This is a genomic window from Mesorhizobium sp. M1312 (assembly GCF_040318115.1).
Taxonomy (GTDB): Bacteria; Pseudomonadota; Alphaproteobacteria; order Rhizobiales; family Rhizobiaceae; genus Mesorhizobium.
The window spans coordinates 1-56,526 of sequence record NZ_JAMYLQ010000023.1 but is presented as its reverse complement, the minus strand read 5'-3'; the positions used below and the strand labels follow the sequence as shown (position 1 = coordinate 56,526).

Genomic DNA, 56,526 nt, shown 5'->3' with positions numbered 1-56,526 from the left:
GCCTCCAAGCACATCAAGGCGCTGGAGAACGCAGGGCTTATCCGCCGAGAGGTGAGGGGCCGGACGCATCTTTGCCGGCTCGAACCCGGACCGCTGGCCAGCGCCCATCAGTGGCTGGGCTTCTACGAGCGCTTCTGGACCAACCGTCTCGATGTTCTCGAACGCCTCCTTCGCGAGGAGGACGCACGCAAAGCCCAGGATCATTCCAAGAAATCGCCCAACTCAAAAGAAGGAGACGACCAGTGAACCAGATGAAAAACATCGAAGCCTATGGCGAGCTGACCGAGCCCGCCACGTTCACCATCCATCGCCTTTTGCCCGGTCCCATCGAGCGGGTCTGGGCCTATCTCACCGAGAGTGACCTGCGCCGGCAGTGGATGGCTGCGGGCCAGATGGAAATGAAGGCCGGCACGTCGTTCGAGTTCATCTGGCGTAACGACGAGCTGACCGATCCGCCTGGCCAGCGCCCCGCGGGCTTTCCCGAAGAGCATCGGATGGAGGGCCGGATCACCGAGCTCGATGCGCCGCGCAAGCTCGCCATCACCTGGGGAAACACCGGCGGGGTTTCCTTCTTGCTGGAGCCGAAGGGCAACGACGTGCTGCTCACCGTCACCCATCGCCGGCTGCCGGAACGCGAAATCCAGCTCAACGTCACCGCCGGCTGGCACATGCACCTCGACATGCTGGCTGCCCGCCTCGCGGGCAAGACGCTGACCTCGTTCTGGGAAGGCTGGAGCCGCCTGCGGGAAGAATACGACCGCCGCCTGCCGGCCTGACACGATCGCGTCGGCCAATCCCTGAAGTCACCGCCCAGCCTCCACCGGCATCGGCCCTTGGAGGCTCGCACACCAGCAACGAACCGACGATGAAACGTGCTTGCATTTCGCAAGCCCGATGGAGGAAGTCATGCGCAAATTGATCACCGGAATGAAGGTTTCCGTCGACGGCAAGATGGAGGGACCCGAGGGTTACGCCGATTGGGTCGACGCGTGGTCGGAGGAGTATGGGCTGACGCCGCAGATCGATGCCTGTCTGCTCGGGAGTGTCATGTACGCCGGGTACGAGCGCTATTGGAGCGCGATCCAGAACGAGCCGGACAAGCCGCTGCCGATGACCGGCAAATTGCCGACGCCGGCCGAGCTCGAATGGGCCCGCTTTGCCGAACAGACCCCGCACTATGTGCTGTCGAACACGGTGACTTCGGCGCTTTGGCCAAAGATGCGCTTCGTGCGGAGCCTCGAAGACATCGCTGCCCTCAAGCAGCAGCCGGGGAAGGACATCTATCTCATGGGCGGTGCGCGAATGACCGCGAGCCTGATCGATGCCGGCCTGGTGGATGAACTCAGGCTGATCGTCTATCCGCTGCTCGTCGGCGAAGGGAAGGCGCTGTTTGCTACGACACAAAATCGTCGCGAGCTCGAACTGCGGAAGGTTCAGCAGCTTCCCGATGGGCGCGTGAGCCTGATCTATGGGATTGGCTAACTCAGCCGGTCTTCGCAGACCTCGCGGTGCTGCCCGGCTGAAATTTTCCTGAAAGGCAGTTTGCAGGTCAGAGCGAAACCGACAGCCCACCGTCAACGGCCAGTACATGTCCGTTGACGTAGGCGGCAGCGTCGGAGGCGAGAAACACCACGGCTCCGCCGAGCTCCTCAGGCTGGGCCCAGCGGCCGGCCGGGGTTCGTGTCTCGACCCATTTGGTGAAGGCCTCATCGTTCATAAGTGCCGTATTGAGCTCGGTGGCGAAATAGCCGGGGGCGATCGCGTTGATGGTGATGCCGTGACGGCCCAGCTCAGCGGCAGTGGAGCGTGTCAGCCCGTGCAGGCCAGCCTTTGCCGCCACATAGGCGTGAATGGTGGGACGGCCAAGTATCGCTGCAACCGATCCGGTGTTTATTATGCGCCCGAACTTGTTTGGTAGCATCAGGCGCACCGCCTCGCGCATCATGCGGAAGCAAGCCGACAGATTGACGGCAATCACATGGTCGAAATCCTCGTCCTGCCATTCGACCAACGGACTGCGATGCTGGATGCCGGCGTTGTTGACCAGAATATCGAGGCGGCCGTGGCGTTCGACGATTCCCTCGAGCGATGCCCTCGAGATCGCCGCGTCGGTGACATCGAACGGCAGGGCTTCGGCACCGATCCTTTCAGCCGCCGCGGAAAGGGCGGCCGGATCGCGGGCATTGACGATCACTGTCGCGCCGTTTTCCGCAAGTGCCTTGGCCATGGCGAAGCCGAGACCACGCGAAGCACCCGTGACCAGCGCGACACGGCCGTTGAGCGAGAACAATTCCGACATTGAGATCCCCTAGGAAAAGGGCGGGAGTTTCCTCCCGCCCAATAGCGCTATTTGGCGATGCAGGTATCCGCTGTCTCCGGAGTGCAAATGTCAAGGCCGGTGTAGGTCGGGTCGGCCGGCGGAGCTTTGCCGTCCTTCATGTCCTTCAGCGCCATCATCGTCTTGTAGCCCATTTCGAACGGCCGCTGGCCGACCTGGCCAAGCGAGAAACCTTCCTTCATCTGGTCGATCTGCACCGGAAGCGTGTCGGCGACGACCAGCGCCAGGGCCTTCGAGGCGATCTTGTCCTTGTACGGTCCGACCGCGGCGCGGTTGGCATCGGGGATGAACTGCGGGAAGCCGCCGGTTGGGATGAACGCGTCGAGGTTCGGGTTTTTCGCCATGATGTCCTCGAACTGCTGCACCGAGCGCGGGAAGTCATCGTCGGTGTAGAGTGGGCAGCCTTCGATTTCGGTCCAGCCGTTCTGTCCAGTCAGGCGGTCGCCGGGTGAGGCAGCCGATTTGGTCCCCGAGAGCGTGTCGCGAATGCCTTGCATGCGCTCATTGTGGTTGGCCGCCGCCGCGCCACCCGACTGGATACAGATCGTGCCGCCTTTGGGCTTGATCTGCATGGCGAGCTTAGCGAGGTTCGCGCCGATCTCATAATTGTGCGTGCCGATATAGGCGACGCGCAGATCCTTGTTCTCGGGCAGGAGGTCGGAGTCCCAGGTGAGGACCGGGATGCCGGCCTCCTTGGCGGCCTGCAGCGCAACCGCCATCGCCGCGGCGTTCGATGGCGACACGGCGATGCCGTCCACCTTCTTGGCCACGAGATCCTGCACGATCTGTACCTGCTCGTCGCCGCCGCCATGCTCGCCGGGGCCGATATACATGCACTCCAGGGCACCATTCGATTCGGCTTCGGCCTTCTTGCAGCCGTCGCGTGCCTGATCGAAGAAAGGATTGTTCATGTTCTTCGGCACCAGGGCGAAGGTGTATTTCGCCTCGGCGCCGGAAACGGCGAGCACCATTGCGCCAAGCGCGACAGCCGCCGTCAGCAGATGTTTTTTCATGTGATGTTCTCCTCCTTGGTGTGATGTCCCGCAGGCCTCCCGCCGGCGGGTTCTAACGGCTTTTTTTGGGAATCAAGGCTGCCAGCGACGCGGCGAGGATCGATTTGCCGCCGGTTTGCATGCCCAAAAGAACCGCAAGAACGATGAAGGCGCCGACGAAGGCACCCTGCCAGTTTGAATCGATGCCGGCCATCAGCAGCGCATTCCTGATCACCTCGAGGAACGCCGAACCGATGATCGCACCGAAGGCCGTGCCGGCGCCGCCCATGAGGCTGGCGCCGCCAATGACTGTCGCCGCAATGACGCGCAGCTCATAGCCTTGGCCCATCGCATTGATGGCCGAGCCGTTGTAGCCGAGGAGCAGGAGCGAGGCGACCGAGGCAGTGAAGGCCGAGAAAACGTAGGCCTGGAATTTTATCCAGTCGACCGGAACGCCGGTCAGCCGTGCCGCCTCCTCATTGCCGCCGATAGCGAACAGATGCCGGGCCCAGGCAGTGAAATTGAACACGAAGCCGACAATCAGCGCCAGGATCACCATGGTCCAGAACTGCGACGACAGTTCCGGTATCCAGTGCGGCGCCCAGTCCTCGGGTCCATGCCGCGGCCATTTCGCCTGACCTATCGCCTTCACGATCGGAGCATCGGGCCCGAACTGGTAGAGCATCTGATTGGCCGAGAATACCACCGCCAGCGAGCGCGCGACGGACAGCATGCCGAGGGTGACCACAAAGGACGGCATTCCGACGTAGGCGACAAAGAATCCATTGACCGCGCCGCAGGCCAGACCGGAGGAAAGGCCCATGGCGAAGGCGACATACCAGGGATAATGCCAAGTGAGGAACAGGCCGGCGACGATGACCACGAGGCCCATGATCGAGCCGACCGACAGATCGATGCCACCGGTGATGATCACAACCGTCATGCCGAGCGCCATGATGCCGAAAGGCGCGAAATTGCGCGTCACATTGGCGACGTTTTCGGAGGTGCCGAAGCTCGGCTCCATCGCTGTCATCAAAATGACGAGCGCGATCAGCGCGATCGTCACCCAGAAGGGCTGACTTGAAATCACGCGTTGGAAAGCTGTCTGTTCCTTGGTCGGGACGAAGTCCGACATGGCCGGCTGGCCGGCTTGCTCGGCCGACCCCTGAACACTAACCGACTCCTGAACACTATTCGCCACGGATGGCCCCCGTTATCAGTCCAGTGATTTCCTCGGGCGATGTGTTGCCGGTGTCCTTGTCGGCAACCTTCGAACCCCGCCTGAGCACGATGATGCGGTCCGCGACGGCAAAAACGTCAGGCATGCGGTGGCTGATCAGCATGACACCGACGCCTTGCGCTTTGAGGCGCCGGATCAATTCGAGCACTTCGGCCACCTGGCGCACCGAGATGGCGGCGGTCGGTTCGTCCATCAACACCAGCTTGGCGTTTGAAAGCCGGGTCCGCGCAATGGCTACCGCCTGGCGCTGCCCACCTGACATCTTCTTGACCAAATCGCGCGGCCTGGTTTCCGATTTGAGTTCCTTGAACAGCGCTGCCGAGCGGTCGATCATCGCCTGCTTGTCAAGCACCCTGATCGGCCAGAAGCCTTTCTTGATCTCGCGGCCCAGGAAGACGTTCTGCGCGGCCGTTAGGTTATCGGCGAGCGCCAGGTCTTGATAAACGACTTCGATCCCCTTGGCGCGGGCCTGGACGGGTTTATGGAAATGGCAAACCTCGCCGTCCACGACAATTTCGCCGTCGCTCGGCGGGAAATTGCCAGCCACGGTCTTGACCACGGTGGACTTGCCGGCGCCGTTGTCGCCCATCAGACCCACGACTTCGCCTCGCTCCACCTGGAAGCTGACGTCGCTCAGGGCCTGGATGGCCCCAAAATTCTTGGAAACGTGGCGAACCTCAAGCACTGGCATAGCCGTCCTCCCCGGACAACATTTGCCAATCTTGTCCCGGACTTATGCAAGACAGCTAATCAGCGAAATGTATTCGACACAATACTTATTCGAAGGAGACCGGCATCCACTGTTAGACGGTGGCAGGTGGACCCCTGAGCAGATCGTCACTGAGCCGGCTTCGATTCCACGCGACCATTTTAAGTGTCGGCTCCGGCCGGCGGTAAAGTAGCATTTTCGAGGGGGAACAGTTCAGGCGCGGGCGTGGTTGCGGGGTGGACCGCGGAGTTCGGCGCCGAAGTGATGACGGCAACGAGAATGGGACTTGCCAAGTTGTAGGATGACCGTATGATCTGACGCGATGATCACGGATCGCCCATCTCAACGCGAAGCTTCCGGCGCAATTGCTGAGCTGCCTGCGCGGTTGGCGGGTGATGCGCTGATAGACGGCCAGTCGCCGCTGGCAGAACGCTACCTCATAGATTGGAGCCGCGACAGGCGCGGAAGGGCCCGCTTCATCGTGCGCCCAGAATCCGTGGGAGACGTCCAGGCGTTTGTGAGATGGTGCTCGCAGAGCGGCGTCGCCATCGTCGTGCAAGGCGGCAACACCGGACTTGCCGGCGGCGCCATTCCCGACAATTCGGACTGCGCCGTGCTGTCGCTTGAGCGTCTCAATCGGATACGTTCGGTCGATCCGCTCGACTTCACGCTGCAAGCCGATGCCGGTGCCGTGCTGCAGGACGTCAAGGACGCCGCTGAAGCATCCGACATGACCTTCCCTCTCGCGCTTGGCGCGCAGGGATCGTGCACGATCGGCGGCAATGTCGCGACCAATGCGGGTGGCATCAATGTGCTGCGGTACGGCATGACGCGTGATCTGGTGCTCGGGCTTGAGACGGTCCTGCCGGACGGCACACTGTGGAACGGCATGAATGGGCTGCGCAAGGACAATCGCGGCTACAGCCTGAAGCAATTGATGGTCGGCTCGGAGGGGACGCTAGGGATCGTCACGGGCGTAGAGGTAAGGCTCTCGCCCCGGCCGACACAGGTCGAGACCGCCTATGTCGGGCTGGGCAGCTTCCGTCAGGCATGTGAGCTGTTCCGGATGGCGAGGCATCTCTGCTCCGACCTTCTCAGCGCGTTTGAGGTCATCGGGGAAGAGTGCCTGCCGCTGGCCCATCTCATCGATCCGAAGCTGCGCTCGCCGTTGACGCAACCGTGTCCGGTTCATGCGATCGTCGAACTCGCCTGCGGGCCAGGGATAGATGCCGGCGGACTTCTTGAAACGATGCTGGCGCGCGCCGTCGAGACCGACCTGATCAGGGACGGCGTCGTCGCGCAAAGCCGCTCGCAGGCCGCCGCATTCTGGGCCATCCGGGAGGGCCTGGTTGAGGGTCAGGCGCGGCGTGGCTTTCATGTCCGCACCGACCTCTCGGTTCGCCTCAGCGAAGTGCCGAAGCTGATTGAGCAAGCACGCGCGTGTATCGTGCGCGAGTGGCCAGGCTGGACATCCCTAACCTATGGTCACGCGGGCGATGGGAACATCCATTTCAACGTGCTGCCTCCCATCGATTGCGAGCCCGGCGAAGCGAGGACCGTGGGCCAGGCGGTCTTGACCCGACTTTATGAACTGGTCGGAGCGCTCGGCGGTTCGTTCAGCGCCGAGCATGGCGTCGGTCGCAGCCGCAGCCATGTGTTCTGGGCCGGCCTACCGCAGCGCGAGCGGCAGCTACATACCGCGATCAAGGCAGCCTTCGATCCGGCAGGCCTGTTCAATCCCGGATGTCTCATGCCTGATCGGGGCGATTTGTAGGGAAGCCGCATGAAGCAGCGTTCATCCATCATCGGCAGCGTCGAGGCGCTTCCGCATCGCGTCGCTTCGCATCTGAGCCGCGAGATCGAGGGCGGCGACATCATCCCGGGAGCCCGGCTTCCCACCGAAAGCCAGCTCGCCGACAAGTTCGGCGTCAGCCGCAATGTTGTCAGGGAAGCGATCGCGCAGCTTCGCGCCGACGGCATGATCGAGGCGCGTCAGGGGGTGGGCGCATTCGTCATGGCGCCGGAACAGCGGACGGCCATCCGGATCGACCGTGAGGCGCTGAAAGACCAGCGCAACATGGAGCAGCTGTTCGAGCTGCGCAGCATCCTGGAGACCGAATCCGCCACGCTGGCCGCAGCGCGCTGCGCATCCGATGATCTTGACGCAATCAAGGCTGCGCTGGACCGCATGGGTGGCGAGGAGCGCTGGGAGGATGGCAGCATCGAGGCCGATCTGCTTTTCCATCGAGCGATCGCCCGGGCCACCGGCAACGGGTACATCTACACCTTCATTTCCTTCGTCTGCGAGCAGATCCGCCAGTCGATCCACTATGCCCGCCTCACCAATCCGCTCCACGACCTGGTTGAGGTCAACGTCGCCGAGCACGTGCGGATCTACGACGCGCTCGCCGCGCATGATCCGCAGGCTGCCGGCGAGGCGATGCGCCGGCACATCGATGGCGCGGCATCGCGAGTCGGCGTCGAACTCATCGCGAAGATCAATCGAGGCAAATGACCATGTCGCTCGGCCAGACCAAGGCAATCACCGATATCTGCCTGCTTGTCGAGGATATCGACCGCACCATCGACTTCTATACGCACAAGCTCGGCTACCGGATCAGACGCCGCGCCGAGGGCTTTGTCGATTTTCATTCCGAGCGTGTGACGCTAGCCGCATGGGAGCTGGATCACATCAATCGCCACTGCGGCGTTTCGAATGTCCGCTCACCGAAGCATGCGCACAAAGCATGCGTCGCCATGGAACTCGAAAGCGCCGGCGAGGTCGACCGGCTCTACGCCGAGCTGTCGGACAAGGGAGTGCCATTCGTCGGGCCGCCCGGCGACTATGTCTGGAACGCGCGCTGCGCCTACTTCCACGACCCGGACGGGACGCTGTGGGAGCTCTACGCCTGGACCGGCGCGGGACCGGGCGACTATCACGACACGCAAGCGTAATTCCGATCGCGACGGCCTCGCAAGAAGGGCCGCGCCGCATGCAAACAAGTCCAACAACGGAGCAAGAAGATGAGTGGGAACACATCGCAGTGGAATCGCAGATCGATCCTGAAGGCCGGCGCCGCCGGCCTGGCGGCTTTCGGGCCGGGACTTCAGCTGTTCGGCGCCAGCGCCTCGGCAGCCGCCAAGCTCGTCGTCCAGTATGATTGGCTGATGTCGAACGGCCAGATCGGCGACGTGGCAGCCGTCGCCAATGGCTACTTCACCGAAGCCGGGCTCGAGGTCGAGTTCAGCCCTGGCGGACCGAACGCCGCCACCGTGCCGCCGGTGGTGTCCGGTGCCGCCCAGCTCGGCCAATTCTCCGAATCGCCTCAACTCTATGCCGCGCGGGCGAGCGGCGTTCCGATAAAGATCATCGCCTGCGGCTATCGCACCGGGCCCTATGCGCTGACGTCGAAACCGGAAAAGCCGATCCGGTCGGTGGCGGATCTGAAGGGGATGCGGATCGGCACGCAGCCGACCGCGCGCTTCGCCATCGATGCGATGCTCGCGAAGAACAAGATCGACCCTTCCGAGGTCACCATCGTCAATGTCGGCTTCGATAAGGCGCCGCTGGTTCGTGGCGACGTCGATGCGATCGGTGGCTGGATCACCAACACGCAGGCGCTCAGCGTCGTCGGTGATGATCGCATCGATCTTCTGTTGTCGGAACTGGGCCTGGCGTCCTATGCCGACGTCTACTTCGCGACCGACAGCGCCATCGAATCCGATTCCGAGACCCTGGCAAAATTCATCGGCGCGGTTGCCAAGGGGTGGGGCTGGGTCCACGCCAATCCCGAGCAGGCGGTCGACAAGCTCGTCGCAGCCTATCCCGAGATCGACGCAGGCTGGGAAAAGAAGACGATCCCACTGGTGCTGAAACTGTCGTTCGACGACAACACGAAAAAGGATGGATGGGGCACGTTCGATCCTGGCTCGATCGAGAGCCAGATCGCGCTGCTTGACCAGATCGGCCAGTATCCGAACGGCAGGCCGAAGGCCGAGGACGTCTATACGACGAAGATTCTCGAACTCAGTGCGGCTGAACGGCCGAAGCTCGGCGCGCCCGCCTCTTGATGGCCGCGCCGGCCATCGAAACCTCCGGTCTCGACGTCGGCTATCCCGGCCGGCGCTCGCCCGTGACGGTGATCTCCGGTCTCGACCTGACAGTCGAGGCCGGAACGTTCCTGTCGATCCTCGGGCCTTCGGGGTGCGGAAAGTCGACGTTTCTGCGGGTTGTCGCCGATCTGCTGGCGCCACTTGCGGGCACGATACGCGTGATGGGCGAAACGCCGTCGGCTGTGCGCTCCGGCCGCGGCGTGGGTTTTGTCTTCCAGGACTCGACCTTGCTGCCGTGGCGCACGGCGCGCGAGAATGTGCGGCTGCCGATCCAGGTCGGCCGCCGCAGCCTGTCGCGCATGATAGACGACCGCGCCGACGAGCTGCTCGAACTCGTCGGCCTGTCGGAGCTCAGTGAGCGCCTGCCGCATCAGCTCTCCGGCGGGCAGCGCCAAAGGCTGGCGATCGCCCGGGCGCTGCTTGGCGAGCCGCGTCTGCTTCTGATGGACGAGCCGTTTGGCGCGCTTGACGAGATCACCCGCGATCGCCTCAACGACGAACTGCTGAACCTTTGGCGGCGGACCGGAACGACCGTGCTGTTCGTCACGCATTCCATCGCCGAAGCCGTTTATCTCGGACAGCGCGTGATCGTGCTTGCCGCCCATCCGGGACGGATCGTCGCCGACCACGACCTTCGTCCGCTGAAGGGGCCGGACAACAGATGCTCGCGCGAGGACCCTGCGATCGTCGCGGCAATGGCCAGGATGCGTTCCGCCCTCGGAGCGGCCTCGTGAACCAGGGCGCGCTTTCGCCGTTCGCACAGACCGTGCTGCCGATCCTCGGCGCCGGCTCGCTCATTCTCGCATGGCAGTTCCTGCTGCCGCTCGCCGGCGTGCCGGCATATATCGTTCCGACCCCGACCGCGATAGCGGGCGTGTTTGCCAGGAACGGATCGCTTCTCCTGTCGAACCTCTGGCCGACGGCCATCGAGGCGCTCTCCGGCTTCGTGCTCGGCAACCTCGCCGCAGTGCTGCTGGCGATCGTCTTCGTGCACAGCCGTACGCTTCAGGCGGCCTATTTTCCGGTCGTGCTGTTCTTCAACACGATCCCGGTGCTTGCGCTGGCCCCGGTCGTCATCCTCATCTTCGGCCTCGGCATGCTGCCCAAGATCGTTATCGCGGCGGTGATCTGTTTCTTCCCGACGCTGATCAACATGATCCGGGGCCTGGAATCGGCGAGCGCCAGCGAGCACGAGCTGTTCCGCGTGCTGTCGGCGACGCGCTGGGAAGTATTCTGGCGCCTGCGCCTGCCGCGCGCGCTGCCAATGCTTTTCGCTTCGCTGCGGATCGCCTCGGCGACCGCGGTGATCGGCGCGATCGTCGGCGAATGGATCGGCTCCGACAAAGGTCTCGGCGCGCTGATCATCCAGGCGACCTTCAACTATCAGTCCGACCGGCTCTACGCCGCCATCGTGCTCTCATCGCTGTTGTCGATCGGGTTCTTCATGACTGTCGTCGTCACTGAGCGGTGGTCCGTTCGATACCGTTGACCGGCTGGCTCTCAGGTATGGCCGCTTGGCGTCGCACCGGGACTTCGCTCGGCCGCACAGGCGAGGGTTGCCTCGCCTGGGCCTGCCTGTACTATGACCAGGTACATGCAGGGGAGGAGCTCGAGCGTGGGTCGGAATTTCCGCCGTTGGGGGGTGTGGGCCTTCATAGCCGTCATGGTGCTTTCGCCGCATGCTGCGTCGGCCGACACGCCCGACCGGATCACTGCCGCCCTGTCGAAGCTCGAAGCGCTCGCCGAAGGCGTCGTCGCGGATGGTGGGGTGCCTGGTCTCGCCATCGGGGTCGTCCATGACGACAAGGTGGTTTTCCTCAAGGGGTTTGGGCATCGTGAGGCCGGCAAACCGGAGGCCGTCGACGCCGACACGGTGTTCCAGATCGCCTCGCTCTCCAAGCCGGTCTCGGCAACGATCGTGGCGGCGCTGGTCGGCGAGGGCATCGTTTCCTGGAATGCCAAAATCGCCGATCTCGATCCGGCCTTCCGGCTGTCCGAGCCCTATCCGACCAGCGAACTCACGGTCCGCGACCTGTTTGCCCACCGCAGCGGACTTCCCGGCACGGCCGGAGACGACCTCGAGGACATTGGCTACGATCGCGCGGAGATCCTGCGCCGTCTGCGGTTCGTATCGCCATCGTCGAGCTTTCGTGCCGGCTACTCCTACAGCAATTTCGGCCTGACCGAGGGTGCCGTCGCGGCCGCGAAGCCGACGGGCAAGCCTTGGGAGGAGATCGCCGAGGAGAAGCTCTACCGTCCACTTGGAATGGCCTCGACCAGTTCGCGTCATGCGGACTTCATCAAGCATGCCAATCGCGCTGCGCTACACGTCAAGATCGACGGCGTCTGGACTGCGAAGGTAAAGCGCGACCCGGATGCGCAGGCGCCGGCAGGCGGCGTCAGCTCCACGGCACGCGATCTCTCGCAATGGGTGCGCCTCGTACTCGGCAATGGGGTCTATGCCGGCGAGACACTCATTAAAGCCGACGCGCTGGACCAGACGCATGTTCCGCTGATGGCTCGCGGCAAGAACCCCGTCTCGGGCGGCACGTCCTTCTACGGCCTCGGCTGGAATGTCGAATTCGGCCGGCACGGTCTGAGCTGGGGCCATGCCGGCGCCTTCAGTGTCGGCGCACGCACCCTGGTGACGCTCTTCCCGGAGGAGAAGCTTGGCATCGTGATCGTCGCCAACGCCTTTTCGACAGGGGTACCGGAAGGGCTGTCCGACAGCTTCGCCGATCTCGTCTTTGATGGAACGGTCGAGAAGGATTGGGTCAAGGCATGGGATGACACCTATGCGAGCCTGTTCGGCCCGGCGGTCGCGAGGGCCAAGGCCATCTATGCCGCGCCGCCGTCTCCGGCAAGCCCGGCCGGGTCGGCCAGCGCCTATAAGGGCCGCTATTTCAACGACTTCATCGGCGATGCGGTTGTGTCGGGTGAGGGCGACGACCTTGTGCTCAAGGTCGGGCCGGGCGGCGCCCGGTCCTATTCACTGGAGCATTTCGACCGCGACCTGTTCCTGACCTATCCGGACGCCGAGACGCCGGACGCGCCCTCGGCCGTAAGCTTCATCATCGGTCCCGACGGCAAGGCGTCGGCCATGACAGTGGAATTTCTCGACGGCAATCATCTCGGCACGCTGGCGCGCGTGGGTGACTAGGGTCAATGGTAGTGAGACGGTTGTCCCGGTTATCCCTCGGCAAGACGCCGGCATCAACGCTGCCTCGACAAGGCCGACCTTCCATGCGTCGGGTCTGCCGGAATCATCGAAGGAGAGCATCAAGGTGAACGAAGACGCCGCCAGTCCAAGGCCGCTTTCGGAAATTGCCAGCTATCACGCGCATATCTACTACGACGGGCAGGCCGAGCGGCGGCATGCCGAATGGCTGCGCCTGCGCATCGGCGAGCGTTTCCGCGTGCGCCTGGGCAATTGGCGCGACGAACCGGTCGGCCCGCATCAGCAAGCCATGTATCAGGTCTCCTTCGCCACCGAGATTTTCGCTTCGCTGGTTCCATGGCTGATGCTGAACCATGGCGGCCTGAGCATCCTCATCCACCCCAACACCACCAACCCCAAGCGCGACCATCTGGTCGACCCGATCTGGATCGGGCGGGCGTTGGGGGTGAACGGCGAGGTTCTCGGCGAGGAGGATGAAGCGGAGGAGGCTCTGGAGGTGAATACCGAGCCGACGCTGGGGGCGTAGAGGTGGACGAATTATTGCTGGCGGCGGCCCGACTTGGCCGAAGACAACTGTCTGCCTTGGGGCCGAATCCAGTCGGTCCGGTTTAGATCGAGGAAGGAAAAACGGCCATTCGCACCGCGGACGCTGCTGAAACCCAATTGGTAACTCTGTTTCAAACGCGTCGTCGCAAGCTGCAAAGACGGGTGGCAGCTGCTCTCTCAGGGCCAAGTGAAGGCCGCCCGGAGAGTGCCGATCTAAGTTGCGCTTCATGCGGCCAAGATGCATGCCTTGCGAGCAAGGCTCCGCAGTTCACCAAGAACCTGAAGGGAACGACTGTGCAGAAATTCGTGACGATTGGATATAGAGCCGTGAGGGATACCGACCGCAGTGGCGTTCGAGACGCAGCCCACGCGCACGATGCGAAGTTGCAGAAAGACGGAGCGTTGACGGGTATCGCGGGCGCTCCTGTGCAAGTGGATCTGGCTCACCGGTTCGACTGCCGGCGCCGTGATGATCGTGCAGTTGGTGATGCCGAGTTTCTTGTCATGCGCTCAGAGGCCGGCGAACGAGAACGGCTGGTGGTCCGGCAGGTGAATATGCCACGGTTTCTTGCCGCCGTCGGTCGGCGAGATTAAACGCCAGGAAGCAGCGCATCAGTTCCAAGTGTGGAGGCATACTCTCCACGATCCATCAGTTTCGCGTCGGAAGATTGTGACGATGGATCCTTCGTAGCGCTGCGTTTCGCCGCCTTCGGCCGACCATTTCCCGGTCGCGTAGGCAATGTCGCCACGAGTTCGATGCCATGGTTCCCCACACCAGCCGAGATCAATTCCTTCCAGAAGTCCTTGATAGCGCTCGTCCCCCTTATGAAGGCATGGGTGGACGGCAATACAACCGCGTCGGGTGTGTAATGAGCAGCGACTGCGTCAGCATTGCCGCTATTGAAGGCCGAATTCCAGCCATCATTCGCCTTCAGAAGCACGTCGCGGATATTCTCGGTCGGTTGTGCCATGGCGTTCCTCCTTTGTCTGTCGCCAATTTCTATTAATTGGCCGCCCGAAGACCTTCAGCCGGTGTTGCGAGTGCTCGTGCGGCTTGCAGGTCAGGCAAGGTTTGTCCCTCGGTAAACCCGGAAATGATGAGTGCGAGCCGCTCGCGAGCACCAGAAATGGGACAGTCGGCCCGCGCGAGGCTCAGTGCAGCACGCAGCTCCCAGAATCGCGCGCCCTGGGCCTGGGCAATCGCCAACGCGTCAGAAAGGCGATTTTCGGCGAGTGCAACTCCGTCTTCTCCCGACTGCAGGAGCACCTCGCCCTGTAGGCGTAGCACCTCGGCTGCAAACCATCGTTCATTGGTGCGTTCGATCCTGGCATGTGCTTCTTCAAGCAAACGGAGTGCAACATCGTGGTCGCCGGCTCTGACCTCGATCTGCGCCTGAAGGGCGATGAAATAAGGAACCATGAATTCCGCGCCGGTCGCACGCCACTCAACAAGGCCTCGTTGGAGTTCCAGGCGACCCCGATCGGCATCGCCCGCCTCAGCGAGTGTCCAAGCGCTCAAGATTGTGGCGCCGGCAAGCCAAAAGCGGAATCCAGCTTCGCTGGCAATGCGGGTCAACTCTGCGCAGCATTCCCGGACACTTTCGCGATCGCCAAGGATCTGGCGGATGACGCCGCCGAAGAATAATGGCAGAGCAAGGCTGTTGCGATGGCCCACACGATGCGCTTCAGCAACCGCCTCGTTGTTGGCCGCCAGAGCCTGATCAGGAAACCCAAGCGGCAGCAATGTGCGGGCGAGATAGTCCAGGCACACGACCCGTGGGTCGAAGGCGTAAACAAACGCCGGCGATCTGTGCTCCTGGGGATCGTAGAGAACCAACGCCTGCTCGAGATGTGCCCGGGCGCGGGCGAATTCGCCGGCAGGCAACGCGCTGACCCCAGCCGCCCGATGAGCAAAGAACGACAGCCCACGGTCGCTGCTCGCTTCCGCCAATTCAAGCAGGCGGTCCGCTGCGCTGCGGGCCTCCGCCAACTCGGCAGCATAGAGGTGGTAAAGACATAGACCGTAAAGAACCGGAAAGAGCTGACGTGTATCGCTCAGCTCTTCACAGAGTTCGCGCGCGCGACCATAAGCGGTCGCTGTCGAAGGTGCGGCGAAGCCGTGCGCAGCAACGTGGGTACTGCCGAGCGCCAACTGGATTGCAAGTTCGCGCCGCGAACGCTCTTCGGACGGTGGCATCGCCGAAAGCCCGGTTCGGGCGTTGTCGAATCTGGCGAGCGCCTCAGTCAGGACAGAGCGAGAAAGCGCCCGACGACCAGCGAGCTCATTGTACTCGACAGCCTTTTCCACAAGGCCCGCCTGACCAAAGTGGTGGGCAAGCAGTTCGGGCTCTGTGGTTACGATTTCGGGAAAGCGTTCCTCGAGAATGGACGCAATCCGGGCATGAAGCTGCTGGCGGCGGCTGTGCAGGAGGCTGCTGTAGGCCGCATCCTGCACGAGCGCATGCTTGAAGACGTAAGTTACTTGGCTGTTACTGCCGCGGCGGAAAACAAGGCCGGCCGCTACTAGCTCGTTCGTTGCCCGCTCAAGCTCAAAATCAGGAAGTCCAGCCGCTGCGGCAAGCAACTCGTGCTTGAACTCGCGACCGATCACTGCCCCGATCTGCGCGACCTCCCGGACCGACGCCAACCGATCCAGCCGGGCCATCAGCGAGTCGTGCAGAGTGGCCGGGACGGCAAACGGAGGCAGTGGGCCCGCCAGCACGAGTTCGCCGTCACGCTCTTCAAGCAGGCCCGATTCAAGCACGACCTTCGTCAACTCTTCCACGAAAAGCGGCACGCCCTCGGTCTTCGACAGAACCTGATCCAGCACTGTTGCTGGCAACTGCTTGCCCCCCGTCATCGCTGCAATGATAGAGGCCGCTTGGGAACGGCTGAGCCGATTCAGGGTCAAAAAAGTCGCGTGCGGAAGACCAGCCCAGCGCACGGCGCCTTCCGGTCGCGAAGTTGCAATCAGCATTATAGGCAAGTGTTGAATCCGGCCCGCGATTTGGTCGAAGAGCTCGGCGGACATCGGATCAAGGTAATGCGCGTCCTCAAGCTGCATCAGGACCGGCTTGCTGCGGGCCAGTGCCTCCAGCTGCTCGATCAGCACCTCGAATGTGCGAGACTTCTGTTTTTGCGCCATCAGGTCGAGCTTGGGATAGCGTCCCTCGGTCGGAATCGACAGCAATGCCGCGATTAGTGGTATCGCCTCATTGGGGTTCTTTGTCGAACCGGCGAGCAGTTGCTCAAGAAAGTCAAGCTGACGCTCGGGCGGGTCCGTCCGCCTGATGTTCCCGGCCCGGAGCAACTGATCCGTCACAGGATAGAGGGCAGTTTCGAGGTGATAAGGCGAGCAGTAATACCGCAGTCGCGTGTGTGCCTCGTCTTTTAGGCGCTCCAGCAGTTCTTGCAGAATGCGGGACTTGCCTATGCCAGCCTCGCCGAATAGCTCGACAACTTGGCCTTCCCCGGAAGCGGCAAGCCGCCACCGATCGAGGAGCAGGGCGATGTCATGTTCCCGCCCTGTAAGCGGCGCAGATTCGGCTGCGTGAAGTGCTTCGAATCGACTCTCGGCGCGTCCCTCTCCAATCACCTTGAATGCGTTTATGGGCGCGTCGAAGCCTGGCAACCGCTGCGGCCGGATTCTGGTCACCTCGAACAGCTTTCCGATAAGTCTATAGGTAAGCTCCGAGATGGCTACCGTTCCCGGCTCGGCCAAAGTTTGGAGCCGAGCTGCAAGATTGGGGGTCTCGCCCACGACTGCATTCTCTTGCGCGGCACCTACACCAATCAGGTCGCCCACGACTACGACGCCAGTTGCAATGCCAACGCGGACCGAAAGTTGCTGCCCGTCACCCAAAGACAAGTCGGCTACGGCAGCGACCACCGCTAGCGCCGCGCGAACAGCGCGCTCGGCCTCGTCCTCGTGTGCCTGCGGCCAACCGAAATAGGCCAATACTCCGTCGCCCATAAGCTTGGCGACGTGTCCCTCGAAGCGGAGGACTTCGCCAGCGACAGTATTCTGAAACTTCCTCAAAAGGTCGCGCATCTCCTCAGGGTCAAGCCGCGTCGCAAGCGCGGTAGAACCGACGAGATCCACGAACATGACCGTCAATTGACGCCGTTCTGCCTCGCGAGGCCGTCCAGGTTCGCCGAACCGGTCAACCGAAGCCGACGTCCGGATTGGTGAGGCTGAAGCTGGTTTCGCCGGCTCTAACGCCGGCTCTCCTTGCATCGCGGCAATTGCCTCCAGGATGCGCTTGCGGTGGGCAAGCGCGGCAACCCCGATTTCTTTCAAGTCCTCGGCGGTGAGGCGCGGCAGTATTTCGGCATCAATCGCGTTTTCGTCGAAAGCCGAAATGTACTGCTCAAGGCCTAAACCTCTGAGCCAAACTGCGATATTCATTAGGCTCCCTCCGCAGCCATTTGGCCTCGCTTCGGTGGGGCAGGAAACATATCACAAAGGCATCGCGATAACACGCGAGTTCGTGTGTCGCGGGCCTGACATTCGGTGAGAACCCCGCAAAACGTCGCCAATTGCCACAACCGCGGCCTGCAGCGTGTTCCCCGCCGATGTCTGCTATGGGCAGGGCAAAGTCACACGCTACGGCCGACATGCGGCGCAAAGCTGCCATTCTTTATACCGCGCGTTCTCCCCCCATCACCCTCCAGCCAGCCTCGGCAGCAGGAAAATCTCCGCCCCCGGCGGCAGTTCCTTCGACCACGTATCCCGATAGATCGTCCCGTCGATCGCTACCGCAATGCCCTTCTCGATCAAGGGCTCGAGGCCGGGATACTGCTCAGCCAGCTTCCTGAACAGCTCCCTTATGTCCTTGGCCTCGATCTCGACCTTGCTCTTGCCTCCGGCGAGCGCGCCAAGCGATCCCCAGAGCGTCACTTCGACCATCAGTCTCCCCGTTCCGCCTCGATCGCCGCGAGAATCCGCGGCGGCGACATCGGGATATGCGTCATCCGCACGCCCGCCGCGTTCGACACCGCATTGGCGATCGCCGCCAGCGGCGGCACGATCGAGGTCTCGCCGACGCCACGCACCCCGTAAGGATGGTTGGGGTTCGGGATCTCGAGGATCTGCGTGTCGATCATCGGCAGGTCAGAGCAGACCGGGATGCGGTAGTCGAGGAAGCCGGGGTTCTGCAGCCGCCCGTCCTTGCCGTAGATGTACTCTTCGTTGAGCGCCCAGCCGATGCCTTGCGCCGCACCCCCCTGGTACTGCCCCTCGACATAGGTCGGGTGCACCGCCTTGCCGGCGTCTTGCACGACTGTGTAGCGCAGGACCCTCGTGGCGCCGGTCTCCGGATCGACCTCGATATCGCAGATGTGGGTGGCGAAGGAGACGCCGGCGCCGTCGGCGACGAGCTCGCTGTGGCCGGCGATCGGCCCGCCCGTCTTTCCTGACGCGGCCGCGATCTCCCTGAGGGACAGCGCCGCAAGGTTGCCGTACTTCTCGCCTTTGGCGATGGCATAACCCTTTTCCCAGACCACGTCGTCGACGGGAATGTCCCACATCTGCGCGGCGCGTTCCCGCAGAATCTTAATGGCGTTGCGGGCGGCCGAGATCGTCGCCATGGAGGAGGAGAAGGTGCCGCGGCTGCCGTCCGTCATGTCGTTGTAGCCGAGGCTGGAGGTGTCGGCCACCACGGCCTTGACCTGCTCATAGGCGATGCCGAGTTCCTCCGCCGCCACCAGCGACAGCGACGCGCGGGAACCACCGACATCGACCGTTCCGACGGCAAGCGAAACCGAGCCGTCCATGCCGATGTTGAGGTCGGTGCAGGTCTGGCCGCCGAAGTTGAACCAGAAGCCGCAAGCCATGCCGCGGCCCTGGTTCTTGCCCAGCGGTGCCTTCATGTGCGGATGGTTCTTCGCCGCTTCGAGCGTCGGGCCGATGCCGATCGGGCCATATACCGGACCGTAGGACGATCTAGTGCCTTCCTGGGCGGCGTTCCTGATCCGGAACTCGACCGGGTCCATGCCGATCTCCTTGGCCAGCTCGTCGACCGCGCTTTCCACCGCAAACGCCGCCATCGGCGCCGACGGCGCGCGATAGGCCGCCGTCTTCGGCCGGTTGACCAGAACTTCGTAGCCAACCGTGCTGACGTTCTCGAGCCTGTAGCAGGCGAACGCCGTCATGGCGCCGATCTCAGCCCACATGCCGGCATAAGGGCCACAGGAATAGCGCAGTGTCGCCTCGGCCGCGGTGATCGTGCCGTCCTTGCGGGCGCCGATTCTGACGTCGATCGAGGTGGCGCTGGTTGGGCCGGAGGCGCGAAACACCTCGTCGCGCGTCATCACCAGCTTGACCGGCCGGCCGGCCTTGCGCGACAGCGCCAGCGCCACCGGCTCGGCCCAGACATGGGTCTTGCCGCCGAAGCCGCCGCCGATCTCCGACGAGGTGACGCGCAGCTTCGAGGCCTCCATGCCAAGAAGTTGGGCGCAATGCTGGCGATAGACGAAATGGCCTTGCGTGCAGACCCAGAGATCGGCGGTGCCGTCGGAGCTGACATTAGCCACGCAGGCATGCGGTTCGATATAGCCCTGGTGCGTCTGCTCGGTTTTGAAAGAACGTTCGACGACGAAATCGGCATGGCCGAAACCTTCATGGATGTCGCCGTGGCCAAACTGGGTGCGCTTGGTGACGTTGGAAGGCTTGACGGGCTTTTCCTCGAGGCCCTCGGTGAAAATGGCATCGTTGAGCAGGGGTGCCGTGTGCTTCATCGCCTCGTCGACATCGACCACATGCGGCAGCACTTCATAGTCGACCTCGATCAGCTTCAGCGCCTGCCTCGCCGTGCGGGCGTCGACCGCGGCGACCGCGGCCACGGCATGGCCGTCATAGAGCGCCTTCTTGCGCGCCATGCAGTTGTCGAGGATGTCGTACATGGCAGCATCGCCGTCGGTGAGGTCGGGCAGGTCGGCCGCGGTGATCACCGCCTTCACGCCGGCGAGCTTCTCCGCCTTGGAGGTGTCGATCTTCCTGATTGTGGCGTGGGGGTGCGGGCTTCTCAGAACACGCCCGACCAATTGGCCGGCCATATTGAAGTCCGCGCCATAGCGCGCGCGGCCCGTGACCTTGTCGACGCCGTCGGGGCGGAGGGGACGCGTGCCGACGGAGGTGAAATTGCGTCCGGAATAGCGCGGATCGAAGTTCATCGTCATGCTCCCTTCATCACGCTTGTTTCATTACGATGGCGGCGTCCTGGACGGCGCGCACGATCTTGTCATAGCCGGTGCAGCGGCAGAGGTTCCCGGCAAGGCCGAAGCGGATTTCCTCCTCGGTCGGGTCGGGGTTCTTGGCCAAAAGGTCCTTCGCCGCGATCAGGAAGCCCGGCGTGCAGATGCCGCATTGAAGCGCTGCGTGCTCGAGGAACTTCTGCTGCAGCGGATGCAGCCTGTCGCCATGCGCCATGCCCTCGATGGTCTCGACGCGCCGGCCTTCAGCCTCCGCGCCAAGCACCAGGCACGAGCACACCAGCCGGTCGTCGAGGATGATGCTGCAGGCGCCGCAGTCGCCGGTGCCGCAGCCTTCCTTGGCGCCTGTCAGCCCGAGGCGGTCGCGCAGCACGTCAAGCAGCGTCTCGTCCGGTTGGCAAAGGTACTCGATAGTGTCGCCGTTGATTGTCGTTGAGACTGCTACACCAGCCATCATTTGCCTCCTGCGCGTGCATAGGCGGTCGTGGCGGCCCGCCTGGCCAGCACGCCCGCAACTTTTCTTCTGAACTCGACGGTGCCCCGCTTGTCGTCGATGGGGCGGCAGGCCCCGGAGCAGACCTTGGCGAGCCGCTCCAGTGCTGCTTCGTCCAGCTTCCTGCCGATGAGGGCCTCGGCCGCCTCTTCCACCAGCAGCACCGTCGGCGCCACGGCGCCCAGTGACACGCGGGCCGATTTGACGACCCCTTGCTCATCGAGCGTCAGGTTCACCCCGGCGCTGACCACGGCGATGTCCATCTCCGTGCGTGGAATGAAACGCAGATAGGCATCGCCGGAGCGGGGGGCGCGCCTGTCAAGCAGGATCGCCTCGACGATCTCTCCCTTGGCGAGCGACGTCTTGCCTGGCCCGGTCGGCACGGCTTCGACGGGAACCGTGCGCCTGCCTCCTGGCCCGATAATCAATGCCCTGGCGCCGGCGGCCACCAGCGCCGGCACGCTGTCGGCTGCCGGCGAGGCGTTGCAAAGATTGCCGACGATTGTGCAGCGTCCCTGCACCTGCTTGGAGCCGATCAGCTTGGCCGCTTCGACGACGCCCGGCCATTCCCTCTTCAAGGCCGCGCTCTCTCCCATCAGGGCGCAGGAGACCGCAGCACCGATGACGAAGCCCTCCGCCGTTTCCCTGATCTCGCCCAGTCCGTCGATCGCCTTGATGTCGACGATCAGGTCGGGCTCGATAAAGCCGCCTTTCATCCTCACCAGGAGGTCGCTGCCTCCGGCGAGAATGGCGGCCGTGCCGGTCGACCCGGCCAACTGGCCAACGGCATCTTCCATTGAAAGCGGACGTATGTAGCGCATCGTCTCCCCTTGATCATCGCAATCCTGTCGGCCTCTTATAGAGCCTTGGATCGGAATGGTCATCCGGTTCTGCATCAGCAGCGATTAGGCCAGGCGTCGCAAAACAAATGGCAACATTCCACCATCTCTGACGCTGGTGATTAGCCACAGGCCCATGCCTTCGTCATCCCAGGGCGGAGCAAGGAGCGAAGCGACGCGCGCAGACCCTGGGATCCATGCCGTGACATCAGCCGAAGAATGCAGCAGCTCAGGACAGCGCTTGTCTCCGCAACTGCGCTCGTTACCGTTCAGCCATGACCGGCTATGCCTACATGACCGCGAGCCAGAAGCACGGCACGATCTACATCGGCGTCACCAACGATCTCGGCCGCCGCTTGCCGGAGCACAAATCAGGCCAAGGCTCGCGCTTCACCAGCCGCTACGGTGTGCAGCGTCTTGTCTGGGATGAGGAACATTTCGACATTCGAGATGCCATCCAGCGCGAGAAGTCGCTGAAGCGCTGGCCGCGCCAATGGAAGATCGACCTGATTGAGAAGACCAATCCAGAGTGGTTCGAGCTTTTTCGCGGAACGGGGTGGTAGCACTCGGTTCTGGTCCGCTGGAGCACTGCCGCGAGGTAACGGCATGGATCCCAGGGTCTGCGCCGCGTCGCTTCGCTCCTTGCTCCGCCCGGGGATGACGAAGGGAGGGACGCATCAGCCAATCATAGAGGTTTGCGATTCGCCACTGACGGGAATTATCGATGCTGCCGATCGCCGACCTGTCTAAATCACTGTCCAAGGAACTACTCGCCGTCAGACGCCGGCTCATGGCTGCTTTCCACCTATCTCGGCGATTGGCGGCAGCCGGCTGATCGAGTTTCGACTTAGAGCGACGGACCTCAAGTCGAACCGCGCTTGCCGGCGTGTTCTCAACTCAGGACGCCGGGTCGAACTGGAGCAATTTGAAGCAATCGCCGCTTCCCGACTTCAACTGCGTCAAGAAGCGTTTCGACCGGTCGATCCATTCCTGGTGCGACTTGGCATCGGCCTCGATCTCGTTGACCGGTCCAAGGTTGACGAAGCTGCGCCCCTTGCTGAAAAGCCAGCACGCACGGCCGAGAAGTCTCCTGCTGCGCTGGCGCAAGAGGTCGGCATCATAAAAGATGTCGAGCACCTCCTGCTTGATCTTTGCCTCCTTTTCAGGATTTGCGATCGCAACCGCGATCGAGTCTCCGCCGATCGCATCCTGCAGGTCCTTGTAGTCGAGGGCGAGCTGAGTGGTGGCATATTGGATCTCGCTCTCGTCCCGGACGATGTTGAACCACAGCGCGGGATCGAGTTCGTTGACGACGAACGACGCTTCGAAATCGCGCGATAGATTCAAGATATCGAACGCTTGAACCTCGACGTCGCGCTCAACCAAAAGGATCTCGGCGACCTGCTTGCCGAGTTCCGCCCCGTGTGCGCTGATCGCGGCATTCGTTCCACCGAGTTCCGGGCTGATGTAGGGACCGCCATCATCCAGCAGCGCATCGAATTCGCCAAGGTATTCGACGACGGCAGCGCCGCGAGCAATGCGCGCGGCCAGTTTGGCGAGAACCAGCTGGAGCTCCGTTTCGCGTTTGCGCTGGTCCTGATAATTCTGCTGGAAAAAGAAGATGAACAGAGAAACGCCAATACCGATCAGGATCACGCCAAGCTGGGAAAAGATGTTGCGATAATATTCCAGCAGCTTTTCACGATGGCGCATATCGTGGCGCACGCTGTGTGCCACACGAATATTAACGATCAGCGAAAGGATCAGGAGCCCGGCACCAACGAGGATGAGGCCGCCGATGAGGAAATAGCCGTGGCCTGAGAAGGTGCTGAAATCCATGCGTTTTGCCAGCTCGCTGAAGCCCGAGACCGCGCAGACTAATACCTTTCGGCGTCAACACCTACATGTTCGTAGGGGGCGTCAACATCCGAGCCTTCATTGGTCGCTGTGATTTCTGGCAACGTTGCCACCTCCCATAAGCCATCTTGCATCGAACCAGCGGTCTGCCGGCCCGTCATAGGGCAGCCGGGTGACGTCCCAGTGGCTGACGAAGCGTGCGTAGGCGTCCCACACCGGTGGACCGCCGCCGATGAAGACGACACGGCCGGCAAAGCGCCGGAGCGTGTCCTCCGGATCCATGCTGGAGCGAACGACGACAAGTTCCCGATCCGCGCGAGCAAAATCCGGAATGCTTGCGATCGTCTTGGGACCGGCAAGCAAGACGTGCCCTCTCGTGAGGTCGAAAAATCGTGCAACGTCGGCGACGAACTCCGGCGACCGGTTGCCTTCCCATGGGAGGCGGCCTTTGAGGCCGAGCTGCCCCGCCTGGCCGATGGCACAGACAACCCTAACGACAGTCTTCTTCATGAGTACTCCACCGATAGCCGGTCTGATCCCATAGCGACGTTTGCATGTTATGCGGCGCGACGTGTTTCAGTAAGGCAAACGCGGCATAGCAAGGTTGCAGCGGGTGCCGAACGACCTCCGAAGAGCGCGCTCGCCTAATACTTTAGTTGTAATTGCTCGCGTGTTTGATATCGTGACGGCGGGAGGAATTCAAATGGCAGTGGAGTGCACATCCGCGCCCCATATGGGCGTCTTTTCAACCATTGAACTGGATCTCTTGAGGGGTGTGGTTCGGGAAATTTTGCGGTCCGGCGAGGCGGAGCTTGACAACGAGGACGCCGAAATGATCGCGCGCGTGGTCATCGCAACCTACAAGGACGGCGCCTCGGGTCGCGAGGAATTGCTTGAAGCCGCGCGGATTGCCGCCAGGCGATGCGCTCTCGACCATTTTTACGATCGAGCAGTCGGCTTGTTCGCATAGGATTTCGCATCTGACGCAATTCAGGGGCGGAGTTGCTCGTTCTTGCTCCGCTGGCATCCCGCGCACCGGTGCGGAGCCAGGTGCCAGACTTCTGATCAGAGGGTCCGAAGCTCATCGGCCGATGATTTGAAATAGCCTTGGCCTGAGAAGGTGCTGAAATCCATGCGTTTGCCAGCTCGCGGAAGCCCGAGACCGCAGAATTATTCCGCTTCAACACCTACATGTTCGTAGGAGGCGTCAACATCCCAGCGCCGCGCTTTCGGCGGTTCACCCGCCATCCTCCGTGGACTTGCCAGCCCCAAACCGCAACCCGTCCATCAGCAGCGATACCAGCCGGCGCGATCGGTCGCGCCAGTCGTCGGTATCGGGTGCCGAATAGATTCCGCCGAGCGCGTGCAGAACGTCGGAACTGTCGACGTCGCTGCGGATCGAGCCGTCGGCCACCGCCGCTTCGATGAGCTGCCGTAAAGCGAGTGTCACCCGGCCGGACATGTCCGAGAACAGGGTTGAATTGGTGTTGAGCAGGATACGCAGGCTCGTGGCCAGCCCACGCTTGGTAGCGATGTAGTCGACGAAGCGCTGCATCCATTGTTCCAGCGCGATATCAGGTGGATGGTGAAGGGCAAGCTCGTCTGCGGCCGCGCACAGGCTTTCGACTTCGCGCCGGTAGACCACCTCGACCAGATGCTCGCGCGTCGAAAAATGCCGGTAGAGCGTGCCGATGCCGACGCCGGCCTGGCGCGCGATCTCCTCCAGTGAGGTATCGACGCCATGCGTGGCAAAGGCCACTGCCGCGACCTCGACCAGCGCGTCGCGGTTGCGCTGCGCATCGGCGCGCAGCGGTTTTGCCGCTGTCGCGTCGGGCTTGTCTTTGGCGGTTACGGGCGGCTGCGAAGCCAAATTTTTTCTCCACTGCGAATACGGGGCTTGAACCTGCGTGGATCAGCCCCCACGTAATAAGCGGAGGCGCCTCCGTTTAGTGGAGCACCTTTATCATATAATCAGGGGAACCGGTATGTCACCTCCTTCCAGCCTGAAAGCCGTCACCCGTGCCCCTTTCAGACCGAGCCATAAGGTGACCTTGCCGCTCGCCGGCCGGGCACCAGATCACCCCCTCCGCGTCAAGCAACTGGAGCCAGGCGCCCCATGACACGCAAAACCCGAATTCCTATCCAACTTCAGATCAACGGCCATCACCATGAACTGGAGGTCGAGCCGCGCGTCACGCTGCTCGACGCCTTGCGCGACCATCTCGGCCTGACCGGGACCAAGAAAGGCTGCGACCAGGGCCAATGCGGCGCCTGCACCGTGCATGTCGACGGCCAGCGCGTGCTGGCCTGCCTGACGCTCGCCGTCCAGGCCGAGGGCAGGGCGGTCACATCAATCGAAGGGCTTGCCGACGGCGACGGCACACTGCACGCGGTGCAGGCCGCTTTCCTCGAACAGGACGCCTTCCAGTGCGGTTACTGCACGCCGGGCCAGATCATGTCGGCGGTCGCCTGTATCCGCGAGGGCCATGCCGGTTCGGATGACGAAATCCGCGAATACATGGCCGGCAATCTCTGCCGCTGCGGCGCCTATCCGCACATTGTCGCCGCCGTGCGCCAGGCGGCACTGGAGGTTGCGTCATCCATGCAGACAGCGTCATCCATGGAGACCGCGTCATCCATGGAGACCGCGTCATCCATGGAGACCGTGTCATGAGGGACTTTTCATATCTGCGCGCAAACTCCGTCGATGCGGCGCGCCAGGCGGCGGCGCTGCCCGGCGCCATGCTGCTGGCCGGCGGCACGACGCTCATCGATCTCGCCAAATGCGGCGTCGCCGAACCCGAGACCGTGGTCGACATCACCCATCTCAAGGGGCTGGATAGGATCACGGTCGACGACCGGGGCGCCATGATCGGCGCGCTGGCAAGAATGAGCAGCGTCGCCGACCATGCCGATATCAAGAGCCGGTTCCCCGCCGTCTCGGAAGCGCTGTGGCAGGCGGCCTCGGCGCAGCTCCGCAACATGGCGACCATCGGCGGCAATCTGATGCAGCGCGCGCGCTGCCCGTATTTCCGCGACCCGGCGAATTTTCCGGCCTGCAACAAGCGTTCGCCCGGCAGCGGCTGCTCGGCCATCGGCGGCGTCACCCGGGGCCATGCCGTGCTTGGCACCAGCGAAGCCTGCATCGCTACCTATCCCGGCGATCTGGCGACGGCACTGGTCGCCTTCGATGCAACAGTCCATCTCGGCGACCGCCAGGTCGCGGTCGACGACTTTTTTCTGCTGCCTGGCGACACGCCCGACAGGGAGCATACGATCGAGCCAGGCGAGATGATCACCGCGATCAGCATTCCTGCTTCCGCCGCCGCAGGACGTTCGACCTATCTGAAGGTCAGCGACCGGCAATCTTACGAATTCGCCGCTGCAAGTGCCGCCGTCGGCATCGAGTTCGAGGCCGACGGACGGACGATCCGGGACCTGAGCGTGGCGCTGGGCGGTGTCGCCACCAAACCGTGGCGCGCACGGGCGGTGGAAGAGGCGCTGAAAGGCAAGGTGCTGGAGGCTGATATCGTCAAGCAAGCCAGCCTGCTCGCCATCGAGGGCGCCGTCGACCACGGCGCCAACCGCTACAAGATCGAACTGGCGCCGCGCGTCATCGCCCGCGCCATCCTCAAAGTGGGAGAAACGGCATGACCGTTCATGACGTCAGATCAAGACATGGTGATCCGAAAAGGGGCGACGCTTCGGACGGCACCGTCTTCGCGGAGGCAGTGGGCGGGCGGCTGTCGCGCGTCGATGGCCCGGCCAAGATCACCGGTGCCGCAAAATACGCAGTCGAGCAGCAGCTCGAAGGGCTCAGCCATGCTGTTCTCGTCGAGAGCACGATTGCCGCCGGCAAGGTGCGTTCGATCGACAAGGCCGCCGCTGAAAGCGCACCCGGCGTGCTGCTGGTGCTGACGCCGGACAATGCGTTGCGCCTCAACACGGCAACGGACTGGCTGGGCACGCCGCCGCCGGACGCACCCTATTGCCCGCTGGCGCGCGACATCACCTTCAGCGGCCAGCATGTCGCGGCGGTGGTGGCAGAGAGTTTCGAGCAGGCCGTCGCGGCCGCAGCACTGGTCAAAGTCGTCTATGACGAGACGCCGGCAATCGTCGATCTCGACGATCCAAAGGCCGGCGACGGCATTCCGATCGATACCATGACCAAGGAATGGGGCGATGCGCGAGCGGCTTTCGCCGCCGCCCCAGTGCGGATCTGCGCCGCCTACAACACGCCGCGCGAATACCAGGCACCGATGGAGCCGCATGGCCTGATCGCGCAATGGCAGGGCGACCGGCTGACGGTGTGGGAGCCCAGCCAATGGCTCGACGGCATGGCCCGGACCTATGCCGAATGGTTTGGCGTGCCGTTCGAGAATGTGCGCCTGGTCTCGCCCTATATCGGCGGCGGCTTCGGCTCTAAGGCGTTCGCCTACGGCTACGGCGCGATGGCGGCGATGGCCGCGAAAATGCTGGGACGGCCGGTGAAGCTCGCGGTCACCAGGCCGCAGACCTTCACCGCCTATGGCGGACGGGCGGCGACACGCCAGACGGTGGCGCTCGGCGCCGACGCAGAGGGACGGATCCAGTCGATCGTGCAGCGCGGCGTCAACGAGACTTCGGTCGACGGCATGTGGGTTGAGCCGCTCGGTTCGGTCACCTCGATCATGTATGCGACGCCGAATTTCTCGTCGAGGCAGAATGTCGTGCGGGTGAATACGGTGGTGCCGGGGGCATTGCGCGCGCCTGGCGAGAACCCGAGCGCCTTCGGCATCGAAAGCGCGATCGACGAACTCGCCTATGAAGTAGGCATCGATCCGCTGGAAATCCGGCTCAGGAACTATGCCGAACAGGATCCGGAGGCGAAAAAGCCGTGGTCGACACGGCAGCTGCGCGAGGCTTTCGCTGCCGGTGCCGAGGCCTTCGGCTGGTCGGGGCACACGGCAGAGCCGCGCTCGATGCGCGATGGCAACCAGCTGATCGGCTGGGGCGTTGCCGCCGGCACCTATCCGGTGCGGCGCGCCTATGGCGAGGCGATGGTGCGCATTCTCGCTGACGGCTCGGTCGAGGTCGAAAGCTCGAGCATCGACATGGGGCAGGGCACCTATACGATCCTGGCGCAGACCGCCGCCGAAGTGGTGGGCGTGCCGGCTGAGAACGTCGTGGTGAAGCTAGGCGACTCCCGCTATGCCCGCGCCGGCGTCACCGGCGGTTCGCGGCTGGCCGGTGTGATGACGGGCGCCGTGCACAAGGCGGCGACTGCCGCCCTCGATGAGTTGGTCGGGCTGGCGATCAGCGATCCAAATTCGCCGTTCCATGCGCTGCAGGCCAACACGCTGGTCGTTGCCAATGGCCGCATAAAGTCGCCGCGTGGCGAGGGCCCTGAGGTCTCGATCGCCGAGCTGCTCGGCAGCGTCGGACGCGAGCAGATCGAGGCGATGGGCGACACCACGCCGGCCCATTGGACGGCGGAGGATCGCTACAAGAATAATACGACCATCGCGATGGCGCTGTCGCACACCGAGGGCGACTATTCCCGCCACAGCTGGTGCGCGCATTTCGTCGAGGTGCGCGTCGACGAGGACTTTGGCACGGTTCGCGTGTCGCGCGTGGTGTCGGCGCTGGATTCGGGCCGGCTCTACAATCCCAAGCTCGCCGAAAGCCAGTGGAAGGGCGGCATCATCATGGGCATCGGCCAGGCGCTGCTCGAGGAAGGCATCGTCGACCGCCGTCACGGCCGCATCGTCAACAACAACCTGGCCGACTATCTCATCGCGACCAATGCCGACATTCCCGACATCGAGGTGATCTCGGTCGGCATCCCCGACCCGCATTCCTCGGCGCTCGGCGGCAAGGGAGTGGGCGAACTCGGCATCGTCGGCGTGGCGCCAGCGATCGCCAATGCGGTGTTCCACGCCACCGGCAAAAGAGTGCGGGACCTGCCGATCACGCTGGAGAAGCTGATTTAAGCTTCAACGCCCGTTCTCCGCCACAACAACGCCATTGGCAGGAAACGGGTGGTTTGCAGGCGCTACTTCACCCATCTCTGATGGCAGAAGAAGCCAGAGGAGGCAAAGCCATGACCATACACACGGTTCCGGCAGCAGCGGTCCGATCGGCGGAAGCGCGGGTCGCCGGCTATGACTGGCAGGCATTGGCCGAGGAGATGAGCGGCTATGGCTGCGTCGTGATGGAAAAGCTGCTGACGCCGGAAGAATGCCGGGAGATCGCCGGGCTCTATCCCGACGAAAGCCATTTCCGCAGCCATGTTCACATGGCGCGGCATGGCTTCGGCAAGGGCGAGTATCGCTACTTCCGCTATCCCTTGCCCGAGCTGATCGGCGGCTTGCGCACCGCGCTCTATCCGCGCCTTGCCGCGGTCGCCAACGACTGGAACGAGCGCATGGGCATCGCCCAGCGCTACCCGGATGAACACGCCGCGTTTCTCGAGCAATGCCACGAGCAAGGCCAGACGCGGCCGACGCCGCTCCTGCTGCAATATGTTGCCGGCGACTTCAACTGCCTGCATCAGGATCTCTACGGCGACCTTGCCTTCCCGCTGCAGGTCGCAATCCTGCTGTCCGAGCCGGATAAGGATTTCACCGGCGGCGAGTTCGTGCTGACCGAACAGCGTCCGCGCATGCAAAGCCGCGCCGAGGTGGTGCCGCTGCGTCAGGGCGACGCCGTCGCCTTCGCGGTCCACAATCGTCCGGTCCAGGGCAGCAAAGGCAGCTACCGCGTCAATCTCAGGCACGGCGTCAGCCGGCTTCGCTCCGGCATGCGCCATACGGTGGGCATCATTTTCCACGACGCGAAGTAAAGGTGTCGTAGACTTCGAAGGCCTGCGTTGAGGCGACAGGGCAGCTTCATGCTAGGGGGTCAGTTGTCGGAGTCGGCGCCGCCCCTCATCGTCCTGCCGTTGTCCAGTTGGTAGATGGGTAACACTTTGAACCGGATACATGGGTTACAGTTTTCTCCCTGTGCTGTCGGCCGCAGCGCCTAGCGGTTTGGTTGGCGCGGCGCTGCGGCGGACGACGGCGCCCGTGGCAGATCATGCAAACCTTCCGGGCCGAGCGCGCGATAGCGACTAAGCCATTTGTAGCCGGTCTTGCGCGATATGCCGTAGGCCACACAAAGCTCGCTCATCGTCTCCTCATCTGCAAGGCAGTCCACAACAAACCGAAGCCGCTCGTCCATGATGCCAGTCTCTTGCCAAACCATCGCCGGTCCTCCCGGCGTACAAGAAACTGTCACCCATGCAATCGGTCCATTCTGTTACCTATCTATCCGGTTCGGACACCGGGCACTTCTCCCCGTATAGTGACGGGGAGAAGGGAGCTGGCGGCGACCGTGGTGGACATTCTGCAACGCTGGCGATTGGCCTGCCGCCCGGCGGTGCGGCTCTTGCCGGGTCGCTTCGGCATCTTCACTCAGGCCGCAAACAGCGCCAGCTCTTCGGCGGTGAGGTGGCGTGCCTTGCCCTTGGCGAGCTCGCCGAGCTGCAATGGGCCGATCGCCACCCGCACCAGGCGAAGCACCTCGACATCCTGCGCGCCGAGCAGCCTGCGAATGTGGCGGTTGCGGCCCTCATCGAGGGTGACTTCCAGCCAGGCGGTGCTGGCGCCGCTGCGCAGGATGTCGATCGACCGCGCCGTCAAATCTTCGCCGTCAACCGTCGCGCCGGCGCGCAACCGCGCCAGCATGGCCTCGTCGGGCAGGGCGCCGATCTGCACGTGATAGATCTTGGCGACGTGCGAGGCGGGATCGAGCAGGCGCTGGGCGAAGCGCGTGTCGTTGGTCATCAGGAGCAGGCCTTCGCTGGCCTTGTCGAGGCGGCCGACCGGCGACACGAAGGGCAGGGCGAGTTCTGCCAAGCAGTCATAGACGGTGCCGCGGTCCTGCGGATCGTCGCGGGTGGTGACCAGGCCGCGCGGCTTGTTGATCATCAGATAGACCTTGCGCTCGGCGACGACGCGGCTGCCGTCGACCTCGATGCGGTCGCGGCCGGGATCGACGCGCATCGAGCCGTTGCGCACCATTTTGCCTGCGACCCGGACGCGCCCTTCGGCGACCAGATTCTCGGCCTGCTTGCGCGAGCACAGGCCGAGTTTCGACAAGGCACGACAAAGGCTGACGCCTGGGGGACTGACGCCTGGGTTAGGCGAGGGGCGTTGCCGGCCTGTGTTCGGCCGTGACGTCATCGTCTTGCGTGGCCGTTCCGGCAAGTTCAGGACTTTCCCGCCAGCCCATCTCCAGCGTGGGCGAGTGTTTCCATGCCGTCTCCGAGGTGCTTTCGCAAGACGCGGACGGCCGCCTCGGCATCGCGGTGGCGGCAGGTCGTCAACAGGTCGCGACGCTCCGACTGCGAGCGGCTGCGATAGTTGAGGTTCGACAGAAGAATGCGAACGTAGCGGTCGGCCGCATTGTGGTGGGCTTCGATGAGGCCAAGCAGCCGGGCGTTGCCGCAGGCGCTGTAAAGGGCCAGGTGAAAGGCACGGTTCAGCGTTCCCCAGCGGCCGACATTCGGCTCGGCATCGATCTGTTTGAGCACATGGCCGGCCTCGTCGAGCTTCTCGTTGCCGAGGTTGGGGACCGAGAGCCGCAGCGCTTCGCTTTCGAGCAGTGCGCGGACCGCAAGGATCTCCCTGATCTCGGTAGCGTCCATCCTGGCGACATGCGCGCTCTTGGTCGGATGGGTCGAAACGATGCCTTCGGCTTCGAGCTGGCGAAGCGCGTCGCGGACCGGCATGCGGCTGAAGCCGAAGCGCTCGGCAAGGACGTCCTGGCGCAGCGGGGTGCCCGCCGCCAAGCTGCCCTCGGCGATGGATTCACGCAGCACATTGGCCACCTGTTCCGCCACCGTCAGCGGTTTCTGCATCAAGACGTCGCCAAGTCCGCGCAATCGGTTCTCCCTGTCAGGTGAACCTTGCCTAACAGAAACCCGCCAAGGTGGATATGTGGATTCTCGTATACGAGTATCCGAACGTGGTGTAGTCGACGGGGTGCCGGTGATGCGGCGCGACGCCGCTGATGTCGCGGAATCATGGGCCGGCCCGGCCGGCGAACCTGCTGCGCGGCTTCCGTTCCGTCTGCTATCCGCTGTGTTTGAAAAATCCTGGCGCTCTACCGGACGGACCCCGTCTCGGTGGCCGAGCGCCAGGACATTTGCAGCGTGTCAGGAAAGCGGTCGGCAGTCTCAGGCGCGCCGCTTCCCTGGCTCCGACGTGGTGCCTGGCTGATCGCCGAGGCGCCACGATCGTCAATTCGACCTGGGGTCGTCCAGCGTCTCGACGACGAAAGACGCGGCAATCAGGTCGTCGGCATCGAGCCGCAGGGAGCCTTCACCTCCTCCCATAACGGCGGCGACCTTCTGAAAGGTTTTCATCTCGTGCTCGGTAATCCGGGCGCTTTGCATCCTGGCTTTGAGATCAGCGACACGCAGCCCCAATGTGTGGGACGTTCCAATTTCACGGTTCGACATGACAATATGCTCCTCCCCAACCCATGCTTTTGCCTCCCCGCCGGTATTCGCCTTCACCTTTGCCTAAACATAAGGCATCGCGAATACAGCGCCCCGAACGCGTGGTGCGAGGGAAGGTTCCAGCGCAACACGGTCACGAAATGATACGGGCCGGCCGGCGGGCTACCCGTAAAAAGGTGGCAGGTCGCTGGGCGCGCTGACGGTTTTCTTCAACCGATAGGATACACAGCGGAAAAGTGGGCTCAGAATAATTGACTCTATCCTCCCGGGGAGGATACGAAAGCAGGCATGTCTAAAGGCGTCCACCGTTCGCATCCCGCTATCGTGAAGCGCCTGAAGCGCGCGCAAGGCCATCTTGCGGCGGTGCTGGCCATGTTCGACGCGCGTCGTCCTTGCGTTGATCTGGCGCAGCAACTCCATGCCGTGGAAAGCGCCATCAGCAGCGCAAAGCGCGAGCTGATCCACGATCATATCGAGCACTGCCTGACCGACACCGCCGAAGCGGGCGACAACTCGCTGGCGGAACTCAAGCAACTGGCGAAATACCTGTGAACAGTCAAATACCTGTGAGCAGTCTCGGCGCGCGCATTCTCGACTGGTTCGGGTTCGGGGTGCGCGATCATGCCGTACATGGTCACCACCGCGGCTCGCATGGGCATAGCCACGGGGTCATCGATGCGACCATCGCGACGACCGACCGGGGCATCTGGGCGATAAAATGGTCGTTTGTCATCCTGGCAATCACCGCGGCGATGCAGATGGTCGTGGTCGCCCTGTCGGGCAGCGTGGCGCTGCTGGCCGACACGATCCACAACATCGGTGATGCCACCACCGCCATTCCGCTGTGGATCGCCTTCCTGCTGGCCCGGCGCAGGCCGTCGCCGACCTTCACTTACGGCCTTGGCCGGGTCGAGGACCTGGCCGGGATTGTCATCGTCGGGATCATCCTGTTCAGTGCCGTTGTCGCCGGCTACCAGGCCATCGACCGTTTGATCAATCCACGAATGGTGACGCATCTGGGCTGGCTGGCGGCGGCAGGCATTGTTGGTTTTTTCGGCAATGAGGCCGTCGCGGTGTTCCGCATCCGCGTCGGCCGGGAAATCAACAGCGCCGCACTGATTGCCGACGGCTATCACGCCCGCACCGACGGCCTGACCAGCCTTGCCGTGGTCATCGGGGCGATCGGGGTCTGGCTCGGTTTTGCGCTGGCCGACCCGATTGTCGGCCTGCTCATCACGCTTGCGATCTTCGGCATCGTCTGGCAGTCGGCCCGCTCGATGCTGACCCGCATGCTCGACGGCGTGGAGCCTGATGTCATCGGCGAAATCCATCATGCGGCCGCGCATGTGCCGGCAGCGCGCATTGTCGAGGCCAAGGCGCGGTGGATCGGTCACAGGCTGCACGCCGACATTGCCATCGCCGTCGAGGAAAGCCTGCCGGTCTGCGAAGCGAAGAAGATCACGGCGGCGCTGGAAGACGAGCTGTTCGAGCACATGCCGGCGCTTGCGGCGGCGAATATAAGATTGGCGAGCGCGGATGCGGATCGTGCTCACGGCGAACACGACAGGAACTAACGGTCGAGGTCCAACCAGAACCGCGCCTACCAGCGGAGTACCGAATCGGCCGGCTGAGCCGTCGTTATCGGATCGGCATGACGATGCACAATCTTCCAGAGACCGTCTTCTGGGCGAAAGACGCTCGTCACGCGTAACGCAAGAGGGGTGACATCGCTGCAACCGCCAACCTTGGACCTGAGCCGTTCTACTTCGACGAGGTATGCCAGCTCAGACGTCACACACTTCGCTACGTTCTCGAAGCCGGTAGCGTCGCCGTCCCTGTAATTCGATGCTGCTTGCTCCATCGTCTCAATGACCTGCTTCCATCCATGCGCGAAAGGGCCAAAGGGATTTCCCAGTGTTACATCGTCTCGTTGGGAAAAGAGCTTCTTCGCAGGCGCGGGGTTTCCTTTCATGAACTCATCCAGAGCCAGGTGGTATTTTTCAACTGCTTGATCGAAGTCATTGGCGTCGAGGGACACGTCATCCTCCCTGTCGTTTCATTTCTGATCCGGATTGGCGACTCCCGCAGGTTAACATTCTGCAGCGGTGAGGCATTTCCCCAACTGCGGCGCAGTGTAGGTTGGCGTGGTCAGTATAGCACGGCGCGGGACAAGTTTTCGCGACGGCGTTTTGAGACGGCTCGGTAATGACCGCTCAAATTGCGCGTCAAGATTCACTTGCCCGCTCATCGGCTGGTCCGCTCACTGGCTGCCGATCACCATGCGGTTGCCCTCGCTGGCGAGGCTCCTGTTCCTGCGCGAGACCCTAGCCGGCTGCCGTGCCTGGGGATTGTCGCGGTGATTGCCGCTGCCTTCGTTGCAGCCATGACAAGGCCGGTGCCGTCGCCCGAACAGGGTTCGCTGGGCGTCGGACCGCGATAGGATCCGCCTTTTGAACAGCCAGGAAACGCGTTCCTGCAGGCGCGCGTGCGCTGGGCTGTGACAAGCCTAGACCGACGACGCCCGGCAACAAGTCAATAGGTGACTGTGACCACCACAGTGTCGGTGTAGGTACCAGGGGGCGGCGTCGATTGCGCCGGCACGCGGCCATAGACGGGCAGGTTCTGCGTCGCGCCTGCGCCGACGCCTGCAAGGGTATCGGTCCCGATGGTTCCACCCCAGGGCTGACTGCGCGCGGCATCCTTGTAGAGGCCGTAGGTCACGGCCTGACCGCCGAGCGTCATGCGCCGAGCCGTCGGACTGGTGCCGCTTAGCCCGTTGTTCAAGCCGACATTGTAGGCCGTGCCCGGTGTGCAGGTAACGCCGACGCCGCCGATCCCGTCGACGGCGGCGTCGAGCACGCCGTGATTGCCGAAGTTGATGTTCTGCGCCGTCACGCTGCAGTTGGCGGCAACGTTGGCCTGGACCGAAAAAGTGGCACGTCTGAAAGAACCACCGACCGAGATCGCGCAGTTGAAAGTGGCAACTTCGCCGTAGATGATCCGGGTCTGAGAGCCTGAAAACTGCGACGTGTAGAGGCCTGCCCCGACGCTCAGCTGGTTCCCCAGCACCCTGGCATAGATCGTCCGCGTCGCGGAAACGGAGCCCCCAACCGATGTGGTGAAATCAAACGTTGGCGGCGATCCGAGCGAGGAGTTTTCTGCCGAGCCCCAGGGTATGGTCCGTGCGGCGTCCTGGTAAAGGTTGTAGAACAGCGCTGTGCCCGCAAAGCGCATATGCCGGATGCCGGCGGTCGCGCCTTCCGACCCGGCGTTGAGGTTGGGGCAGACGCGCACGAAGCCGGAGACGACGCTGGTGCAGTTGATGTTGAGCGTGGCCGTGGTATCGACCGGCGACCCGGTAAGGACATCGACATTGCCGAAATTGACGTTGGTCACGCTGAACGTGCAGTTGGCGGCATTGGCGGCAACCGGCGCCAGGAAGAGAAACAAGAGGAAAAGAGCCAGACGGAGCATTTTGGGTGTCCTCATTGCGTCGCGCGACAGACTGCATCGGGAATGGTGACCTGCTCGCCGTCGCGCGGATTAAAGACAAACTCAGCCTTGCAGCGGCCGCGGGTCGGCTGATCCACCACGATGCGGTTTTGGGCGCCCAGCCTCTTGATGAAAGCCTGCCCGTCATAGCCGACGACAAAGCTCGCAGAGGTGCCTTCGACCTGTCCGGCCGCACCCGTCTCAACGAATTCGCCGTCCTCATCGCGAAGTGTGACCAGTGCAGCCTGGACATCGGTCTCTACATCGAACTTAACCACGGTTCCGCTGCGGTCAGTCGGAACGGTGACTTCGCGGGTGCCGCCGACCGTTGCATCGACCGGCAGGTTCGTGGGGTCGATCGTGATCTGGTTGGGTTCGTAGGAGCGCAGGCCCGGCACCAGCAGCTTGCCGCGGCGATTGGTGCGGCCGGCCGGCCGGTTTTCATACTGCACCTCGATATCCGGAACACCGGCATCGACCACCGCGAAGGCGTCGTTGATGCGATTGGAAAAGAAGACGTCGCGGCCGGCGAAGACGACCGAACCGTCGGCCTGGGCCGTTGCGCGGAATTGATCCTCATACTGCCCGAGGCTTGCCTCGAAGCGAGCAAAAGGCGCGCGATAGCTGACGGACGCCGCACGCTCTGTGTAAGCGCCTGCCGTGTCACGGAGCCGCCAGCCGACGCTGCCGATCTCGGCGCTTTCGGCCTTCACTAGATCAGTCGTGACCGATGTCCCGTCGGAGTCGGAGGAAACGCCGGTCGAAGCATAAATGTCCTCGCCGATCGGGATGGAAACGCCGGCAAAGACACCGAACGACTCCTCATCCGCTAAGTCCTTAAAGGCTGTGGCAAAGAGCGATGCCCTGCCGATTGAACGGTTGAAGGAGAGGCCGAGGATCTGCGAGCGGTCGCCCTCGACCGTCTCGAGCTGGGTGTAGCTGAAATTGAGCGTCGAAGGATCGAATTTCAGGGGAACCGAAACAGACACCTGGTCGAGCGAACGCGGCGGTGCGGCGCTGTGGACGTGGAAGTCATCATCGGGCAACAGCGGCGGGAGAGGATCCACAGTGACCGCAGCAATGTCGTTATAGTCTCCGAACGTGCGCTGCGTTCGCGCAAAAAAATGCAGGTCCCAAAGCTCGAACTCGACACTGCCTGAGACCTGAAATCCCGTCTGCCCGTCGTAGCTGCTTCCTGACACCGCGAGTGATCCCACACCGTAAGGGCCGATGCCAAACACAGTGCCGGTGCCGCCATTGATGAGCCCCCCGCCGCCTTCGGCATGGCCTTCGAGGGTCAGCCAGTCGGTTAGTCCGTAGCGAAGCGTGCCCGAGGCCATGAAGCGCCCGTCATAGTCGTCGGATTCGACGCCATAGAACCGGCGGGCAAAGCCGGCTTCCGCCGAATAGTCCCAAAATCCAGACGCCAAAAGGTCGGATGATGCGAAAAACGGCGTTTCGGAAACCGTCTCCCGTCCGAGCGCGTCGCGCACCACGACACGCGCCGTTCCGCTTCCCGTCACCACCGGCAAATTGGTGATCTGGAATGGGCCGGTCGGAACCTGCTCGGACAGGCGACGGGCATTGTTGACATAGATGTCGACCGTCGATGGAACGGCCGCGGAGCCGGAGAGTTCGGGCAGAGGCATGGTTACGAGATCCGGCCTCAGGCCGAAGTTGCGCTGGATCTGCAACCCGCCCAGCCGCGTCGGCCGGGTCCAACTCAAGCCGCCCGTAATCACGTCGCCCGCGCGAAACGTGGTCAGCCATTTGGGGTTCGAATATGACCAGGTCGTGTCGAGGCGGGTCGAGCCGTAGAGTTCGTCCGGCGAGCTGCTGGCGACATAAGAGCTTGCGAACACGCCGAACGGACTGAATGCGCGACCTTCAAACCATCCCGACGCGCCCTCGAAGGCCCACATGTCATCGACGCCGTCACCCCCGGTGCCGGCGAACAGCGTGTAGTTAACCAGCGCGCCGAGGCTGCTTTGAGGGTTTCCGGTGGAAGTCTCGTCCTGAGCACGCTCATGGGCATCAATGACGCGCGCAGAACGCGCGTCATACTCGACGGTGAAATGGATGGTCTGGACGGTTTCGTCGAACTCGAAGGAAACGAGGGGAAGCTTGGCTATGTCGATCAGCCCATCCGGCCGCATGGCTTCTTCGCCGGGTTCGATGCCGACATTGCGCAACTGGACCGGTTCGATTGCCAAGGTCCCGTCGGCGTCCTGCCGGAAAGACGCGACGAGGTCGGTCGACGTGCCGTTGATGAACACCTCCAGTTGAAGGTGGCGAGAGACGCTGACGGGTGTTGCCCCTGCACCAGGGCCTGTTGCTGCGGGAATCGATTCAGCGAAAGCTGTTGAACCTTGCAGCGCAAGGAGCCCGATCGACACCAAAAATGGAGCACTAGCCGCCCGTAAGGCGTGCGGTAGCATCAAAAGGTCCTGCTTCGCTGTCCGCCGAGATTGTCACCGAACCGGACAGCCGGCCGCGGCCGGTGGTCGGGACAAACCACTTCGCAGTAGAGTTCCCGAGTGCATAGCCAACCAGTCCCTCGCGGCGCGCCACGGCCTTACCGCCGCTGCTCAGGGCGAGGTTCGATACTTTGAGCCGCATCGATCCCCGGTTGCGGACGGTGACGAGATAACCACCCCGCTTTTGCTGCACGCTCCAAGTTGGAGATGCCCCTGGGGCGTCGGTGGTGGCGAAGAACACGGGTATCGAGTGGCGCACCACCAGAACGACCGTTCCGGCCACACGGCGGGACGGATCCGGCAGCTCGTCCACGACCAGCCGATAGCTCTCTTCTCCGTTGACGGGCCGTTTCGAGGTTCGGACGATCCGGATCAGATTTTCGCCCCCGGGCCGAAGCGTCGTGATCGGCGGACTGGCCACCACATCGTTCGTCACCTCGTAGGCATCCTCCCCGTTTTTCTGGGTCCAGCGAAGAACACGGACCTGCACGTTGATTGGTCGGCGCGCATCGTTCCAGATTCGGATGGTCGAGGCGGCCGTCGGCGCCCTGAGGTCGAGCACGACAGGTGCGACGCGCAGCGACGCGGCTTGCGCAATGCCTGCAAACTCAAGGGCGGCTGCAAGACATGCGACTATGACGGCTACTAACCGCATTTCCCCTCTCCCTAGTCTGGGTATGGCTTAGTAGGTCAAGGTCACAGTGATGACGTCGGCATACGTGCCGGCCGTGGGGGTATCCTGCACTGGCACCTGACCATAGACGGGGTAAGTCTGCTCGGCGCCGGTTCCGGTACCCGCCAAGGTGTCCGTTCCGATCGTATCGCCCCAAACATCGGCATGGCCGGCATCCGTATAGAGGGAATAGGCAACCGTTTCCCCACCCGTCCCGGTCATCTGTCGGGCTGCGACGGTAGCGGTAGCGCCCGTTCCGGCATTGAGCCCGATGTCGTAATCCGTTCCATTGGTGCACTGAACGGCGATGGCGCTCGATGCTTCGACCGCGGTGTCGATCACGCCCGATGCGGGGAAATTCAGATCGCTCGCCGAATTGATCTGACATTCAGCGTTGATGGTGATTTGGACATTGAACTGAGCGGTGGGTGCCTGAGCAAGAGCCGGTGAAACGAGCAGCGCTGAAGCCGCAAAAGAACCAGCAAGGCAGAGAAGGTAGGGCCGCATGCGATCTCCATTCAAAATGCCGGACGAAGGATCACAAACGAGGCGACCTGAAAACCGGCAATCCACCAACCCACCCTACCTGCATCTGTATCATACACGCATCCGTTGCAAAGGATCTATTCGGCATTGTTCACAGTCATGGCTAACAGAGTCTTATTGCTGGTAGTCGTGGATCACGTTGCAGTTTTTCCCGCGGCGTTTGCGGGCTTGGTCCGCTAATGTGTTGCGCAGACAAGGGTGAGAAAGAGTAGGCCCGGAAAGGATCTCAAGCTTTTTTCACAATTTGTATTCAAATTGATTGAGAATATTTTGCTGACCGTAAGTTACAATCCGAAACATAGTTCCTTTTTAGTAATCCAAAAACCCTTTGAGTTCGTTGTTGCTAATGTAGCAAGCATTCGAACTGCTACTGTGAGGTAGCTACCAAAGGAGAGTGTCATGGCAAATGTCGTTAAGCGTCTCGCCACAGCTTTAGCCGGTGGTGCACTTGTTTTATCTCTGTCTTTCCCTTCCAGCGCAGGCGGCATTAGCGTCGGCGCCGGCGCATCAGTTGGGGGCCGAGGTGGCATAAATGCCGGTCTCGGCGCCTCGATCGGCGGTAGCAGCGGGGTGAATGCCGGTGCCGGTACATCGATAGGCGGCAAGAAACGCATTACCGCGGGTGTCGGCGCTTCGATCGGCGGCCGAAGTGGGGTGAATGCCGGCGCCGGTGCATCGATTGGCGGCAGCAAGGGCGTTACCGCTGGTGCCGGCGCCAATGTGGGCGGCACTGGTGGCGTCTCGGCTGGCGCAGGCGCAAACATAGGCGGCACTGGTGGGATCACTGCCGGCGCGGGCGCAAATGTAGGCGACTCCGGCGGCATTACAGCGGGTTTGGGTGCCGATGTGGGGGGCACGGGCGGTGTCGGCGTGGGTGCCGGTGTCGGCGTTGGAGGCGCAAGCCTTCTCGGTACACCGGGCACCCCTGGAACGCTGGGGGCTCTTGGAACAGCCGGGGCGCCGAGCACTCGCAGCGTGCCGAGCGTGGTCGCGCAATTGTCCAGCAGCCAGTTGACGCGCATGAAGAAGCGCTGTGTCGACGTGCTCGGGAGCGGCGGCACATACGATCGCGACCTGCGTGAGCTTTGCCTGCTGATCGCGCGCCGCTGAGGAGACGCGCAAACGAGGGTGTCGCATCGGCCGTGGAGGCTAGACAACACTCTCCTGGTCTTGCGGCCGGCCCGCCACTCGCAAGGTGGCGGGCTTCTCGCGGTCAGGGTCGCTGCGCTGAGCGGCTGTGATGTAGATGTACGGGCAGCGCTGACGGTCGCGACCTGGCAGGTTAAATGCCTGGTATAGAACGCCTTGGCGCGGTCCTGTTCGAACACCGGGAGTTCGGCAAACTGCATTGATCGGTCACAGGCAAGGATGATGCGGGCGGCCGAAAAGAATTATGCCGAGCCGAGAATCTTTTCGGTAACTCCGGTCGTCTTCCGTTGAGACCAACCAATCAGGAGACGAACCATGGGCTACAAACTCATTCGCTACAGCGTGAAAGACACCGGGCTGGAAGAGAACCGCGCGCTGGTGGCAAAAGTGTTCGAGGCGCTGGATGAGACGGCGCCGCAGACCGTGCGCTATCTCGTGCTCGAACTCGATGACGGCGAGTTCATCCACGTCGTCGGCGAGGGAAACGATGCATCCGCGCTGACCGGGCTTGCGGCCTTCGAGGCGTTCACGCAAAACCATGCGGAGCGACGTTCTACCCCGGTCAAGCGATCGCCTGCCAAAATCATCGGCAACTACCATGTGCTTGAGGAGGGTAAGGCCGGATAGAGCGACTGTGCTACAGCCAAGAAAATGGACGCCATAACCCCACGGAAGTTCGACCGGCCGGCGCTGGAGGCGATGCTCTCCGGGTTGCGTCCGAAACTGCATCGCTATTGCGCCCGCATGGCGGGCTCGGTGATCGACGGCGAGGACATCGTGCAGGAGACGCTGCTGAAGGCGCTGCAGGCGATCGACGGCAGCATGGCGGTCGAGCGGCCCGAGCAATGGCTGTTTCGCATCGCCCATAATGCCGCGCAGGACCATCTGCGCCGGCGCCATCGGGAAAGGTCGCGCATCATCGAGACCGACATGACCACGATCGAGGATCCCTCCGGCAATGCCGACGCACGGCTGGCCGCGGCGACCGGCCTGCGCAGCTTCATGCAGCTTTCGGTAGCGCAGCGCAGCGCCGTGATCCTGGTCGACGTGCTAGGCCTTTCCCTGCACGACACCTGCGAGGTGACCGGCGCGACGCTGGCCGCGACCAAGGCGGCGCTGCATCGCGGACGGGCGCAGCTGCGCGTGCTCGCATCTGAGCCCGAACAGGTCGCCGCGCCCAGGCTCGACGCCGATGAGGAGCGGCGCCTGCGCCGTTACGTCGATCTGTTCAACGCGCGCGATTTTGACGCGGTCAGGGCGCTGATCGCCGAGGATATCCAGCTCGAACTCGTCAACCGCCTCCGCCTGCGCGGCAAGGCCGAAGTGTCGACCTATTTCGGCAATTACGATCGCATCAGCGACTGGGCGCTGTCGCTGGGCTTCGTCGACGGCAGGCCGGCGGTCCTGATCCGCAACCCGCAGGAGCCGGACAGCGCCGTGCGCGGCTTCATGCTGGTCGAATGGCAGGACGAGCGGGTCGTCCAGATCCGCGATTTTCGTTATGCACCCTGGTGCTTGGTCGACGCGGAGATCAAGATGATCGAGGAGTGAAGGGAGGATCGGCCACGTCCACGAGCGGTGTCTCCGGGCCTGGAGCCGCCGGATTCCAAAGCCTGTGGTTCAATCGTGGCGATTGTCTTTCCAATCTCGACAATTTGCTTGCATTTCATCTAGAACAAAGAGAGAACTGTGCCAGCGTGGGGTCAAGGTTTGGGGGAGACCAGCAACATGGCAGGCTGGACAAGCTCGCTTGGGAGTGCGCCCGTCGGACGGGCGTTGCGCGGCCGACTTTTCCGGCGAGTGCTGGCGGGACTTGTGGTTCTTCTGGCGGTCACTGCCGGTTCGGGCAACGCCGATCCGGGAGACGCCAAGGCTTTCATAGCCCAAGGACATTCCTGGGATGACGAAGGCGACTCTGATCGCGCTATTGCCGCGTACGGACGCGCCATCGCCGTCGACCGAACAATGTCGAGGCCTATAGCGGTCGATGCATCGCACGGGGTCGCAAGCAAGATTACGACGGCGCCCTCGCCGACTGCGAACCGGTCATCGCACTCGATCCGGCATCCAGTGAGAGCTATTTCACTCGCGCCTTGATCTGGAGGTGGAAGAACGACTTCGACCGCGCCATCGCCGACTACAGCCGGGGGATCGACATCGATCCCAACTACGGCGCGGCGTATTATGGCAGAGGCAGCAGCTGGCTACGCAAGGACGAATACGATCGTGCCATCGCCGACTTCGACCGGGCACTCGAGCTCGATCCGGATGTCACCAACGCCTATGTCGACCGAGGGTTTGCCTGGACCGCCAAGCTCGACGCCAGCCGCGCTATTGCCGATTTCGACAAGGCAATCGCCCACGATCCGATTGACGCCGATGCCTATTTTGGCAGGGGCGCCAACCGAGCGAGCCAGGCGGACCACAATGGCGCCATCGCCGACTACAGCCGGGCCATCGAGCTCGATCCAACAAATGCCGGTGTTTACGATGGCCGAAGCTTTTCCTGGAAGGCAAAAGGCAACCACAAGCGCGCCGAGGCGGATCGCCAGAAAGCGCTCAGCCTTGAGGCAAATTGAACTACCTGGCGTGGGTATCAAAATTGCTGGTGCGGCGGGCAAGGACCGCTCCCAGAAATCCTTGAAGCCCTTCGGTTGGCTTGAGATTGGTGCGTGCGCGCCAGCCGCGCCGGCGATCCTGATCCGCGACCCGCAGGAGCCGGACGGCGCCGTGCGCGGCTTTCATGCTGGTCGAATGGCGGGACGAGCAGGTCGTCCAGGTACGCGATTTCCGCTACGCACCCTGGTGCTTGGTCGACGCGGAGATCAGCACGATAGAGCGGTGAGAGGAGGGCTGGATGATGCGGAGATGGCGCGCAAAAAGGCGACATGGCCAAGGTCGCGCCACCGGCTTCGCTATTTATTGAGGTGGCCTCTGGCATAGCCACCCATTGCGGTCGCGGGTGGAACCTTCCGCGTATGCCCGAACCAGTCATTGCCGCTGCACGGCGGCGTCGTCGACCAGAGGGTGGGGAGTGGACGTTCAGTAAACGGCAGGACGCCAATATCGCGCGATTTGCGGAAATTTGCAGAGATTGATATGCCATCGGCCATGCGGATGCGCGAGCGGCCGTCGCCAGTCGGGGCATATTGTGTTCCTCAAATTGGCCTCCGGCCGTCCGGTTATCCGCGCCGGCCGCCGCGCCACCCAGCCGGCGAGACGCCCGCGAGCTTCTTGAAGCTCCGGCTGAAGGCCGCTTCGGACTCGTAGCCGACATCCCGCCCGACCGTCGAGACTTTGGCCAGCCCATCAGTGAGCAGTCGTGCGGCCAGTTGCACGCGCCATCGCGTGAGATATTGCATCGGTGGGCAGCCGATGAGACGCGTGAAGCGGGCCGCAAGGACTGACCGCGAGACGCCGGTTTCGCGTGCGAGTTCTTCAATTGTCCAGCCACGCGCCGGATTCTCGTGGACGAGCGCAACAGCCCGGCCGACGGCGGGGTCGCGCAAGCCGACCAGCCAGCCGGTCTGCTCCGGCGGCAGTGCCTCAAGATAGCGGCGAACGACCTCAACGAACATCAGCTCGCTGAGGCGCACGCGGATGCATTCAGCGCCAGGCCGTTGAGCGGACACCTCTGCCAGCGTTAGCTCGATCAGTCGGTCGAGCAGATCGCGAGTTGCGCCGGCCGCGCGCCGGATGCGTATCAGCGGAGGGAGGGCCCCGAGCAGAGGATTGAACGGCCGTGCATCGCAACCAAGAAAACCGCAGACATATCTGGTCAGGAGAGGGCCGCCGCCACCTTCGTTGACCACGAAGGGCAGTTGTCCGGCCGCCATGGCGCGAAAGAAATCGAGCGAATCTTCCTGGCTCAAACCGGATCGTACTCCGGGCGCACTGCACATCGCGTACGAATCCTCATGCGGGATCACAAGTATGTCGCCTTCGGCAAACTCAATCGGCGGACCGTCACCGATGCTGACCGAGCCCGATCCTTGGGTGATGATGTGGTAGGAAATCACGTGTTGGGCGCGCGGCAGGATGAAATGGGCAAATGAATCCGCCCGAGGCACTTCCACACCCCAGGGCGAAGAGGCATCGACCCAGAAGAAAAGCGCGCCGGTGAGCTTTATCACGCGCAGCACATCCGAAAGGACGTCCTTGTCCGGCGCGACCGAAGGTGCGGCATCGGGAACGACCTCTTCGGGTGGCCGCCCAGGCGATGGCGCAAGAACGGACGCTGCGGCAAGCGATTGAGACGCTGGGTCATGGAGCGTGCCCATGGCCGAGTCTACTATGCGCCGAACAGCATATCCACCGCGCATCCCGTGGAGCCCATGCGATCAACGGAGGTCGGCCATGTCTATTTATTGCTTCTTCGACGTGCGTGAAATCACCGACCAAGCCAAGGTCGAGCAGTATCTGGCAGGGGTCTTTGCAACGGTTGAACAATATGGAGGGCGCTATTTGGTGCTCGGCGGGAAATCCGACCTTGTCGAAGGAGACTGGCAGCCGGTCTATCCGGTCATCGTCGAATTTGCCGACGGCGAGCATGCCCAGCGCTGGTACTCATCGCCCGAATACGAGCCGCTGAAGGCGCTTCGCGTCGCCGGAACCCGATCCAACGCAGTGTTCCTTGAAGGTGCCACGCCGGGATCTGAGGACGCGGCGGTCCAGATCCGCCGGAGTAGGACATCGAAAACTCCGGCTGAAATCTACGACTCACTGTTCGTTCCAGCGCTGTTCCGACAATGGGGGCCTATCGTCGCCGCCGAGGTGCGAATAGGGAGGGGCGACCGCGTGATCGACATCGCCTGCGGTACGGGTGTGCTGGCGCTCGCGGCCCTTGATCGCGTTCGCGCGGAGGGCAAGGTGGTCGGGCTTGACCCCAATCCCGATATGCTTTGCGTCGCCCGCCGCAAAAGCACTCGCATCGATTGGCGAGAAGGGCGTGCCGAGCAGATTCCTTTCCCGGATGAAAGCTTCGACGCTGCAGTCAGCCAGTTCGGCCTGATGTTCTTCGAGGATCGAGCAGCCGGACTGCGGGAAATGATGCGGGTGCTTAAGAGCGGTGGCCGGCTCGCCGTCGCGGTCTGCGACTCGCTCGACGAGTCGCCCGGCTATGCCGCGGTGGCGGACATGCTTGAACGGCTGTTTGGAAGCGACGTTGCGAATGCGTTCCGCGCGCCCTTTGCGCTCGGCAATGCGGAGTTACTGCTATCGCTCTGCGCGAAGGCAAGCATAGAGCGTGCCGAGGTGAAGCGGCACCGCGGGACGGTCCGTTTTGCCTCGATCGAGTCGCTGATCTCGACTGAAAGAGCCTGCATCTGGACGTTGGGCGGGCTTTTGGACAACGAGCAGTTCAAGCGGCTCCTGGAGGAGGCCGAGCGGGCACTTATGCCCTTCGTGACAGCGGTCGGCGCCGTCGCTTTCGACATGCCGGCGCTCGTCATCACGGCATCCAAGGACTGACGCTGGGGACCGATCCAGGATTCCGGCCGTCCGCGGTTCAATAAGTGAACCTGACGAAGGTCCGAGAAGGGTCGGCTCCGGCCGCTCGACCTTGATCGCTTTAACGACCGCTCCTGGCGCCACTTGCTCGTCCCCATGGACGAGACGAATCGCAACAGTCCACCCGAAGCGGTTGTTCCGGGCATCTACGATGCGCGTCTATTTTGCCTGCCGAAGCGGACCTAAAGATTGCTTGGACAACCAGTCCGCGACCAGGCGCTGCCTGCTTCACCTTCCCGCGTAGTTCTTAGTCGACACGCACGCGGCGCGTCACCTGACCATTGCTTTCCCAGTATGTGTGTTTCTTGGCAATCAAGGGATCGTCCATTGCCGGTTGAATTTGTCCCGTGGTGCTGACCGCGCGCGAGGTCACCGTGTGTTCTCCAGGAGCGGGATTTGCCCAATCCAGGGACCAAATCTTCCAGGCGTGCTCGGCCTCCTCACTGCGGTCGATGGTCGCTGGTGCCCAAGGCCCTTGATCGATTTGCACTTCGACCCGGTCGATCGGTGCCCCCCAAGCTGCCCCAATGACGCGGTAGTCCGAACCTTTCCGGGTAACCTTCGCAGGCGCGGAATTTATCAGCGCCCGGCCGACTGAGTTCTCGGTCCACACGGTCTCGCCGTTGTGCTCTTCCTCCCGGATGGTGACATAGTCCCGGGCCATCAGAAGGCTCATGAACCGCGTATCGCGAACCTCGATGCGCTCCAGCCACTTGACGTTGGCGATCCCGTACCAGCCAGGAGCAATCAGCCGCAGCGGAAAACCATTGGCCGCCGGCAAGGCGGCTCCGTTCATTTCATAGCAGAGCAGATTGTCGGGGTTCATCGCGTCGGCGAGCGACATGCTGCGAGCGAAGTTCTGCTGCATCTTGACGTCGCGTATTGGGACCTCGCCTTTGTCAGTACCGAAAAAGACGACCTCGATGCCCTTCTCCAGAACGCCGGCTTCCTCGAGGATCGGGGCGAGCGGCGTCCCTGACCAGCGAGCATTGCCGATGCCGCCGGTGAAAAAGGGAAACCCGTGGTTGCCCGAGCATTCCACTGTGAAAACGACCTCCTGCCGCGGTCGCGCCCTGATGTCGGCGAGCGTTAACTTCAGGGGCTTCTTGACCAGGCCTCCGATCTCCATCGACCATGTCTTCTCGTCGATCGTTGGTCGGTTGAAATGCGAGATGCTGAAGAACTTGTCGTTTGGAGTTATCCAGCTATCCAAATCCTCCCAGACAAGCTGCTTCTGGATACCTACCGGATCGGGATTTTCGGTCGGCTGATCCAGCCATGGAATAACTTCCTCGCTCGGCCGTGTTGGAAAAGCGTAAGCCCGACGCGAGGTATAGAGAGCAGCAATTGCGGCAAGAGCCGTGCTTCCTTGAACAAGAAGTTCTCTGCGCTGAAAATCAGGCATGTTGTTTACCTCCCAGTTGATCCGGAACGGGCTGCAACGTGCCTTAGGCCGTAGCCTGATCACGGATAGGCGACACAATGTGAGGTCTGCCCAGCCGGAAGTATCCGGACAGGTCAGACAATCACCCGACGCAAGTCAAACATGTGAAGCATTGGACGAAACACTAGCTCGCGTTTCGCACGCTAAGAGTGCGCCTTTGAGAAGGAAGTGTCCACAACCTGGACGGGACATGATGATGATTGCAGCATTCGAGACCGATTTTTCTAGTACGGCCAAAATCGTTTGCTGCTCGGATCGCTATCGGAAACGACCGCTTTTGGGTCGTTTCGGACCTTCGCAGGTGCGGTCGGAAAGGCCCGTTCCGACCGCATTTCTGCCGTTCCGATATCCGCCTCACGATCTCCAAGGCGCACGTTCACCCCAAATTCGGCAAGAAACCGCGTTGGCTGCCGTCTCTTGTCGCGATCACCCGTGGCGCGACAGGATGGCGGTACGGCCGGCGCAGGTGTATGATGATTATCTAATAAGTCGCATCAAGGAGGACAGCATGACGTCTTGGGAAATTAAGGGACGGGAACTCGTCAATTGCACCTGCGAATATGGCTGCAACTGCCAATTCAATGCGCTGCCCGACAAAGGCCATTGCCATGCGGTGGCGGGCATCCAGATCGACGAAGGTCATCATGGCGAGACCGCTCTCGATGGCCTGCGGATCGCCGCGATCTTCAAATGCCCGGCGCGATCCACGAAGGCAATGGCGAGGCCATCGCTTTCGTCGACGAGAATGCAACCGACCGGCAGCGTCAGGCGCTGCTGCGCATCATGACCGGCCAGGACACCGACCCGTTCGCGACGATGTTCGCCGTCTACGCCTCAACCGTGACAAAGATGAATGAGCCGGTTTTCACCAAGATCGATCTCGACCTCGATATTGACGGCCGCAGGGGCCGCATCTTCGTCAAGGACTACATCGAGACGGTCGGCGAACCGATCCGCAACAAGGTGACGGGCGCGGACTCGCGGGCTCAGATCGTGTTGCCGAACGGCTTCGAATATACGGTCGCCGAGATCGGCAGCGCTTCGAGCACTACCCGCGGGCCGGTTCAGGTGACCACGAAGGACAGTTACGGCCAGTTCGCCCGGCTGCATCTCAACAACCACGGGGTGGTGCGGGCCTGACGCCTCGCATGGACAGCGCGTCGCCACTGGAACGCCTGCTCAGACGCGACCGCGTCATCACGATTGCGGGCGTGGTGGCGCTGTGCCTGCTGGCCTGGCTTTATATCGCCGCCGGTGCAGGGCTCGGCATGAATGCATGGGAGATGTCGAAGCTCGTGCTCTTCCCCCACCAGCAAACCGCCGGCGTGACCTCCGATATGCCCGGCATGGATATGTCTGGCATGGACATGCCCGGCATGGACATGAGCGCGAGGGACACGGCGACGGAACCGCGGGTCTGGGCGGGCGCGAACTGGGCGCTGATGATCGCAATGTGGTGGGTCATGATGGTTGCCATGATGTCCCCGAGTGCTGCGCCGACTATCCTGCTCTATGCGCGCGTGCATCGCCATGCGCTCGCACAGGGTCAGATCCAGGACAAGCTCGCGCCCACCGGCGTATTCATGGCCGGCTACCTCCTGGTCTGGCTGGGGTTCGCCGTCGCGGCGACCGCGTTGCATTGGCTGCTCGAACAGGAGGCGTTGGTTTCCGCGACGATGATGAGTTCGCAGAGCCGCTGGCTTTCAGCCACCGTCCTGATCGCCGCGGGCCTGTATCAGTTGTCGCCGCTCAAGAACGCCTGCCTGTCGCATTGCCGGGCACCGACGGCGTTCCTTGCCCGCCACTGGCGTCCGCACGCGGTTGGCGCGCTGCGTTTGGGGGCGTTGCACGGGGCGTTTTGTGTCGGATGCTGCTGGACGCTGATGGCGCTGTTGTTCGTGGGTGGCATCATGAATCTGGTGTGGATTGCCGGGCTCGCCATTCTGGTGCTGGTTGAGAAGCTGTTTCCTGCCGGCCAGTGGGTCGGCCGGGCAGCCGGCATCGCCCTGATCGCCTGGGGCAGCGCAACGCTTTCGGTCTGACGACCAGGGCCGTCGCGAATGTCGCATTTGCAGGAGACGACGAACCGATCGGGCGCCATTCAAGCCGTCGCAGCTACCACGGGCCAGGTTGCGAAATGGCGGGCTGCAGCACTGCCCGCCTGTCCCGATCCGGTCATGACCGGCCAATCCGGCGCCTGCAAGATCCGCAACCGGCAGGACCCGCGGACCGAACCTTCCCATCTGCGGACTGGCGAAACCTGAGCATGATGCCGGCATTCAAAGGCGTGGAGGAACTTTGAATCCTCGCATCCGTTTACCGGATGTCGTGGATGGGAGGTTCCGCCGATGAATGTCAGCGAGGAAAGGACTGTATCCCTCTGGGCGGCGACCGAAGTAGCGCCCGATGCGATCGCGCTCGGGCAGAGCCACCAGGTCGATGTTGTGGTCGTCGGGTCTGGAATTGCCGGACTGTCGGTCGCGTACGAGCTGGCCGTCGTCGGGCAAAAGGTGGCTGTCCTGGATCGCGGCCGGATCGGAAGCGGCATGACGGCGCGCACCACTGCGCACCTGTCGTCCGTCTGCGACGACTATTTTTCGGAACTGATCAAATTGCGCGGTGAGGACCTGGCGCGGATTTTTTATCAAAGCCAATCGACCGCTATCGACCGTATCCAATCAATCCAGGAGACGGAGAGTATCGCGTGCGATTTCCGACGCCTCTACGGCTTTCTCTTTCCGGCTTCCGGCAGGCAGGAAACCGATATCAAGCGCGAGTTGGACGCCGCTCTGAAAATCGGGGTCGACGTCGAGAAGATCAGGGGTGTGCCGTTTGCAGGCTTTTCGGATGGGCAGGCCCTTCGATACGCCAATCAGGCGACCTTCCACCCGCTCAAATATCTCCGCGGGCTGGTCGCAGGCATCCGCGCGCGCGGCGGCGTGCTTTATGCCGATACCATCGTCGAAAACGTCGAGGAGACTGACGGAGGCGTGCGCGTAACCACGGTTTCGGGCTTTACCGTGTCTGCCAAATCGGCCGTTGTCGCCACCAACTCGCCGATCAACGATCGGGTCGCCCTCCATACCAAACAAGCGCCCTATCGGACCTACGCGATGTCTTTCGAGATCACGCGCGATATCCTACCGGATGCACTGTATTGGGATACTGAGGACCCTTATCACTACGTTCGGCTTCAGCCTGGCGAGGGTCGGACCGACTTCCTGATCGTCGGTGGTGAAGACCACAAAACAGGACAGGCCGATGATGCCGGTGATCGCTTCGCGGCCCTGGCGGCCTGGACCAAAAGGCTGGTCCCCGATGTCGGCGTGGAAACCAACCGGTGGTCCGGGCAGGTGATGGAGACCGTCGATTATGCTGGGTTCATCGGCCGCAATCCTGGCAACAGCCGCGTCTTTGTGGCGACCGGGGATTCCGGCCAGGGCATTACCCACGGCGTCGTGGCCGGTCTGTTGATTTCCGACCTGATTCTAAAGGGGGAAAGCCCCTGGCGCGAACTTTACGAACCGTCTCGCAAGACGGCAGGCGCGATCGGCGATTACCTGGCGGAGAATGCGACAGCGATCAAGAGTTTTGCCGAATACATCGCGCCGGGCGAAATCGATTCCGTCGACAAGCTGCGACCGGGTGAAGGTGCCATCGTTCGCGAAGGGCTTACCAAAGTCGCCGCGTTTCGCGATGAGGACGGCACGCTCTACAAGCGCTCGGCCGCATGCACGCATATCGGCTGCCATGTCCACTGGAATTCCCTCGAGCGCTGCTGGGACTGCCCCTGCCACGGCTCGCATTTTGCTATCGATGGCACGGCTTTGAACGGTCCGGCCGTGTCGCCACTGGCTTCGCTTGGGTAGGGCGGTAGGGGAGTAGGGGAGTAGGGGAGTAGGGGAGTAGGGGAGTAGGGGAGTAGGGGAGTAGGGCAGTAGGGCAGTAGGGCAGTAGGGCAGTAGGGCCAATTTCCCTTACTCCCCTACTCACAATTCCTTTTCGGCCAGTTCGCGAAACGCGTCGGGAACCGAGCGGGATTGGCCGAGCGCGACCGAGGCATAGCCGACCGCCTCCCAGCCGAAGCGGTCGCGGATCTTGTCGATAGCGCGGTCGGCGGTCCAGCGCGCCGCGCCCTTCCTGGTGCCGGGGCGGCGGCGGTCGTCGTCGAGCCCGAGCGGCAGTTCCAGCTGCAGGGCCGGTTGCTTCTCCAGATGCGAGACGGCGATCGCCAGCAGCGAGATGGTTTTTTCGTGCGGATGATCGACAAGCACCTTGCGCACCAGCGCCTCGGCGATTTCGGCCAGCATCGCGGTTGCCGAAATCGGCTGGTCGAGCGTGATCGAGCGGGTCACCGAGCGCAGATCGGCAAAGCGGACGCGGACCGTCAACGTGCGGCCGGGCCGCGATTTCGCCCGCAGCCTGGTGGCGACCCTGTCGGCCAGATGCAGCAGCGCCGGCACGAAGACTTCCTCCTCGGCCGGTTTCCTGCCGAGCGCCGATTGCGCGCCGGCCGATCGCGCCCGGCGCTGCGTCTCGAGTTTGCGCGGATCGCGGTTCGAGGCCAGCGCGTTGAGCTTTTCGCCCGCCGCCGGGCCGAGCAGGCGCTCCAGCGACCAGCCGGGCGTCTTCGCCAGCTCGCCGATGGTGCGCACACCGATGCCGGCCAGCCGCTCCCTTGTCACCGGGCCGACGCCCCACATCAGCTCGACCGGCAGATCGTGCAGGAAGTCCAGCTCGTGGCGCGGATCGACGACCACCAGCCCGTCGGGCTTGGCCACTTGCGAGGCGATCTTGGCCAGATGCTTGGTGCGCGCCACGCCGACCGAGATCGGCAGGCCGAGCTCCGCGCGCACGCGGCGGCGGATCGTGCCGGCGATCTCGGCCGGCGGGCCGAACAGATGGGTGCAGCCCGCGACATCGGCAAAGGCCTCATCGATGGAAATCCGCTCGACCACAGGCGTGAAATCGCCAAGCAGCTTGATGGCCGCATCGCCCAGCCGCTGATAATCCTTGAAATGGCCGCCGACGAAAATCAACCCGGGGCAGAGCTCCCGGGCGCGCCGCCCCGGCATGCCGCCACGTACGCCGAAGGCCTTGGCCTCGTAGGACGCGGCCAGCACGACGCCGCCGCCGACGGCGATCGGCTTGCCGCGCAGGGCCGGGTCGAGCAACTGTTCGACCGAGGCATAAAAGGCGTCCAGATCAGCGTGGAGGATGTTGGCTTCCATCCGGCCCGTTCGCCTGCGGCGGTTTTACGCCGCGTTGTCTTGAGGTGGTTTCGTATGGAACATAAAGAGAACATTGTGGGTGAATTGTCAAGGAACGCTGATGACAGGTGCCGCCACCTACAATGCCATCTTATAGCCGAGATGGCTGGCGGTGAAGCCGAGGCGGTCGTAGAATGCGTGCGCCTCCCGTCGGCTCTTGTCGGTCGTGAGCTGAACGAAGCTGCAGTTGCGCGAACGGCACTCTTCAATCGCCCATTCGATCATCTGCTTGCCGACGCCGCCGGACCGCCGGTGCCGGGCGACGCGAACGCCTTCGATCTGGCCGCGCCAAGCGCCTTTCCTCGAAATGCCTGGAATGAAGCTGAGCTGCAGCCTTCCGACCACTTGTCCGGCTTCGACAGCCACGGCTAGCAGCCTGGTTGGGATCGGCTTCGATTGCCCTGAAGGCATCGAGGTAGGACGGCACGAGCGGCGTCGACGCGTCCTCGCGACCCGCGCCAAGCGCATCGTCGGCCAGCAATGCGACAATCGCCGGCAGATCGGGCGCTTGCGCGCGACGGAAATCAATTTCGCCCATCGAGGGACGACATACGGCACGGGCTTGGCGACGGCAAGTGCGGTCCAGCCATTCGCGGCCGATGGGGTCGATGACCTCCGGCTTACGCGGCCTGCCGTGCCCAGAGGCGGTGGCCATAGCGGCGGAAAAAGCGCGCCAGGAGCCGCTGCTGCCTGGCGCGGGCGAGATCAGCGCCGCGTCTTTCCTGGCGCCAGCGCGGCATGTTGCGATAACAGGCGATGAAGCGGGCGGCGTCCTCGAGTGCCTCCTCGGCCGACTGCGCCGGGCGGATCGCCGCCAGGAATAAGGCCTCGCCGTGCTTCAGCCGGTCGACCACCGCCTTACGCTGGTCATGGCCCAGGCGGGCCTTGCCTATGCCGTCGCGGCGAATGGCGGCGAAGGCTGCCAGCATGGCCGGGCTGTCGCCGGTATAGCCGCAATCGCGGGCGAATTGAGCGCAGAGGGCGTCCATCCTGGTTTCCTTGGCTTGCGGCGGCCGCGACGGACGCCGGTCTTGCCGCCCATGCGTACGTACGTCCGCGGCGCTAACTATCTATCGGTATTTATCAAAGCATAACTCAAAAAAATGCGCAAGTTAAACTTTTACGCGGGCTGGGCAGAACCGACTCGACTCTTCGGGAAAAACCGATGATGATGCGAACAAAACAGGAACTGAGGCACTAGGGACGATGGCATTGCCGGGCAAGGAAGCGACGATCTCCGAGGTCGTCTCGATTGCGGTCGAGTGTATCGATTGCGGCCGCAACAGATGGTGGAAGCCGGCTGAGCTCAAGCGCTTCGGGGTGACCGACCAGACGCCGCTGGCGGCCCTTTCGGGGCGCCTTCGCTGCTCGGCCTGCCGCGCCGACGGGCTGCCGGGCGCGGCGGTCGCGGTCCAGGCGGCGTTCATCGACGAGCAGCAGCAGCGCCGTGCCGAGGCGCGGATGCTCAGCGAGCGCGAGGTTCCCCTGGAGAGATCCAGACGGGCTTGAAGGTGGAAATGCCATCTCCCCTTTGCGGGGCAGGGCTATCTCAGGTGGGAATCCGAGGCTTTCGCTCTACGATGTACCCCCCACCCCTAACCCCTCCCCACAAGGGGGAGGGAGACTTCCGTTGGCGCTGACGTCGGCAAATTGCCTGCCTTTCGGCGCCAAGGGATAGTAAAGGCGCGCGGCAGCGTTCCCTCCCCCTTGTGGGGAGGGTTAGGGTGGGGGTCCATCTTCGCAAGAATCCCTATGCGATTGCTCTGCCGTTGCGGGGGATGCCGCGCTCCGCCGCCGCCCTAGTACCCCAGCAGTTCCTTGAGTGGGATGACGCGCCAGACGTGCTTGATTGCGTAGCGGTTGAAGGTCAGCGTCTTCGGTGGATTGTACTGCTCGACGACCAGCTCGGCGGCGGTGCGCTTGACCAGCTTCTTGATGAAAGCCTTGCCGTTGCGCTCGTTTTCGTCGGGAAACATCTCGATCACCACGTGGTCGCCAGGCACGGCGTCGCGGCCGCCGCAATAGAGCATCTCGCCGGGCTCGTAGCGCGGCACCATCGAGTCGGAGAGCACATGCAGCGCAAACACCTTGCGCAAATGGGCGATGCCGGGCGGGCGCTGGACATAGCCGGCGACCTCGCCGTTGAAGGTGAAATCGCCGTCGTCGCCGCCGACAGCCGCGCCCAAAAGCTCGATATCCATCGGGCCGGCGGGCAGGGGGGCGGCGTCGGTGACGATCTCTGCGTCGGCGACATTGTCGGCGTCGTCGAGGAAGACGACCTCGCCCTTGCCGAGCGCCACCGGGTCGACGCGCAGGAAGGCGGCGGTCTTCAAAAGGTTCTCGGTTTTTGGCAGGTTGCGGCCAGTTTCCCAATTGCCGACAGCGGCGACATCGGTGTCGTTATGCTCGGCAATGTGGCGCATCACCAGGCCACGCTGCTTGCGCGCCTTGCGGATCGCCGCCCCGACCTTGATCGACAACGAGGTTTTCGCCATCGCGCCATCTGAAACATAAGAATCGGTTTCGTCCATGAAAGAATAGCTTGCATAAGTTTTTGAGTTATGCTTATATACTGCCATGCACAAACCACGTTGCCCCATCTCGTTTTCCCATCCGTCCCGGCTGTCCTCCTCCCCGGCCGGGACGAAGCCCGAGGCTAGCGCCTCGGCTCCGGTCACCCTGCCGTCGGCGGCGGCGACCGGAACGGCCGGAGCCGTTCCCCTCACGGCTCCGGCCACGAATTTCCGCGAGTGCAATGCCGGCCTTTCTTGCATCCGCACCGAGGACGGAACGGTCATCGTCTTCGATCGGCGCGTGGGCAGGGCGGTTTCCGGCGCCACCCGCGAGGCGGCCGAGGCGAATCACGGCCCCCGGAAGTGATAGTACTACCCCGACGAGCTTCGGCAATAAGCAACCATTAAATAGAAGAAAACCAAGACCGCACATAAAGAATAAGTATATTAAAA

The 56,526-nt window shown here is 62.9% G+C and carries 55 protein-coding genes and 2 pseudogenes (1 of these 57 only partly in view); 28 read left to right on the top strand and 29 right to left on the bottom strand.

Annotation, left to right across the window (positions count from 1 at the left end; genetic code table 11):
* The 3 genes from NKH36_RS23645 to NKH36_RS23635 all read left to right on the top strand — a co-directional run.
* Positions 1-246, top strand: the 3' portion of a protein-coding gene (locus NKH36_RS23645; RefSeq protein ID WP_352960758.1) for an ArsR/SmtB family transcription factor. 144 nt of this gene lie to the left of the window's left edge; only the last 246 of its 390 coding nucleotides appear in the window; the start codon falls outside the window, past its left edge; its stop codon occupies positions 244-246.
* 5 nt (positions 247-251) lie between these two features.
* Entirely contained in the window at positions 252-776 is a 525-nt protein-coding gene (locus NKH36_RS23640; RefSeq protein WP_352960759.1) for an SRPBCC family protein, read from the top strand.
* 130 nt (positions 777-906) lie between these two features.
* Positions 907-1,482: a dihydrofolate reductase family protein gene (locus NKH36_RS23635; protein WP_352960695.1), complete on the top strand. Its 576-nt coding sequence runs from the start codon at positions 907-909 to the stop codon at positions 1,480-1,482.
* A gap of 67 nt (positions 1,483-1,549) precedes the next feature.
* Here NKH36_RS23635 and NKH36_RS23630 read toward each other — a convergent pair whose 3' ends face one another.
* From NKH36_RS23630 to NKH36_RS23615, 4 genes are read right to left on the bottom strand one after another with little or no spacing between them, the layout of a single operon-like run.
* Positions 1,550-2,299 (bottom strand): glucose 1-dehydrogenase, encoded by a 750-nt coding sequence (locus NKH36_RS23630; protein WP_352960696.1) that lies wholly within the window; start codon positions 2,297-2,299, stop codon positions 1,550-1,552.
* 47 nt (positions 2,300-2,346) lie between these two features.
* Positions 2,347-3,351, bottom strand: coding sequence for a sugar-binding protein (locus NKH36_RS23625; RefSeq protein WP_352960697.1), 1,005 nt, complete (start codon positions 3,349-3,351; stop codon positions 2,347-2,349).
* Positions 3,352-3,403: 52 nt separating this feature from the next.
* Positions 3,404-4,531 (bottom strand): ABC transporter permease, encoded by a 1,128-nt coding sequence (locus NKH36_RS23620; protein ID WP_502912099.1) that lies wholly within the window; start codon positions 4,529-4,531, stop codon positions 3,404-3,406.
* On the bottom strand, positions 4,521-5,261 hold the full coding sequence (locus NKH36_RS23615; protein ID WP_352960698.1) for an ATP-binding cassette domain-containing protein: 741 nt from the start codon (positions 5,259-5,261) through the stop codon (positions 4,521-4,523). The genes NKH36_RS23620 and NKH36_RS23615 overlap by 11 nt, the downstream gene beginning before the upstream one ends.
* A gap of 340 nt (positions 5,262-5,601) precedes the next feature.
* Here NKH36_RS23615 and NKH36_RS23610 point away from each other — a divergent pair, with 340 nt between their 5' ends.
* The 8 genes from NKH36_RS23610 to NKH36_RS23575 all read left to right on the top strand — a co-directional run bounded on the left by NKH36_RS23610 (position 5,602) and on the right by NKH36_RS23575 (position 13,096).
* Entirely contained in the window at positions 5,602-7,053 is a 1,452-nt protein-coding gene (locus tag NKH36_RS23610; protein WP_352960699.1) for an FAD-binding oxidoreductase, read from the top strand.
* Between the two features lie 9 nt (positions 7,054-7,062).
* The gene (locus NKH36_RS23605; RefSeq protein WP_352960700.1) at positions 7,063-7,794 is read left to right on the top strand and encodes a FadR/GntR family transcriptional regulator; all 732 of its coding nucleotides are present in this window, start codon (positions 7,063-7,065) and stop codon (positions 7,792-7,794) included.
* Positions 7,795-7,796: 2 nt separating this feature from the next.
* Positions 7,797-8,234, top strand: a complete 438-nt coding sequence (locus NKH36_RS23600) for a VOC family protein (RefSeq protein WP_502912098.1) — start codon at positions 7,797-7,799, stop codon at positions 8,232-8,234.
* A 69-nt stretch (positions 8,235-8,303) separates the two neighbouring features.
* Positions 8,304-9,350, top strand: a complete 1,047-nt coding sequence (locus NKH36_RS23595) for an ABC transporter substrate-binding protein (RefSeq protein WP_352964707.1) — start codon at positions 8,304-8,306, stop codon at positions 9,348-9,350.
* The gene (locus NKH36_RS23590; protein WP_473596543.1) at positions 9,350-10,126 is read left to right on the top strand and encodes an ABC transporter ATP-binding protein; all 777 of its coding nucleotides are present in this window, start codon (positions 9,350-9,352) and stop codon (positions 10,124-10,126) included. The genes NKH36_RS23595 and NKH36_RS23590 overlap by 1 nt, the downstream gene beginning before the upstream one ends.
* On the top strand, positions 10,123-10,881 hold the full coding sequence (locus tag NKH36_RS23585) for an ABC transporter permease (RefSeq protein WP_352960704.1): 759 nt from the start codon (positions 10,123-10,125) through the stop codon (positions 10,879-10,881). The genes NKH36_RS23590 and NKH36_RS23585 overlap by 4 nt, the downstream gene beginning before the upstream one ends.
* A gap of 174 nt (positions 10,882-11,055) precedes the next feature.
* Positions 11,056-12,552 (top strand): serine hydrolase, encoded by a 1,497-nt coding sequence (locus NKH36_RS23580; protein ID WP_352960762.1) that lies wholly within the window; start codon positions 11,056-11,058, stop codon positions 12,550-12,552.
* Positions 12,553-12,676: 124 nt separating this feature from the next.
* Positions 12,677-13,096 (top strand): DOPA 4,5-dioxygenase family protein, encoded by a 420-nt coding sequence (locus tag NKH36_RS23575; protein ID WP_352960705.1) that lies wholly within the window; start codon positions 12,677-12,679, stop codon positions 13,094-13,096.
* A gap of 610 nt (positions 13,097-13,706) precedes the next feature.
* Here the strand turns inward: NKH36_RS23575 and NKH36_RS23570 are convergent.
* The 6 genes from NKH36_RS23570 to NKH36_RS23545 all read right to left on the bottom strand — a co-directional run bounded on the left by NKH36_RS23570 (position 13,707) and on the right by NKH36_RS23545 (position 21,642).
* Complete coding sequence (locus NKH36_RS23570) at positions 13,707-14,087, bottom strand: YybH family protein (protein ID WP_352960706.1); 381 nt, start codon at positions 14,085-14,087, stop codon at positions 13,707-13,709.
* A 32-nt stretch (positions 14,088-14,119) separates the two neighbouring features.
* Positions 14,120-17,524, bottom strand: coding sequence for an adenylate/guanylate cyclase domain-containing protein (locus NKH36_RS23565; protein WP_352960707.1), 3,405 nt, complete (start codon positions 17,522-17,524; stop codon positions 14,120-14,122).
* 255 nt (positions 17,525-17,779) lie between these two features.
* Positions 17,780-18,025, bottom strand: a complete 246-nt coding sequence (locus tag NKH36_RS23560) for a MoaD/ThiS family protein (RefSeq protein WP_097572157.1) — start codon at positions 18,023-18,025, stop codon at positions 17,780-17,782.
* Positions 18,025-20,289, bottom strand: a complete 2,265-nt coding sequence (locus tag NKH36_RS23555) for a xanthine dehydrogenase family protein molybdopterin-binding subunit (RefSeq protein ID WP_352964792.1) — start codon at positions 20,287-20,289, stop codon at positions 18,025-18,027. Before NKH36_RS23555 ends, NKH36_RS23560 begins: the two co-directional genes overlap by 1 nt.
* Positions 20,290-20,305: 16 nt before the next feature.
* A complete protein-coding gene (locus tag NKH36_RS23550; protein WP_352960709.1) occupies positions 20,306-20,782 on the bottom strand; it encodes a (2Fe-2S)-binding protein in 477 nt (158 codons plus the stop codon).
* A complete protein-coding gene (locus NKH36_RS23545; protein WP_352960711.1) occupies positions 20,782-21,642 on the bottom strand; it encodes an FAD binding domain-containing protein in 861 nt (286 codons plus the stop codon). The genes NKH36_RS23550 and NKH36_RS23545 overlap by 1 nt, the downstream gene beginning before the upstream one ends.
* A gap of 293 nt (positions 21,643-21,935) precedes the next feature.
* Between NKH36_RS23545 and NKH36_RS23540 the strand changes: the two genes are divergently transcribed.
* On the top strand, positions 21,936-22,223 hold the full coding sequence (locus tag NKH36_RS23540) for a GIY-YIG nuclease family protein (RefSeq protein ID WP_352960712.1): 288 nt from the start codon (positions 21,936-21,938) through the stop codon (positions 22,221-22,223).
* A 334-nt stretch (positions 22,224-22,557) separates the two neighbouring features.
* On the opposite strand, the gene NKH36_RS23535 is transcribed toward NKH36_RS23540, so the two are convergent.
* A complete protein-coding gene (locus tag NKH36_RS23535; protein ID WP_352960713.1) occupies positions 22,558-23,499 on the bottom strand; it encodes a hypothetical protein in 942 nt (313 codons plus the stop codon).
* A gap of 96 nt (positions 23,500-23,595) precedes the next feature.
* Complete coding sequence (locus NKH36_RS23530) at positions 23,596-24,027, bottom strand: dihydrofolate reductase family protein (RefSeq protein ID WP_352960715.1); 432 nt, start codon at positions 24,025-24,027, stop codon at positions 23,596-23,598.
* Positions 24,028-24,187: 160 nt separating this feature from the next.
* On the opposite strand from NKH36_RS23530, the gene NKH36_RS23525 reads away from it, so the two are divergent.
* On the top strand, positions 24,188-24,487 hold the full coding sequence (locus NKH36_RS23525) for a hypothetical protein (protein ID WP_352960716.1): 300 nt from the start codon (positions 24,188-24,190) through the stop codon (positions 24,485-24,487).
* 267 nt (positions 24,488-24,754) lie between these two features.
* Here NKH36_RS23525 and NKH36_RS23520 read toward each other — a convergent pair whose 3' ends face one another.
* Entirely contained in the window at positions 24,755-25,387 is a 633-nt protein-coding gene (locus tag NKH36_RS23520) for a TetR/AcrR family transcriptional regulator (RefSeq protein ID WP_352960717.1), read from the bottom strand.
* A gap of 246 nt (positions 25,388-25,633) precedes the next feature.
* Between NKH36_RS23520 and NKH36_RS23515 the strand changes: the two genes are divergently transcribed.
* From NKH36_RS23515 to NKH36_RS23500, 4 genes are all read left to right on the top strand, one after another.
* Positions 25,634-26,191, top strand: a complete 558-nt coding sequence (locus NKH36_RS23515; RefSeq protein ID WP_352960719.1) for a (2Fe-2S)-binding protein — start codon at positions 25,634-25,636, stop codon at positions 26,189-26,191.
* A complete protein-coding gene (locus tag NKH36_RS23510; RefSeq protein WP_352960721.1) occupies positions 26,188-27,171 on the top strand; it encodes an FAD binding domain-containing protein in 984 nt (327 codons plus the stop codon). The genes NKH36_RS23515 and NKH36_RS23510 overlap by 4 nt, the downstream gene beginning before the upstream one ends.
* A complete protein-coding gene (locus NKH36_RS23505) occupies positions 27,168-29,489 on the top strand; it encodes a xanthine dehydrogenase family protein molybdopterin-binding subunit (protein ID WP_352960723.1) in 2,322 nt (773 codons plus the stop codon). Before NKH36_RS23510 ends, NKH36_RS23505 begins: the two co-directional genes overlap by 4 nt.
* Positions 29,490-29,599: 110 nt before the next feature.
* A complete protein-coding gene (locus NKH36_RS23500) occupies positions 29,600-30,340 on the top strand; it encodes a 2OG-Fe(II) oxygenase (RefSeq protein WP_352960725.1) in 741 nt (246 codons plus the stop codon).
* 179 nt (positions 30,341-30,519) lie between these two features.
* On the opposite strand, the gene NKH36_RS23495 is transcribed toward NKH36_RS23500, so the two are convergent.
* The 4 genes from NKH36_RS23495 to NKH36_RS23480 all read right to left on the bottom strand — a co-directional run bounded on the left by NKH36_RS23495 (position 30,520) and on the right by NKH36_RS23480 (position 33,001).
* A complete protein-coding gene (locus NKH36_RS23495) occupies positions 30,520-30,741 on the bottom strand; it encodes a helix-turn-helix domain-containing protein (RefSeq protein ID WP_502912097.1) in 222 nt (73 codons plus the stop codon).
* Positions 30,742-30,950: 209 nt separating this feature from the next.
* Entirely contained in the window at positions 30,951-31,721 is a 771-nt protein-coding gene (locus tag NKH36_RS23490; protein ID WP_352960763.1) for a pseudouridine synthase, read from the bottom strand.
* 26 nt (positions 31,722-31,747) lie between these two features.
* Positions 31,748-32,422 carry a GntR family transcriptional regulator gene (locus NKH36_RS23485; protein ID WP_352960730.1) on the bottom strand — a complete coding sequence of 225 codons (675 nt, stop codon included), beginning with the start codon at positions 32,420-32,422 and terminating at the stop codon, positions 31,748-31,750.
* Positions 32,423-32,779: 357 nt separating this feature from the next.
* The gene (locus NKH36_RS23480; protein WP_127314739.1) at positions 32,780-33,001 is read right to left on the bottom strand and encodes a hypothetical protein; all 222 of its coding nucleotides are present in this window, start codon (positions 32,999-33,001) and stop codon (positions 32,780-32,782) included.
* Between the two features lie 288 nt (positions 33,002-33,289).
* Between NKH36_RS23480 and NKH36_RS23475 the strand changes: the two genes are divergently transcribed.
* Entirely contained in the window at positions 33,290-33,553 is a 264-nt protein-coding gene (locus NKH36_RS23475; protein ID WP_352960732.1) for a metal-sensing transcriptional repressor, read from the top strand.
* Positions 33,550-34,575, top strand: a complete 1,026-nt coding sequence (locus NKH36_RS23470; protein WP_502912096.1) for a cation diffusion facilitator family transporter — start codon at positions 33,550-33,552, stop codon at positions 34,573-34,575. The genes NKH36_RS23475 and NKH36_RS23470 overlap by 4 nt, the downstream gene beginning before the upstream one ends.
* A 26-nt stretch (positions 34,576-34,601) precedes the next feature.
* Here NKH36_RS23470 and NKH36_RS23465 read toward each other — a convergent pair whose 3' ends face one another.
* From NKH36_RS23465 to NKH36_RS23445, 5 genes are all read right to left on the bottom strand, one after another.
* Entirely contained in the window at positions 34,602-35,039 is a 438-nt protein-coding gene (locus NKH36_RS23465; protein WP_352960734.1) for a YybH family protein, read from the bottom strand.
* Between the two features lie 494 nt (positions 35,040-35,533).
* A complete protein-coding gene (locus NKH36_RS23460; RefSeq protein WP_352960736.1) occupies positions 35,534-36,475 on the bottom strand; it encodes a Csu type fimbrial protein in 942 nt (313 codons plus the stop codon).
* Positions 36,476-36,486: 11 nt separating this feature from the next.
* Positions 36,487-38,706, bottom strand: coding sequence for a fimbria/pilus outer membrane usher protein (locus NKH36_RS23455; RefSeq protein ID WP_352960738.1), 2,220 nt, complete (start codon positions 38,704-38,706; stop codon positions 36,487-36,489).
* Between the two features lie 196 nt (positions 38,707-38,902).
* On the bottom strand, positions 38,903-39,625 hold the full coding sequence (locus NKH36_RS23450) for a fimbrial biogenesis chaperone (protein ID WP_352960740.1): 723 nt from the start codon (positions 39,623-39,625) through the stop codon (positions 38,903-38,905).
* 27 nt (positions 39,626-39,652) lie between these two features.
* On the bottom strand, positions 39,653-40,150 hold the full coding sequence (locus tag NKH36_RS23445; RefSeq protein WP_352960741.1) for a Csu type fimbrial protein: 498 nt from the start codon (positions 40,148-40,150) through the stop codon (positions 39,653-39,655).
* A 438-nt stretch (positions 40,151-40,588) separates the two neighbouring features.
* On the opposite strand from NKH36_RS23445, the gene NKH36_RS23440 reads away from it, so the two are divergent.
* The 4 genes from NKH36_RS23440 to NKH36_RS23425 all read left to right on the top strand — a co-directional run bounded on the left by NKH36_RS23440 (position 40,589) and on the right by NKH36_RS23425 (position 43,917).
* The gene (locus NKH36_RS23440) at positions 40,589-41,299 is read left to right on the top strand and encodes a hypothetical protein (protein WP_352960743.1); all 711 of its coding nucleotides are present in this window, start codon (positions 40,589-40,591) and stop codon (positions 41,297-41,299) included.
* Positions 41,300-41,653: 354 nt separating this feature from the next.
* Positions 41,654-41,965 carry a hypothetical protein gene (locus NKH36_RS23435; RefSeq protein WP_352960745.1) on the top strand — a complete coding sequence of 104 codons (312 nt, stop codon included), beginning with the start codon at positions 41,654-41,656 and terminating at the stop codon, positions 41,963-41,965.
* A 24-nt stretch (positions 41,966-41,989) separates the two neighbouring features.
* Positions 41,990-42,889, top strand: coding sequence for a sigma-70 family RNA polymerase sigma factor (locus tag NKH36_RS23430; protein ID WP_352964694.1), 900 nt, complete (start codon positions 41,990-41,992; stop codon positions 42,887-42,889).
* 440 nt (positions 42,890-43,329) lie between these two features.
* Positions 43,330-43,917, top strand: coding sequence for a tetratricopeptide repeat protein (locus NKH36_RS23425; protein WP_352960764.1), 588 nt, complete (start codon positions 43,330-43,332; stop codon positions 43,915-43,917).
* 603 nt (positions 43,918-44,520) lie between these two features.
* Here NKH36_RS23425 and NKH36_RS23420 read toward each other — a convergent pair.
* Positions 44,521-45,618 carry an AraC family transcriptional regulator gene (locus NKH36_RS23420; protein ID WP_352960749.1) on the bottom strand — a complete coding sequence of 366 codons (1,098 nt, stop codon included), beginning with the start codon at positions 45,616-45,618 and terminating at the stop codon, positions 44,521-44,523.
* A 76-nt stretch (positions 45,619-45,694) separates the two neighbouring features.
* On the opposite strand from NKH36_RS23420, the gene NKH36_RS23415 reads away from it, so the two are divergent.
* Positions 45,695-46,807 (top strand): DUF1330 domain-containing protein, encoded by a 1,113-nt coding sequence (locus tag NKH36_RS23415; RefSeq protein ID WP_352960751.1) that lies wholly within the window; start codon positions 45,695-45,697, stop codon positions 46,805-46,807.
* A gap of 286 nt (positions 46,808-47,093) precedes the next feature.
* Here the strand turns inward: NKH36_RS23415 and NKH36_RS23410 are convergent, their stop codons facing one another.
* Both NKH36_RS23410 and NKH36_RS23405 read right to left on the bottom strand, forming a co-directional pair.
* Positions 47,094-48,251, bottom strand: coding sequence for a sulfite oxidase (locus NKH36_RS23410; RefSeq protein ID WP_352960753.1), 1,158 nt, complete (start codon positions 48,249-48,251; stop codon positions 47,094-47,096).
* A gap of 520 nt (positions 48,252-48,771) precedes the next feature.
* Positions 48,772-48,936, bottom strand: a complete 165-nt coding sequence (locus NKH36_RS23405) for a hypothetical protein (protein ID WP_352964800.1) — start codon at positions 48,934-48,936, stop codon at positions 48,772-48,774.
* Here NKH36_RS23405 and NKH36_RS23400 point away from each other — a divergent pair.
* The 3 genes and pseudogenes from NKH36_RS23400 (at position 48,877) to NKH36_RS23390 (ending at position 52,159) form a co-directional block, all read left to right on the top strand.
* Positions 48,877-49,430 (top strand): annotated as a pseudogene (locus NKH36_RS23400) (DUF1326 domain-containing protein). The gene NKH36_RS23405 and the pseudogene NKH36_RS23400 overlap by 60 nt on opposite strands.
* An 8-nt stretch (positions 49,431-49,438) precedes the next feature.
* The gene (locus NKH36_RS23395) at positions 49,439-50,332 is read left to right on the top strand and encodes a DUF2182 domain-containing protein (protein WP_352960755.1); all 894 of its coding nucleotides are present in this window, start codon (positions 49,439-49,441) and stop codon (positions 50,330-50,332) included.
* 306 nt (positions 50,333-50,638) lie between these two features.
* Complete coding sequence (locus tag NKH36_RS23390) at positions 50,639-52,159, top strand: FAD-dependent oxidoreductase (protein WP_352960756.1); 1,521 nt, start codon at positions 50,639-50,641, stop codon at positions 52,157-52,159.
* Between the two features lie 120 nt (positions 52,160-52,279).
* Here the strand turns inward: NKH36_RS23390 and dinB are convergent, their stop codons facing one another.
* The 3 genes and pseudogenes from dinB to NKH36_RS23375 form a co-directional block, all read right to left on the bottom strand.
* A complete protein-coding gene (dinB, locus tag NKH36_RS23385; protein WP_352964689.1) occupies positions 52,280-53,521 on the bottom strand; it encodes a DNA polymerase IV in 1,242 nt (413 codons plus the stop codon).
* Positions 53,522-53,638: 117 nt separating this feature from the next.
* Positions 53,639-54,098, bottom strand: a pseudogene (locus tag NKH36_RS23380) (GNAT family N-acetyltransferase).
* Positions 54,099-54,180: 82 nt separating this feature from the next.
* Positions 54,181-54,549, bottom strand: coding sequence for a hypothetical protein (locus NKH36_RS23375; protein ID WP_352964686.1), 369 nt, complete (start codon positions 54,547-54,549; stop codon positions 54,181-54,183).
* Positions 54,550-54,766: 217 nt separating this feature from the next.
* Here NKH36_RS23375 and NKH36_RS23370 point away from each other — a divergent pair, with 217 nt between their 5' ends.
* A complete protein-coding gene (locus NKH36_RS23370) occupies positions 54,767-55,069 on the top strand; it encodes a hypothetical protein (RefSeq protein WP_352964683.1) in 303 nt (100 codons plus the stop codon).
* Positions 55,070-55,359: 290 nt separating this feature from the next.
* On the opposite strand, the gene NKH36_RS23365 is transcribed toward NKH36_RS23370, so the two are convergent.
* Positions 55,360-56,055, bottom strand: coding sequence for an XRE family transcriptional regulator (locus NKH36_RS23365; protein ID WP_352964680.1), 696 nt, complete (start codon positions 56,053-56,055; stop codon positions 55,360-55,362).
* Positions 56,056-56,526: the final 471 nt, after the last annotated feature.

Coding starts and splice junctions, on each gene's coding strand:
- NKH36_RS23565 (WP_352960707.1), bottom strand. CDS start 17,524: ATGAATATCGCAGTTTGGCTCAGAGGTTTAGGCCTTGAGCAGTACATT.
- NKH36_RS23365 (WP_352964680.1), bottom strand. CDS start 56,055: ATGGCGAAAACCTCGTTGTCGATCAAGGTCGGGGCGGCGATCCGCAAG.
- NKH36_RS23580 (WP_352960762.1), top strand. CDS start 11,056: ATGGTGCTTTCGCCGCATGCTGCGTCGGCCGACACGCCCGACCGGATC.
- NKH36_RS23415 (WP_352960751.1), top strand. CDS start 45,695: ATGTCTATTTATTGCTTCTTCGACGTGCGTGAAATCACCGACCAAGCC.
- NKH36_RS23510 (WP_352960721.1), top strand. CDS start 26,188: ATGAGGGACTTTTCATATCTGCGCGCAAACTCCGTCGATGCGGCGCGC.
- NKH36_RS23555 (WP_352964792.1), bottom strand. CDS start 20,289: ATGAACTTCGATCCGCGCTATTCCGGACGCAATTTCACCTCCGTCGGC.
- NKH36_RS23495 (WP_502912097.1), bottom strand. CDS start 30,741: ATGGTTTGGCAAGAGACTGGCATCATGGACGAGCGGCTTCGGTTTGTT.
- NKH36_RS23395 (WP_352960755.1), top strand. CDS start 49,439: ATGGACAGCGCGTCGCCACTGGAACGCCTGCTCAGACGCGACCGCGTC.
- NKH36_RS23445 (WP_352960741.1), bottom strand. CDS start 40,150: ATGCGGCCCTACCTTCTCTGCCTTGCTGGTTCTTTTGCGGCTTCAGCG.
- NKH36_RS23540 (WP_352960712.1), top strand. CDS start 21,936: ATGACCGGCTATGCCTACATGACCGCGAGCCAGAAGCACGGCACGATC.
- NKH36_RS23570 (WP_352960706.1), bottom strand. CDS start 14,087: ATGGCACAACCGACCGAGAATATCCGCGACGTGCTTCTGAAGGCGAAT.
- NKH36_RS23420 (WP_352960749.1), bottom strand. CDS start 45,618: ATGGGCACGCTCCATGACCCAGCGTCTCAATCGCTTGCCGCAGCGTCC.
- NKH36_RS23490 (WP_352960763.1), bottom strand. CDS start 31,721: ATGACGTCACGGCCGAACACAGGCCGGCAACGCCCCTCGCCTAACCCA.
- NKH36_RS23595 (WP_352964707.1), top strand. CDS start 8,304: ATGAGTGGGAACACATCGCAGTGGAATCGCAGATCGATCCTGAAGGCC.
- NKH36_RS23630 (WP_352960696.1), bottom strand. CDS start 2,299: ATGTCGGAATTGTTCTCGCTCAACGGCCGTGTCGCGCTGGTCACGGGT.
- NKH36_RS23370 (WP_352964683.1), top strand. CDS start 54,767: ATGGCATTGCCGGGCAAGGAAGCGACGATCTCCGAGGTCGTCTCGATT.
- NKH36_RS23605 (WP_352960700.1), top strand. CDS start 7,063: ATGAAGCAGCGTTCATCCATCATCGGCAGCGTCGAGGCGCTTCCGCAT.
- NKH36_RS23550 (WP_352960709.1), bottom strand. CDS start 20,782: ATGGCTGGTGTAGCAGTCTCAACGACAATCAACGGCGACACTATCGAG.
- NKH36_RS23375 (WP_352964686.1), bottom strand. CDS start 54,549: ATGGACGCCCTCTGCGCTCAATTCGCCCGCGATTGCGGCTATACCGGC.
- NKH36_RS23435 (WP_352960745.1), top strand. CDS start 41,654: ATGGGCTACAAACTCATTCGCTACAGCGTGAAAGACACCGGGCTGGAA.
- NKH36_RS23545 (WP_352960711.1), bottom strand. CDS start 21,642: ATGCGCTACATACGTCCGCTTTCAATGGAAGATGCCGTTGGCCAGTTG.
- NKH36_RS23480 (WP_127314739.1), bottom strand. CDS start 33,001: ATGTCGAACCGTGAAATTGGAACGTCCCACACATTGGGGCTGCGTGTC.
- NKH36_RS23505 (WP_352960723.1), top strand. CDS start 27,168: ATGACCGTTCATGACGTCAGATCAAGACATGGTGATCCGAAAAGGGGC.
- NKH36_RS23475 (WP_352960732.1), top strand. CDS start 33,290: ATGTCTAAAGGCGTCCACCGTTCGCATCCCGCTATCGTGAAGCGCCTG.
- NKH36_RS23600 (WP_502912098.1), top strand. CDS start 7,797: ATGTCGCTCGGCCAGACCAAGGCAATCACCGATATCTGCCTGCTTGTC.
- NKH36_RS23440 (WP_352960743.1), top strand. CDS start 40,589: ATGGCAAATGTCGTTAAGCGTCTCGCCACAGCTTTAGCCGGTGGTGCA.
- NKH36_RS23625 (WP_352960697.1), bottom strand. CDS start 3,351: ATGAAAAAACATCTGCTGACGGCGGCTGTCGCGCTTGGCGCAATGGTG.
- NKH36_RS23515 (WP_352960719.1), top strand. CDS start 25,634: ATGACACGCAAAACCCGAATTCCTATCCAACTTCAGATCAACGGCCAT.
- NKH36_RS23590 (WP_473596543.1), top strand. CDS start 9,350: ATGGCCGCGCCGGCCATCGAAACCTCCGGTCTCGACGTCGGCTATCCC.
- NKH36_RS23640 (WP_352960759.1), top strand. CDS start 252: ATGAAAAACATCGAAGCCTATGGCGAGCTGACCGAGCCCGCCACGTTC.
- NKH36_RS23410 (WP_352960753.1), bottom strand. CDS start 48,251: ATGCCTGATTTTCAGCGCAGAGAACTTCTTGTTCAAGGAAGCACGGCT.
- NKH36_RS23530 (WP_352960715.1), bottom strand. CDS start 24,027: ATGAAGAAGACTGTCGTTAGGGTTGTCTGTGCCATCGGCCAGGCGGGG.
- NKH36_RS23450 (WP_352960740.1), bottom strand. CDS start 39,625: ATGCGGTTAGTAGCCGTCATAGTCGCATGTCTTGCAGCCGCCCTTGAG.
- NKH36_RS23430 (WP_352964694.1), top strand. CDS start 41,990: ATGGACGCCATAACCCCACGGAAGTTCGACCGGCCGGCGCTGGAGGCG.
- dinB (WP_352964689.1), bottom strand. CDS start 53,521: ATGGAAGCCAACATCCTCCACGCTGATCTGGACGCCTTTTATGCCTCG.
- NKH36_RS23610 (WP_352960699.1), top strand. CDS start 5,602: ATGATCACGGATCGCCCATCTCAACGCGAAGCTTCCGGCGCAATTGCT.
- NKH36_RS23615 (WP_352960698.1), bottom strand. CDS start 5,261: ATGCCAGTGCTTGAGGTTCGCCACGTTTCCAAGAATTTTGGGGCCATC.
- NKH36_RS23535 (WP_352960713.1), bottom strand. CDS start 23,499: ATGGATTTCAGCACCTTCTCAGGCCACGGCTATTTCCTCATCGGCGGC.
- NKH36_RS23405 (WP_352964800.1), bottom strand. CDS start 48,936: ATGATGACCTTCGTCGATCTGGATGCCCGCCACCGCATGGCAATGGCC.
- NKH36_RS23390 (WP_352960756.1), top strand. CDS start 50,639: ATGAATGTCAGCGAGGAAAGGACTGTATCCCTCTGGGCGGCGACCGAA.
- NKH36_RS23560 (WP_097572157.1), bottom strand. CDS start 18,025: ATGGTCGAAGTGACGCTCTGGGGATCGCTTGGCGCGCTCGCCGGAGGC.
- NKH36_RS23500 (WP_352960725.1), top strand. CDS start 29,600: ATGACCATACACACGGTTCCGGCAGCAGCGGTCCGATCGGCGGAAGCG.
- NKH36_RS23460 (WP_352960736.1), bottom strand. CDS start 36,475: ATGCTCCGTCTGGCTCTTTTCCTCTTGTTTCTCTTCCTGGCGCCGGTT.
- NKH36_RS23635 (WP_352960695.1), top strand. CDS start 907: ATGCGCAAATTGATCACCGGAATGAAGGTTTCCGTCGACGGCAAGATG.